At 69.5% G+C, this 42519-nt stretch carries 38 protein-coding genes and 1 tRNA gene; 24 read left to right on the forward strand and 15 right to left on the reverse strand.

The window, feature by feature from the left end:
• From tuf to greA, 15 genes are all read left to right on the forward strand, one after another.
• The gene (gene tuf, locus ACLBX9_RS26860) at positions 1-1191 is read left to right on the forward strand and encodes an elongation factor Tu (protein WP_010686902.1); all 1191 of its coding nucleotides are present in this window, start codon (positions 1-3) and stop codon (positions 1189-1191) included.
• A gap of 338 nt (positions 1192-1529) precedes the next feature.
• Positions 1530-1606 (forward strand) — tRNA-Trp (locus tag ACLBX9_RS26865).
• Between the two features lie 182 nt (positions 1607-1788).
• The gene (secE, locus tag ACLBX9_RS26870) at positions 1789-2085 is read left to right on the forward strand and encodes a preprotein translocase subunit SecE (RefSeq protein WP_010686901.1); all 297 of its coding nucleotides are present in this window, start codon (positions 1789-1791) and stop codon (positions 2083-2085) included.
• A gap of 56 nt (positions 2086-2141) precedes the next feature.
• Positions 2142-2675: a transcription termination/antitermination protein NusG gene (gene nusG, locus ACLBX9_RS26875; RefSeq protein WP_039894690.1), complete on the forward strand. Its 534-nt coding sequence runs from the start codon at positions 2142-2144 to the stop codon at positions 2673-2675.
• Positions 2676-2894: 219 nt separating this feature from the next.
• On the forward strand, positions 2895-3344 hold the full coding sequence (gene rplK / locus ACLBX9_RS26880; protein WP_010686899.1) for a 50S ribosomal protein L11: 450 nt from the start codon (positions 2895-2897) through the stop codon (positions 3342-3344).
• Between the two features lie 11 nt (positions 3345-3355).
• Positions 3356-4054 (forward strand): 50S ribosomal protein L1, encoded by a 699-nt coding sequence (rplA, locus tag ACLBX9_RS26885; RefSeq protein ID WP_010686898.1) that lies wholly within the window; start codon positions 3356-3358, stop codon positions 4052-4054.
• 231 nt (positions 4055-4285) lie between these two features.
• Positions 4286-5929 (forward strand): B12-binding domain-containing radical SAM protein, encoded by a 1644-nt coding sequence (locus ACLBX9_RS26890; RefSeq protein WP_010686897.1) that lies wholly within the window; start codon positions 4286-4288, stop codon positions 5927-5929.
• Positions 5930-6462: 533 nt separating this feature from the next.
• Positions 6463-6981, forward strand: a complete 519-nt coding sequence (gene rplJ / locus ACLBX9_RS26895) for a 50S ribosomal protein L10 (protein ID WP_010686896.1) — start codon at positions 6463-6465, stop codon at positions 6979-6981.
• Between the two features lie 48 nt (positions 6982-7029).
• Entirely contained in the window at positions 7030-7410 is a 381-nt protein-coding gene (gene rplL, locus ACLBX9_RS26900; protein ID WP_010686895.1) for a 50S ribosomal protein L7/L12, read from the forward strand.
• A 245-nt stretch (positions 7411-7655) separates the two neighbouring features.
• The gene (gene rpoB / locus ACLBX9_RS26905; protein ID WP_447721033.1) at positions 7656-11780 is read left to right on the forward strand and encodes a DNA-directed RNA polymerase subunit beta; all 4125 of its coding nucleotides are present in this window, start codon (positions 7656-7658) and stop codon (positions 11778-11780) included.
• 174 nt (positions 11781-11954) lie between these two features.
• On the forward strand, positions 11955-16163 hold the full coding sequence (rpoC, locus tag ACLBX9_RS26910) for a DNA-directed RNA polymerase subunit beta' (protein WP_010686893.1): 4209 nt from the start codon (positions 11955-11957) through the stop codon (positions 16161-16163).
• 434 nt (positions 16164-16597) lie between these two features.
• A complete protein-coding gene (locus ACLBX9_RS26915; protein WP_447721052.1) occupies positions 16598-17695 on the forward strand; it encodes a cell wall hydrolase in 1098 nt (365 codons plus the stop codon).
• Between the two features lie 215 nt (positions 17696-17910).
• Positions 17911-18504, forward strand: coding sequence for a hypothetical protein (locus tag ACLBX9_RS26920; RefSeq protein WP_447721034.1), 594 nt, complete (start codon positions 17911-17913; stop codon positions 18502-18504).
• Positions 18505-18571: 67 nt separating this feature from the next.
• Positions 18572-19558 carry an acrylyl-CoA reductase (NADPH) gene (gene acuI / locus ACLBX9_RS26925; protein WP_447721035.1) on the forward strand — a complete coding sequence of 329 codons (987 nt, stop codon included), beginning with the start codon at positions 18572-18574 and terminating at the stop codon, positions 19556-19558.
• A gap of 48 nt (positions 19559-19606) precedes the next feature.
• The gene (gene greA, locus ACLBX9_RS26930; RefSeq protein WP_447721036.1) at positions 19607-20080 is read left to right on the forward strand and encodes a transcription elongation factor GreA; all 474 of its coding nucleotides are present in this window, start codon (positions 19607-19609) and stop codon (positions 20078-20080) included.
• A gap of 6 nt (positions 20081-20086) precedes the next feature.
• Here the strand turns inward: greA and ACLBX9_RS26935 are convergent, their stop codons facing one another.
• Positions 20087-20959 carry a LysR family transcriptional regulator gene (locus ACLBX9_RS26935; protein WP_447721037.1) on the reverse strand — a complete coding sequence of 291 codons (873 nt, stop codon included), beginning with the start codon at positions 20957-20959 and terminating at the stop codon, positions 20087-20089.
• Positions 20960-21110: 151 nt separating this feature from the next.
• Here ACLBX9_RS26935 and wrbA point away from each other — a divergent pair, with 151 nt between their 5' ends.
• On the forward strand, positions 21111-21707 hold the full coding sequence (gene wrbA / locus ACLBX9_RS26940) for an NAD(P)H:quinone oxidoreductase (RefSeq protein WP_447721038.1): 597 nt from the start codon (positions 21111-21113) through the stop codon (positions 21705-21707).
• 150 nt (positions 21708-21857) lie between these two features.
• Here the strand turns inward: wrbA and ACLBX9_RS26945 are convergent, their stop codons facing one another.
• Positions 21858-22856 carry an L-threonylcarbamoyladenylate synthase gene (locus ACLBX9_RS26945; RefSeq protein ID WP_447721039.1) on the reverse strand — a complete coding sequence of 333 codons (999 nt, stop codon included), beginning with the start codon at positions 22854-22856 and terminating at the stop codon, positions 21858-21860.
• Positions 22857-22990: 134 nt separating this feature from the next.
• On the opposite strand from ACLBX9_RS26945, the gene ACLBX9_RS26950 reads away from it, so the two are divergent.
• The 4 genes from ACLBX9_RS26950 to ACLBX9_RS26965 all read left to right on the forward strand — a co-directional run bounded on the left by ACLBX9_RS26950 (position 22991) and on the right by ACLBX9_RS26965 (position 28282).
• Positions 22991-24730, forward strand: a complete 1740-nt coding sequence (locus ACLBX9_RS26950) for an acyl-CoA dehydrogenase (RefSeq protein WP_447721040.1) — start codon at positions 22991-22993, stop codon at positions 24728-24730.
• A gap of 10 nt (positions 24731-24740) precedes the next feature.
• Positions 24741-25505 carry an enoyl-CoA hydratase-related protein gene (locus ACLBX9_RS26955; RefSeq protein ID WP_447721041.1) on the forward strand — a complete coding sequence of 255 codons (765 nt, stop codon included), beginning with the start codon at positions 24741-24743 and terminating at the stop codon, positions 25503-25505.
• Positions 25506-25537: 32 nt separating this feature from the next.
• Positions 25538-26344, forward strand: coding sequence for an SDR family NAD(P)-dependent oxidoreductase (locus ACLBX9_RS26960; protein ID WP_010686883.1), 807 nt, complete (start codon positions 25538-25540; stop codon positions 26342-26344).
• A 252-nt stretch (positions 26345-26596) separates the two neighbouring features.
• Entirely contained in the window at positions 26597-28282 is a 1686-nt protein-coding gene (locus ACLBX9_RS26965; RefSeq protein ID WP_447721042.1) for a B12-binding domain-containing radical SAM protein, read from the forward strand.
• A gap of 72 nt (positions 28283-28354) precedes the next feature.
• Here ACLBX9_RS26965 and ACLBX9_RS26970 read toward each other — a convergent pair whose 3' ends face one another.
• From ACLBX9_RS26970 to ACLBX9_RS26990, 5 genes are all read right to left on the reverse strand, one after another.
• Complete coding sequence (locus ACLBX9_RS26970) at positions 28355-30040, reverse strand: methyl-accepting chemotaxis protein (RefSeq protein WP_010686881.1); 1686 nt, start codon at positions 30038-30040, stop codon at positions 28355-28357.
• Between the two features lie 97 nt (positions 30041-30137).
• Positions 30138-31142, reverse strand: coding sequence for a magnesium transporter CorA family protein (locus ACLBX9_RS26975; protein ID WP_010686880.1), 1005 nt, complete (start codon positions 31140-31142; stop codon positions 30138-30140).
• A gap of 231 nt (positions 31143-31373) precedes the next feature.
• A complete protein-coding gene (locus tag ACLBX9_RS26980) occupies positions 31374-31622 on the reverse strand; it encodes a hypothetical protein (protein WP_447721043.1) in 249 nt (82 codons plus the stop codon).
• A gap of 77 nt (positions 31623-31699) precedes the next feature.
• Complete coding sequence (locus tag ACLBX9_RS26985) at positions 31700-32950, reverse strand: class I SAM-dependent RNA methyltransferase (protein WP_447721044.1); 1251 nt, start codon at positions 32948-32950, stop codon at positions 31700-31702.
• Positions 32947-33720: a TlyA family RNA methyltransferase gene (locus tag ACLBX9_RS26990; RefSeq protein WP_447721045.1), complete on the reverse strand. Its 774-nt coding sequence runs from the start codon at positions 33718-33720 to the stop codon at positions 32947-32949. The genes ACLBX9_RS26985 and ACLBX9_RS26990 overlap by 4 nt, the downstream gene beginning before the upstream one ends.
• Before the next feature lie 110 nt (positions 33721-33830).
• Between ACLBX9_RS26990 and ACLBX9_RS26995 the strand changes: the two genes are divergently transcribed.
• Positions 33831-34373 carry a superoxide dismutase family protein gene (locus ACLBX9_RS26995; RefSeq protein ID WP_010686876.1) on the forward strand — a complete coding sequence of 181 codons (543 nt, stop codon included), beginning with the start codon at positions 33831-33833 and terminating at the stop codon, positions 34371-34373.
• On the opposite strand, the gene ACLBX9_RS27000 is transcribed toward ACLBX9_RS26995, so the two are convergent.
• From ACLBX9_RS27000 to ACLBX9_RS27020, 5 genes are all read right to left on the reverse strand, one after another.
• Entirely contained in the window at positions 34366-34818 is a 453-nt protein-coding gene (locus ACLBX9_RS27000; RefSeq protein WP_010686875.1) for an acyl-CoA thioesterase, read from the reverse strand. The genes ACLBX9_RS26995 and ACLBX9_RS27000 overlap by 8 nt on opposite strands.
• Positions 34819-34843: 25 nt before the next feature.
• Positions 34844-34981, reverse strand: coding sequence for a hypothetical protein (locus ACLBX9_RS27005; RefSeq protein WP_010686874.1), 138 nt, complete (start codon positions 34979-34981; stop codon positions 34844-34846).
• 147 nt (positions 34982-35128) lie between these two features.
• On the reverse strand, positions 35129-35398 hold the full coding sequence (locus tag ACLBX9_RS27010) for a hypothetical protein (protein WP_010686873.1): 270 nt from the start codon (positions 35396-35398) through the stop codon (positions 35129-35131).
• Positions 35399-35563: 165 nt separating this feature from the next.
• The gene (locus ACLBX9_RS27015; RefSeq protein ID WP_010686872.1) at positions 35564-35749 is read right to left on the reverse strand and encodes a YegP family protein; all 186 of its coding nucleotides are present in this window, start codon (positions 35747-35749) and stop codon (positions 35564-35566) included.
• A 106-nt stretch (positions 35750-35855) separates the two neighbouring features.
• Positions 35856-36545, reverse strand: coding sequence for an antibiotic biosynthesis monooxygenase family protein (locus ACLBX9_RS27020; protein ID WP_447721046.1), 690 nt, complete (start codon positions 36543-36545; stop codon positions 35856-35858).
• On the opposite strand from ACLBX9_RS27020, the gene ACLBX9_RS27025 reads away from it, so the two are divergent.
• Positions 36532-36672 (forward strand): hypothetical protein, encoded by a 141-nt coding sequence (locus tag ACLBX9_RS27025; protein ID WP_447721047.1) that lies wholly within the window; start codon positions 36532-36534, stop codon positions 36670-36672. The genes ACLBX9_RS27020 and ACLBX9_RS27025 overlap by 14 nt on opposite strands.
• A gap of 130 nt (positions 36673-36802) precedes the next feature.
• The gene (locus ACLBX9_RS27030; protein ID WP_447721048.1) at positions 36803-37498 is read left to right on the forward strand and encodes an ArsR/SmtB family transcription factor; all 696 of its coding nucleotides are present in this window, start codon (positions 36803-36805) and stop codon (positions 37496-37498) included.
• Positions 37499-37751: 253 nt separating this feature from the next.
• Here the strand turns inward: ACLBX9_RS27030 and ACLBX9_RS27035 are convergent, their stop codons facing one another.
• From ACLBX9_RS27035 to ACLBX9_RS27045, 3 genes are all read right to left on the reverse strand, one after another.
• A complete protein-coding gene (locus ACLBX9_RS27035) occupies positions 37752-39287 on the reverse strand; it encodes a DEAD/DEAH box helicase (RefSeq protein WP_039894670.1) in 1536 nt (511 codons plus the stop codon).
• A gap of 706 nt (positions 39288-39993) precedes the next feature.
• Positions 39994-40512: a hypothetical protein gene (locus ACLBX9_RS27040; protein ID WP_447721049.1), complete on the reverse strand. Its 519-nt coding sequence runs from the start codon at positions 40510-40512 to the stop codon at positions 39994-39996.
• A 21-nt stretch (positions 40513-40533) separates the two neighbouring features.
• Positions 40534-40806, reverse strand: a complete 273-nt coding sequence (locus ACLBX9_RS27045; protein WP_447721050.1) for a hypothetical protein — start codon at positions 40804-40806, stop codon at positions 40534-40536.
• A gap of 1105 nt (positions 40807-41911) precedes the next feature.
• Here ACLBX9_RS27045 and ACLBX9_RS27050 point away from each other — a divergent pair.
• Positions 41912-42519: adenylate/guanylate cyclase domain-containing protein (locus ACLBX9_RS27050; protein ID WP_447721051.1), on the forward strand; the 608-nt coding region annotated here is incomplete at its 3' end.

The raw sequence follows: 42519 nt of genomic DNA on the forward strand, positions 1-42519 counted from the left end.
ATGGGCAAGGAAAAGTTCTCCCGCACCAAGCCGCACTGCAACATCGGCACGATTGGGCACGTTGACCACGGCAAGACGTCGCTGACGGCGGCGATCACGAAGGTTCTGGCGGAGACGGGCGGGGCGACGTTCACGGCCTACGACCAGATCGACAAGGCGCCGGAGGAGAAGGCGCGCGGGATCACGATCTCGACGGCGCACGTGGAGTACGAGACCTCGAACCGGCACTACGCGCACGTGGACTGCCCCGGCCACGCCGACTACGTGAAGAACATGATCACGGGCGCGGCGCAGATGGACGGCGCGATCCTGGTGGTGTCGGCGGCCGACGGCCCGATGCCGCAGACGCGCGAGCACATCCTGCTGGCGCGTCAGGTCGGCGTTCCGGCTCTGGTGGTGTTCCTCAACAAGGTCGACATGGTCGACGACGAGGAGCTGCTGGAGCTGGTGGAGCTTGAGGTGCGCGAGCTTCTCTCGAAGTACGACTTCCCGGGCGACGACATCCCGATCACCAAGGGCTCGGCGCTGATGGCGCTGGAGGACAAGGAGCCCAAGATCGGCAAGGAGGCGGTGCTGGCGCTGATGGCGACGGTGGACAGCTACATCCCGCAGCCGGAGCGCCCGATCGACATGCCGTTCCTGATGCCGATCGAGGACGTGTTCTCGATCTCGGGCCGCGGCACGGTGGTGACGGGCCGCGTCGAGCGCGGCATCGTGAAGGTGGGCGAGGAAGTCGAGATCGTCGGCATCCGGGCGACCACGAAGACGACGGTCACGGGCGTGGAGATGTTCCGCAAGCTGCTCGACCAGGGCCAGGCGGGCGACAACGTCGGCGTTCTCCTGCGCGGCACGAAGCGCGAGGACGTGGAGCGCGGCCAGGTGGTGTGCAAGCCGGGTTCGGTGAAGCCGCACGCGAAGTTCAAGGCCGAGGCGTACATCCTGACCAAGGAGGAGGGCGGGCGCCACACGCCGTTCTTCACGAACTACCGGCCGCAGTTCTACTTCCGCACGACGGACGTGACCGGGATCTGCACGCTGCCGGAGGGCACCGAGATGGTGATGCCGGGCGACAACGTGACCATGGACGTGGCGCTGATCGTGCCGGTGGCCATGGAGGAGAAGCTGCGCTTCGCCATCCGCGAGGGCGGCCGCACCGTCGGCGCCGGCGTCGTCGCCGCCATCAACGACTGACGATTGATTGGGGCGGCGTTTCGCGCCGCTTCGCCTTCGCGCCGGCCCCCGACCTATCGGGGGCCGGCGTTGTCGTCTGGGACCGACAAGCCCGTTGAGGGATGCGCTCTCGCGGCGATCCTCGTGCTCGGTCCCGGGGCGTATTCCGCTGGCGCTGCATGCGCCCAGGAAAAGGCCGGGATTTATCCTGCGTGCCCCCTTTTTCCGGACAGCTGGAGCGAAGCGGAACCTGATCCGGGATCCAGCGGACGGAGCGCCGCGAGAACGGCTCCGAAGCCCCGCTTCCCGCAAGCAGCCCCTTGCAAGCCGGGCCGCGATGGGGCATTGGGCGGTGCGCTAGGAGTGTAGCTCAACTGGTCAGAGCGCCGGTCTCCAAAACCGGAGGTTGCGGGTTCGAGTCCCTCCACTCCTGCCAGACATTCAACCCGATCCCGCGCGGCGGCCCGGTCGACAAGCCGGGGGAGTTGCGCTAGAGCGGGCGCAATCCGAGATCTGAAGCGACCGTCGGTGCGGGCCCATCCGGGTCCTCGGCGCCGACATTCGCATTCCCGGATGCGGTCTCTGCCTCGGGGCCGAACACGCACAGACACTGGCGCCATGGCATCGAACGAAGCGACCAAGAAGGTGGACCTGGTGCGCGGCGCAGCCCGCGGACCCGCGAATCCGCCGCCGGCCCGGCCGGCGACGCCGACCCGGACGCCGCAGAAGCGGGCCACGCCGGGCGAGTTCTTCGCGCAGGTTCGCGACGAGGCCCGCAAGGTCACGTGGCCGACCCGCCGCGAGACCACCATTACGACGATCATGGTCTTCGTGATGGTCGTGGCCGCGAGCGTGTTCTTCACGGTGGTGGACCAAGCCCTGCGCTTCGTGGTCGGCCTGATCCTGGGCGTCTGAGGGCGGCCCAATCGGACGAGGGAGACCTCGCGGACTTGTCGGAGTTGAACGGAACCGTGTCGAAGCGCTGGTATATCGTCCACGCCTACTCGAACTTCGAGAACAAGGTCGCCCAGTCCATCAAGGACCAGGCGGCCCAGCGCGGGCTGACCGAGCTGTTCGACGAGGTGATGGTCCCGACCGAGAAGGTCGTGGAGGTGCGCCGCGGCCGGAAGGTCGATGCCGAGCGCAAGTTCTTCCCCGGCTACGTGCTGGTGAAGTGCGATCTCACCGACGAGGTCTACCACCTCATCAAGAACACCCCGAAGGTCACGGGCTTCCTCGGGGCCGACAAGTCGAAGCCGGTGCCGATTCCCGACGCCGAGGCCGAGCGGATCAAGGGCCAGGTCGCCGAGGGCGTCGACCGGCCCAAGCCCTCGATCTCCTTCGAGATCGGCGAGACCGTCCGGGTCTCGGACGGTCCGTTCGCCAGCTTCAACGGCACCGTTGAGGAGATCGACGAGGCCCGTTCCCGCCTGAAGGTGGCCGTGTCGATCTTCGGCCGTGCCACACCGGTGGAACTGGAATACGCCCAGGTCGAGAAGGCCTGATCGTAGAGCGAGTAGGGAGTAGCGAATAGCGAGTAGGGACGCAGGTGCCCCGCCGGGCTGATAGCCCTATTCGCTATTCGCTACTTCCTACTCGCTAAACCCCGCGGGAGACCCGCCCGGCCTCGCCTCCGGGATCCACGGCTCGCACCGCGACCTGCAACCGTCCGACCCGCCGCGCTTCAGGCCGCGTGGGGGCGGATCCTCATTGGGAGCAGTCCCATGGCGAAGAAGATCACGGGCTACGTGAAGCTTCAGGTCCCGGCCGGCGCGGCGAACCCGTCGCCGCCGATCGGTCCCGCGCTCGGTCAGCGCGGCCTCAACATCATGGAATTCTGCAAGGCCTTCAACGCGAAGACCGCGCAGATGGAGAAGGGCACCCCGATCCCGGTGATCATCACCGCGTATCAGGACCGCTCCTTCACCTTCGAGATGAAGCAGCCTCCGGTCACCTTCTTCCTGAAGAAGGCCGTCGGCCTGAAGCTCGGCAAGAAGCCGGCCTCCGGCTCCAAGACACCGGGCAAGGGCCCGACCGTCGGCAAGATCACCGAGGCGCAGCTCCGCGAGATCGCCGAGAAGAAGATGCCTGACCTCAACTGCGACACGGTCGAGTCGGCCGTCGCGATGATCCGTGGCTCCGCGCGGGCCATGGGCCTCGAAGTCGTCGCGTAAGGGAGGGCAGCATGGCTAAGGAAGGCAAGCGCATCCGCGCCGCCCGCGAGGGCATCGAGGTTACCAAGCTCTATCCCCTCGACGAGGCGATCAAGCTGGTGAAGGAGCGAGCGACCGCGAAGTTCGACGAGACCGTCGAGGTCTCGATGAACCTCGGCGTCGATCCCCGTCACGCCGACCAGATGGTCCGCGGCGTCTGCAACCTGCCGAACGGCTCCGGCCGGACGGTGCGGGTCGCGGTCTTCGCCCGCGGCGCCAAGGCGGACGACGCCAAGGCAGCGGGTGCCGACATCGTCGGCGCCGAAGATCTCCTGGAGATCGTGCAGGGCGGCAAGATCGAGTTCGACCGCTGCATTGCGACCCCCGACATGATGCCGCTGGTCGGCCGTCTCGGTAAGGTGCTGGGCCCGCGCGGCCTGATGCCGAACCCGAAGGTCGGCACCGTCACCATGGACGTGAAGGGTGCGGTGGCCGGCGCCAAGGGCGGCTCGGTGGAGTTCCGCGTCGAGAAGGCCGGCATCGTCCATGCCGGCGTCGGCAAGGTCTCGTTCGACGCCGACAAGCTCGTCGAGAACATCAAAGCGTTTGCGGACGCGGTCGCCAAGGCCAAGCCCGCGGGCGCCAAAGGCACCTACGTCCAGCGCATCGCCGTCACCTCGACGATGGGCCCGGGCGTGAAGGTCGAGCCGAGCACGGTTCTGACCGCCTGAGCTAAGGCGAAGCCTCTACGCTGCGGAGCGCCCGGCCGGAAACGGCCGGGCGTTTTGCTTTGCGGGGGCGAGGGTGGAGCGAATTTCCGACGTCGACATGTTGGCGAGCCGGCGGAATGCGACCCGGGACCCAGCACAGAAATCGCCGCGACAGCGGCACCACGCTTCCTCACGCCATTCTTAACCGCCGAGGGGGGCGCCAAGGCGCATGGCTGTGCTAGATAGGCCGCCATGCGATGCACCCTGACGGTCACCTCCAAGCGACGCATCCTGTGCGTCTTTCCCGCCTACACACCGTCCTTCGGGACATTCTCACATGCCTACCCGCTGATGGGCGGGGTGAAGGCGTTCATGCCGCCGCAGGGGCTGCTGCTGATCGCGGCCTATATGCCGGAGGCTTGGGAATGCCGGTTCATCGATGAGAATATCCGCCGCGCCGGTCCGGTCGACTTCGCCTGGGCGGACGCGGTGTTCGTCTCCGGCATGCACATCCAGGAGCCGCAGATCCACGACATCCGCGACCGCGCTCGCGCCGCCGGCAAGGTCACGGTGCTGGGCGGTCCCTCGGTCTCGGGTGCCCCGGAGAAGTACGGCGATTTCGACTACCTTCACATCGGCGAGATCGGTGACGCCACCGACCAGCTCGTCGCGCGCCTCGATGCCGACCTGACTCCCCCGCCTGCCCAGGTGGTGCTGGAGACGAAGGACCGCCTCGCGCTCGCGGACTTCCCGGCCCCGGCCTACGAGCAAGCACCGCTCAAGCGATACCTGATCGGCTCGCTGCAATTCTCCTCGGGCTGCCCCTATCGCTGCGAGTTCTGCGACATTCCCCAGCTCTACGGCCGCCAGCCGCGTCTGAAGAGCCCCGAGCAGATGTGCGCCGAGCTCGACGCCATCGTCAGCCAGCCGGGCCATCCGGCAGTGGTCTACTTCGTCGACGACAATTTCATCGGCAACCGCAAGGCGACCCGCGAGATGCTGCCGCATCTCGTGGCTTGGCAGAAGAAGAACAACTACCCGCTCCAGTTCGCCTGCGAGGCGACGCTGAACATGGCCAAGCAGCCCGAGATCCTCGAGCTGATGCGGCAGGCGAACTTCATGACGGTGTTTGTCGGAATCGAGACCCCGGAGGCGGACGCCCTCAAGGGTATCGACAAGACCCACAACGCCGCCGTGCCGATGTACGAGGCGATCGAGACCCTCAATTCCTACGGGCTGGAGGTCACCTCAGGCATCATCCTGGGTCTCGATTCCGACACCGACAAGTCCGAGCAGAACCTGATCGATTTCATCGATCGCTCGGCGATCCCCGTGCTGACGATCAACCTGCTGCAGGCTCTGCCCAAGACCCCGCTCTGGGACCGGCTGGAGCGCGAGGGGCGTCTCGTCCACGACGCGGCGCTGGAATCGAACGTGCTGTTCAAGCGCCCTCACGATCTGGTGGTGGGAAGCTGGCGCCGCGCCATCACGCACGCCTACGAGCCCGAGAAAATCTTCGAGCGCTTCAAGCACCAGTGCGCGGTGACCTACCCGAATCGCATCACCACGCCGACCGCCGGCAAGCTCACCTTCACCAACCTGCGCCGGGGCCTGATCCTCGGCTTCAACATCATCACCCGGGTCGGGATCTTTTCCGACTACCGCAAGCCGTTCTGGAGCGCGGCCGGCTACGCGCTGAAGCGCGGGCAGATCGAGGCGGTGTTCAACATGGGCTTCGTGGCCCACCACCTGATCCGCTTCACCCGGGAAGCCCTGCGCGGCGAGCACAACGCCTCCTTCTACGCCGCCAAGGCTGCGGAGGCGAAAGCCGCCCGCGACCGGAGTTGGTGGGAGGCGGCACGGCGGAAGCTGGTGCCGGAGCGGGAGGCGGCGTAGCTCTGGATCCGGACCGCGCGGAGCGATGCCGTCAGGGCAAGGCTCCCGCGCAAGTCCTTGCCTGCGGCGGAAAAGTCGCGCTTCGGCCCTTGGCAGGCGGCTTGCTAGGCTCTATACACCGCGCCTCACGCATTTCATCCTCACGGAAGGAGACGGCCGATCGGCCGGTTTCCGCTCGAAATGTCGCCCGGGCAACCGGGTGGCACTGGCCGGAAGGATCCTAGGGGCGACGAGCCCCGCGGAGCCTTGTCCGGCCATGTCCTGTCCGAGACTGCAGGTGCCGGTTCGCCGGCTTAATCCGCCAGCCTGCACAGACGGGGAAGACCGAATTCGAAAACGCTCCGCCTCGGCTCGCGCCGCGGAGGGGTTGTCGGTTTGAACCAACTCGCCCGAGGCGGCCTCCAGGGGCACGCGCGGGGACAGGGCCGCGAAGCGTCGTTCGGACGTTCCCGGTCTTACGGCCGAGATCACGTCCGGGCGGCATGTGCAACCGGCGGACCCGAGACCGGGTTCTGCCAACCGGAGAGAGCCCAGTGGACCGGACAGCTAAAGCTGATCTCGTCTCGACGCTCAACGGCGTGTTCAATCAGAGCGCCGTCGTCGTCGTGGCCCACTACAAGGGCCTCACGGTCGCCGACATGCAGAAGCTGCGCTCGCAGATGAAGCAGGCCGGCGCCACCGTGAAGGTCGCCAAGAACAGCCTCGCCGGCATCGCACTCGATGGCACGGACGTCGCCTCCATCAAGCCGCTCCTGAAGGGCCCGACCCTGCTCGCCTATTCCGGCGATCCGGTCGCAGCCGCGAAGGTCGCGGTCGATTTCGCCAAGGCCAACGACAAGCTCGTGATCCTCGGCGGCGCGATGGGGAAGACCGCCCTGAACCCGGACGGCGTGAAGGCGCTCGCCTCGCTCCCGTCCCTCGACGAACTGCGCGCCAAGCTCGTGGGCCTCATCCAGGCTCCCGCGACGAAGGTGGCCCAGGTCGTCAATGCGCCGGCGGCCAAGCTCGCCCGCGTGTTCGGGGCCTATGCCAAGAAGGACGAGGCCGCCTGAGGCCCTTCAAAATCCATCCGTTCGAACCGATATTGAGAGGAATTCACCATGGCTGATCTCGCCAAGCTCGTCGACGACCTGTCCTCGCTGACCGTGCTCGAGGCCGCTGACCTGGCCAAGATGCTCGAGGAGAAGTGGGGCGTCTCGGCGGCTGCCGCCGTCGCCGTCGCTGCCGGTCCGGCTGCCGGTGGTGGCGCTGCCGCCGCCGCCGAGGAGCAGACCGAGTTCACGGTTGTCCTGGCTTCGGCCGGCGACAAGAAGATCGAGGTCATCAAGGAGGTCCGCGCGATCACCGGCCTCGGCCTCAAGGAGGCCAAGGACCTCGTGGAGGGCGCGCCGAAGCCGATCAAGGAAGGCGTCGCCAAGGACGAGGCCGAGAAGCTCAAGGGCCAGCTCGAGAAGGCCGGCGCCAAGGTCGAGCTCAAGTAAGTCGACGATGGGCCGGCACCGGCCCATCACCCCACGGAGGCTCCCGGCGAGCCTGTCGTGACTGGAGCCCGCGGGTGCAGCGCCCGCGGGCTTTAGGCCGCTTCGGCGGATGGTCCTGAAAAGGGCCGACAAGAGATTCGGTTCGGTGGCGCGGCCCGGCGGGGCGCGCGTCACGGCCCGGTGCGGGAGGTCCCTTTCGGGAACGCTTCCCCGGGCGCGAGGCACGCGGGTAGGAGCGAGGTCACATGGCCAACACGCTGGTCGGTCGCAAGCGCATTCGGAAGTTCTTCGGCAAGATCAAGGAAGTTGCCGAGATGCCGAACCTCATCGAGGTTCAGAAGGCGTCCTACGACCAGTTCCTGATGGTCGACGAGCCCGAGGGCGGGCGCGCCGACGAGGGGCTGCAGAGCGTGTTCAAGTCGGTGTTCCCGATCTCCGACTTCGCTTCCACGGCGCTGCTCGAGTTCGTCCGCTACACCTTCGAGGCCCCGAAGTACGACGTCGACGAGTGCCGCCAGCGCGGCATCACCTTCGCGGCCCCGCTGAAGGTCACCCTGCGCCTCATCGTGTTCGACGTCGATCCCGACACCCAGGCCAAGTCGGTCAAGGACATCAAGGAGCAGGACGTCTACATGGGCGACATGCCCCTGATGACGGAGAACGGCACCTTCATCGTCAATGGCACCGAGCGCGTCATCGTCTCGCAGATGCACCGCTCACCGGGCGTGTTCTTCGACCACGACAAGGGCAAGACCCACTCGTCGGGCAAGCTCCTGTTCGCCGCCCGCATCATCCCGTACCGGGGCTCCTGGCTCGACGTCGAGTTCGACGCCAAGGACATCGTGCACGTCCGCATCGACCGGAAGCGCAAGCTGCCGGCGACGTCGCTGCTCTATGCTCTGGGGCTCGACGGTGAGGAAATCCTGTCGACCTTCTACAACAAGGTCGTCTACGACCGCGACGGCGCCGACTGGCGCGTGCCCTTCGACGCCGAGCGCATGAAGGGCATGAAGGCCACGGTCGACCTGATCGACGCCGATTCCGGCGAGGTCGTGTTGGAGGCCGGCAAGAAGCTCAACGCCCGCAACGCCCGCCAGATCACCGAGAAGGGCACCAAGTTCCTCAAGGCGACCGACGAGGATCTCGTCGGCCAGTACATCGCCGAGGATCTGGTCAACACCCAGACCGGCGAGATCTGGGCCGAGGCCGGCGAGGAGATCACCGAGAAGCTCCTGAAGAGCCTGGAGGATGTCGGCACCGCCGAGCTGCCGGTGCTCGACATCGACCACGTCAATGTCGGTCCCTACATCCGCAACACGCTGGCGGTGGACAAGAATTCCGGCCGCGAAGGCGCGCTGTTCGACATCTACCGGGTCATGCGCCCGGGCGAGCCGCCGACCCTCGACACCGCCGAGGCGATGTTCCACTCGCTGTTCTTCGATTCCGAGCGCTACGACCTCTCGGCGGTCGGCCGCGTGAAGATGAACATGCGCCTGGACCTCGACGCCGCCGACACCGTGCGCACGCTCCGCAAGGAGGACATGCTGGCGGTGGTCAAGGCGCTGGTCGAGCTGCGCGACGGCAAGGGCGAGGTCGACGACATCGACCACCTCGGCAACCGCCGCGTCCGCTCGGTGGGCGAGCTCATGGAGAACCAGTACCGCCTGGGCCTCCTGCGCATGGAGCGCGCCATCCGCGAGCGCATGAGCCAGGTCGATATCGACACGGTCATGCCGCAGGACCTGATCAACGCGAAGCCGGCGGCCGCGGCCGTGCGCGAGTTCTTCGGCTCGTCGCAGCTGTCGCAGTTCATGGACCAGACCAACCCGCTCTCCGAGGTGACGCACAAGCGCCGCCTCTCGGCGCTTGGCCCGGGCGGTCTGACCCGCGAGCGCGCCGGCTTCGAGGTGCGCGACGTGCACCCGACCCACTACGGCCGCATCTGCCCGATCGAGACGCCGGAAGGCCCGAACATCGGCCTGATCAACTCGCTCGCCACCTTCGCGCGGGTGAACAAGTACGGCTTCATCGAGACCCCGTTCCGCCGCGTGCGCGACGGCGTGGTCACCGACGAGGTCGCCTACCTCTCCGCCATGGAGGAGGCGAAGTACTACGTCGCCCAGGCGAACGCCCAGATGGACGAGGCCCGCAAGCTCACGGAGGACCTCGTGGTCTGCCGCCGGGCCGGCGAGGTGATCGTCGTGGGTCCTGAGCGCGTCGACCTCATGGACGTGTCGCCGAAGCAGCTCGTCTCGGTGGCCGCGGCGCTGATCCCGTTCCTGGAGAACGACGACGCCAACCGCGCGCTCATGGGCTCGAACATGCAGCGCCAGGCGGTGCCGCTGGTCCGCGCCGACGCCCCGTTCGTGGGCACCGGCATGGAGGCGGTGGTCGCCCGGGATTCCGGCGCCGCCATCGCGGCCCGCCGCGCCGGCATCATCGACCAGGTGGACGCCACCCGTATCGTCATCCGCGCCACGGAAGAGGCCGACGCCAACAAGCCGGGCGTCGACATCTACCGGCTGCAGAAGTTCCAGCGCTCCAACCAGTCGACCTGCATCACGCAGAAGCCTCTGGTCCGCGTCGGCGAGTTCGTGAAGAAGGGCGAGATCATCGCCGACGGACCCTCGACCGAGTTCGGCGAGCTGGCGCTGGGCCGGAACGTGCTCGTCGCGTTCATGCCGTGGAACGGCTACAACTTCGAGGACTCGATCCTGCTCTCCGAGCGGATCGTGAAGGATGACGTGTTCACCTCGATCCACATCGAGGAGTTCGAGGTGATGGCCCGCGACACCAAGCTCGGGCCGGAGGAGATCACCCGCGACATCCCGAACGTTTCGGAAGAAGCGCTCAAGAACCTCGACGAGGCCGGCATCGTCTACATCGGTGCCGAGGTGAACGCGGGCGACATCCTCGTCGGCAAGATCACCCCGAAGGGCGAGAGCCCGATGACGCCGGAGGAGAAGCTGCTCCGCGCCATCTTCGGCGAGAAGGCCTCGGACGTGCGCGACACCTCGCTGCGGGTGCCGCCGGGCGTCACCGGCACCATCGTGGAAGTCCGCGTGTTCAACCGCCACGGCGTCGACAAGGACGAGCGCGCCCAGGCGATCGAGCGCGAGGAGATCGAGCGGCTCGCCAAGGACCGCGACGACGAGCAGGCGATCCTCGACCGCAACACCTACGCCCGCCTGTCGGACGTGCTGATCGGTCAGGCGCCGGTGGCCGGCCCGAAGGGCTTCAAGAAGGACACCACGCTCACCCGCGAGCTGATCAACGACTACCCGCGCTCGCAATGGTGGCAGTTCGCCGTCATCGACGACCGTCTCATGACCGAGATGGAGGCGATGCAGAAGCAGTACGACGAGTCGAAGAAGCGCCTTGAGCAGCGCTTCCTCGACAAGGTCGAGAAGCTGCAGCGCGGCGACGAGCTGCCCCCCGGCGTCATGAAGATGGTCAAGGTCTTCGTGGCGGTGAAGCGCAAGATCCAGCCGGGCGACAAGATGGCCGGCCGTCACGGCAACAAGGGTGTCGTGTCGCGGATCGTGCCGATCGAGGACATGCCGTTCCTGGAGGACGGGACGCATGCCGACATCGTGCTCAACCCGCTGGGCGTGCCCTCGCGCATGAATGTCGGCCAGATCCTGGAGACGCACCTGGGCTGGGCGGCTGCGGGCCTGGGTCGCAAGGTGTCGAAGGCGGTGGATGCCTATCTGAAGTCGCAGGACATCGCGCCGCTGCGGGAGGAGATGAAGGCGATCTACTCCCCCGGCGAGCTCGACGGCCTGACGGACGAGGAGCTGGCCGAGGCCGGCAACAACGTCCGCCGCGGCGTGCCGATGGCCACCCCGGTGTTCAACGGCGCCAAGGAGGCCGACATCGAGCAGATGCTGGAGATGGCCGGTCTCGACCGCTCGGCGCAGTCGACGCTCTATGACGGGCGCACCGGCGAGCCCTTCGACCGCAAGGTGACGATGGGCTACATCTACATGCTGAAGCTGCACCACCTCGTGGACGACAAGATCCACGCCCGGTCGATCGGCCCGTACTCGCTCGTCACCCAGCAGCCGCTGGGCGGCAAGGCGCAGTTCGGCGGTCAGCGCTTCGGCGAGATGGAGGTCTGGGCGCTGGAGGCCTACGGCGCGGCCTACACGCTGCAGGAGATGCTCACGGTGAAGTCGGACGACGTGGCCGGCCGCACCAAGGTCTACGAGGCGATCGTCCGCGGCGACGACACCTTCGAGGCCGGCATCCCCGAGTCGTTCAACGTGCTCGTCAAGGAGATGCGCTCCCTCGGCCTCAACGTCGAGCTGACGTCCTCCAAGAAGGCCGCCAACGACCAGCTTGAGCCCCCGGCCGACGCGGCCGAGTAAGCCAGCAAAAACCTCCCGTGGCGGCGGAGCACCGCCGCCACGGTCGAGCGGGGAGGGGAGGGGCCTTCCAGGGTTCGACGACGGTGAGCAGCGTCCGCGCGGGGCGCGGCGCCGGATTGTTTTCAGGACGCGGTGGCCCGGCGCGGGGCTGCCGGCGTCAACAAGGAGCGGATCATGAACCAAGAGGTCATGAACCTTTTCAACCAGCAGGCCACGCCGGTCAGCTTCGACCAGATCAAGATCTCGATCTCGTCTCCGGAGAAGATCCTCTCCTGGTCGTACGGCGAGATCAAGAAGCCCGAGACCATCAACTACCGGACCTTCAAGCCCGAGCGCGACGGCCTGTTCTGCGCGCGCATCTTCGGGCCGATCAAGGACTACGAGTGCTTGTGCGGCAAGTACAAGCGCATGAAGTACAAGGGCGTCATCTGCGAGAAGTGCGGCGTCGAGGTCACCCTCGCGCGCGTCCGGCGCGACCGCATGGGCCACATCGAGTTGGCCGCCCCCGTCGCCCACATCTGGTTCCTGAAGTCGCTGCCGTCGCGCATCGGCCTGCTGCTCGACATGGCGCTCAAGGACCTTGAGCGGATCCTGTACTTCGAGTCGTACTGCGTCATCGAGCCGGGCCTCACCCCCCTGAAGGAGCGTCAGCTCCTGACGGAGGAGGAGTACCTGCGCGCCCAGGAGGAGTACGGCGAGGACTCGTTCACCGCCATGATCGGCGCCGAGGCCATCCGGCGCATCCTGCAGGAGCTCGACCTCGACAAGATCGCCAACGATCTGCGCGAGGAGATCGCCGTCACCACCTCGGAGCTGAAGCCCAAGAAGCTGCTGAAGCGCCTCAAGATCATCGAGGCGTTCCAGCAGTCCGGCAACCGCCCCGAGTGGATGATCCTCACGGTCGTGCCGGTGATCCCGCCGGACCTGCGCCCGCTGGTCCCGCTCGACGGCGGCCGCTTCGCGACCTCCGACCTGAACGACCTGTACCGCCGCGTCATCAACCGCAACAACCGCCTGAAGCGGCTGATCGAGCTGCGCGCGCCCGACATCATCATCCGCAACGAGAAGCGGATGCTGCAGGAGGCCGTCGACGCGCTGTTCGACAACGGCCGCCGCGGCCGCGTCATCACGGGTGCCAACAAGCGCCCGCTGAAGTCGCTCGCCGACATGCTGAAGGGCAAGCAGGGCCGGTTCCGCCAGAACCTGCTCGGCAAGCGCGTCGACTACTCGGGCCGCTCGGTCATCGTGGTCGGTCCGGAGCTGAAGCTGCACCAGTGCGGCCTGCCCAAGAAGATGGCGCTGGAGCTGTTCAAGCCGTTCATCTACGCGCGCCTCGACGCCAAGGGTTTTTCCGCGACCGTCAAGCAGGCCAAGAAGCTCGTCGAGAAGGAGAAGCCGGAGGTCTGGGACATCCTCGATGAGGTGATCCGCGAGCACCCGGTGATGCTGAACCGCGCACCGACGCTCCACCGCCTGGGCATCCAGGCGTTCGAGCCGAAGCTGATCGAGGGCAAGGCGATCCAGCTGCACCCGCTGGTCTGCGCCGCGTTCAACGCCGACTTCGACGGCGATCAGATGGCCGTGCACGTGCCCCTGTCGCTCGAGGCGCAGCTGGAAGCGCGCGTCCTCATGATGTCGACCAACAACATCCTGCACCCAGCCAACGGTCAGCCGATCATCGTGCCGTCGCAGGATATCGTGCTCGGCCTCTACTACCTGTCGATCGTGGCCGAGGGCGCGCCGGGCGAGTTCAAGGCCGGCAACGCCAAGAACCCGATGCAGGGCGTCTACGGCGACATGGGCGAGCTGGAGCATGCCCTGGCCGCCAAGGCCGTGTCGCTGCACTCGAAGATCAAGTGGCGCTGGACCGGCATCGGCCCGGACGGCGAGCCCCTGACCAAGACCTACGAGACCACCCCGGGCCGGGTGATCCTGTCCGGCGCCCTGCCCAAGCACCGGAAGGTGCCCTTCGACGTCGTCAACAAGCTGATGACCAAGAAGGAGATCTCGGCGATGATCGACACCGTCTACCGCCACTGCGGTCAGAAGGAGTCGGTGATCTTCTGCGACCGGATCATGGCGCTGGGCTTCACCCACGCGTTCAAGGCCGGCATCTCGTTCGGCAAGGACGACATGGTCGTGCCGGAGAACAAGTGGTCGATCGTGGACACGACCCGCGCGCTCGTGAAGGATTACGAGCAGCAGTACAACGACGGCCTGATCACCCAGGGCGAGAAGTACAACAAGGTCGTCGATGCCTGGGCCAAGTGCTCGGACAAGCTGGCCGCCGAGATGATGGGCCGCATCTCGGCCGTCCAGAAGGACGACAAGGGTGCGGACAAGCAGGTCAACTCGATCTACATGATGAGCCACTCGGGCGCCCGCGGCTCGCCTGCACAGATGAAGCAGCTCGCGGCGATGCGCGGCCTCATGGCCAAGCCGTCGGGCGAGATCATCGAGACCCCGATCATCTCGAACTTCAAGGAAGGCCTGGACGTTCTGGAGTACTTCAACTCCACGCACGGTGCCCGTAAGGGCCTGGCCGACACCGCTCTGAAGACCGCCAATTCCGGCTACCTGACCCGGCGCCTCGTCGACGTGGCGCAGGACGCGGTGATCCGCGAGGTGGATTGCGGCACGACGAGCGGCATCAAGATGCGCGCCATCGTGGATGCCGGCCAGGTCGTGGCGACGTTGGCCACCCGCATCCTCGGCCGCGCCACGGCGGAGGATCTCGTGGCTGCGGACGGCACGGTGATCGTCAAGACCGGCGAGACCATCGAGGAGCGGCACCTGCCGGCGATCAACGCCGCCGGCATCCAGGAGGTGAAGATCCGCTCGGTGCTGGTCTGCGCCACCAAGAGCGGCGTCTGCGCCACCTGCTACGGGCGCGACCTCGCCCGCGGCACGCCCGTCAACATGGGCGAGGCCGTCGGCGTCATCGCGGCGCAGTCGATCGGCGAGCCGGGCACGCAGCTCACGATGCGCACCTTCCACATCGGTGGTGCGGCCCAGATCGCCGACTCGTCCTTCATCGAGTCGAGCTTCGAGGGCACGATCAAGATCCGCAACCGGGCGATCGCCAAGAACACGGACGGGGATCTGATCGCCACCGGCCGCAACGTGGCGGTGGTCATCGTCGGGCCCGACGGGGTCGAGCGGGCGGTTCACCGCCTGCAATACGGCGCCAAGCTCCGCGTCGACGAGGGTGACAAGATCAAGCGCGGGCAGCGGATCGCCGAGTGGGATCCCTACACCCGTCCGATCCTCACCGAGGTCGACGGCATCGTGGCCTACGAGGATCTGGTCGACGGCCAGTCCATGACCGAGACCACCGACGAGTCGACCGGCATCGCCAAGCGGGTCGTCGTCGACTGGCGCGGCTCGGCCCGGACCTCGGACCTCAAGCCCGCGATGGTCGTGGTCGACAAGGACGGCAAGGCGCTCAAGCTGCCCCGCGGCTCGGACGCCCGCTACTTCCTGCCGGTCGACGCCATCATCGGCTTCGACCCCGGCGCGACGGTCAAGGCCGGCGACATCCTCGCCCGCGTCTCGACCGACTCGGCCAAGACCCGCGACATCACCGGCGGTCTGCCGCGGGTGGCGGAGCTGTTCGAGGCCCGGCGCCCGAAGGACGCGGCGATCATCGCCGAGAAGTCGGGCACCATCGCGTTCGGCCGCGACTACAAGAACAAGCGCCGGCTCACGCTGACGCCGCATGACGGTTCGGAGGCGGTCGAGTACCTGATCCCGAAGGGCAAGCACATCCACCTGCAGGACGGCGACGTGGTGGAACTCGGCGACTACATCGTCGACGGAAACCCGGCGCCGCACGACATCCTGGCGATCAAGGGCGTGGAGGAACTCGCGGCCTACCTCGTCAACGAGATCCAGGAGGTCTACCGGCTGCAGGGCGTGTCGATCAACGACAAGCACATCGAGGTGATCGTCCGTCAGATGCTGCAGAAGGTCGAGGTGACCGACGGCGGCGACTCGGACATCCTCTCGGGTGACCAGATCGATCGCACCGAGCTGACCGACTTCAACGAGAAGCTGCTTGCCGAGGGCAAGAAGCCGATCCAGGGCGTTCCGGTCCTGCTCGGCATCACCAAGGCGTCGCTGCAGACCAAGTCGTTCATCTCGGCGGCCTCGTTCCAGGAGACCACCCGCGTCCTCACGGAGGCGGCGGTCAACGGCAAGGTCGACACCCTGGAAGGCCTGAAGGAGAACGTCATCGTCGGCTCGCTCATCCCGGCCGGCACCGGCTCGATGGTGGCGGACATCCGCGCCATCGCCCGCCGCCGCGACGCGATGATCCTGCAGCAGAAGCAGACCGAGAGCGGCGCGGTGCCGGTCGAGGAGCTTCCGCCCGCCGCCGAGTGAGGCAGCCGGCCGGTTTGCGTTGAGAGAGGGCGGCCTTCGGGCCGCCCTTTTTCGTTCCGGGCTCGCGTTGTTCGGCCGTTTCCCATCGACGACGTGAGCGCCGTCTCTGCGATCGGAGCGAAGCAAGTCAGGGCGGCGCCGCGCGTCCTGACGTCCCGCTGCCCTGGGTCGCTTCGCTGCGCTCGTGATGACGGACAGGGACGTGTCGACTGCAGCGTTCAACCCAAAGCCGCATCGAGACACCACGCAGTCGGCCGCCTTAACCGCAACTCAACCATACCGCGCGATAAATCCAGCACGGCCGCAGAAACACCCTGGAAACGGGGAGGATCGGGTCGGGTCAGGTGCGTGAGTGCGGGTCAGGCGTCGTGGGCACGAGACGGGGACGACGGGAATCGAGCCTCCGCTGGCTCTCGGCGGCCATGACGCCCTGGATGGTCGGGCTCGGCCTCCTGGTGTCGTTCACGGCCGATGCCGGCACGGAGAACGCCATCGGATCGAGCCGTCTCGGCGTGATCGACGCCGACACCGTGCCGCCGCTGCCACCCGGCACCCTGCTGATCGGCTCGGCCCTGCGCCGGCTCGGCGACGAGCCGCCTCAGGCGGTGTTCAAAACCGGCGCGCATGTCTTCCCGATGGTCCAGCGGAGCGGCAAGGGTAATCCGGCCCGACCGCCCGCGGAGAGCTTCGCCCGTCGGGCTGCGAACCTGCGGAAAGCAGGCGGCGCCCTCGTGTTCGGCGACGTCACCGGCAGCGTCACGGGTGTGCTGACGCAAGGCTCCGCGGTCTGGGATCCGGATTCCGAGCCGGACGCCGCCTTCGTCCCCGTGCCCGATCTCGGCCTGACCACCGGTGCCGGCACCGCCGCCTCGACGGGCGAGGGCACGGCCGATCTCACCGAGGACGGCGACCCCGCGCGCTTCGACGGATCGACCCCGCCCGTGCCGCGTGCCGTTGCCCTGTCCTCCACCACCCCGGCGCCCGCGGACGCGATCCCCGTCGAGGTCGCGGCGGCGAGCCTCGCCCTGCCCGATTTCGCGATCCGCACCGAGCGCCCGGACGGTGCCCAGCCGGTCCCGGAAGATGCGCGGCGGCGCTACGCCGACCTGATCGACCCGAACTCCCTCGACAAGGAGCAGCGCTGCCTGTCCGAAGCTGTGTATTTCGAGGCCCGGAGCGAGCCGGAGGCCGGCCAAGCCGCCGTCGCGCAGGTGGTGCTCAACCGCGTGAAGAGTGGCCTCTACCCGAGCAACGTCTGCGGCGTCGTCTACCAGAACCGGCACCACTACATGGGCTGCCAGTTCTCGTTCGCCTGCGAGGGCAAGTCGCTGCGCATCACCGATGCCGGCGCCTGGGAGACCGCCACCCGCATCGCCCGCTCGGTCATCGAGGGACGCACCTACCTCGCCGAGGTCGGCGCGGCGACCCACTACCATGCCGACTACGTACGGCCCGGCTGGGCTCGCCGCCTGCGCAAGATGGACGTGATCGGGCGCCACATCTTCTATCAGCTCAAGGCGGGGCAGACGTGATCCCAGGCCGCCGAGCGGCTTTCACAATGAAGTCTGTGGAATGAACTGAGAATTCTACCTAAGCAGGCGACGTCTAAGCAGTCGAAACCGAGGGTTAATTTTACCTTCATTTCCGATAATGCTTGCGCGTCGGGCAACGAGTCTGGCCTCTGGTACGTCGAGACGAGCGCCGCCTTCGCGCAGCGTCTCGCTGTATCGCGTACCAGAGGACTCCCATGACCGCGCCGGTCGCTCGCTCCGCATTGTTCGCCGCCGCTATCGGGGGCCTGATGTTCGCCGCACCGGCCGAAGCCGGCGGCTGCTACGGCTCCCAATGCTACCGCCGCGTGGTGACGCCGCCGGTCTACGACACCGTGCAGGAGAACGTACTGGTCCGCCCGCCCCGCACGGTCTACCGCACCGTCCCGCCGGTCTACGACACCGTGTCGGAGCGCGTGATGGTCTCGCCCGGCGGCCGGTTCTGGCAGACGAGCCGCGGCCCCGGCGGAGAGCTGATCGGCTGCTGGGTGACGACGCCGCCGCGCTTCGCGGTGCGCACCCGGACCGTGCTGGTGCGTCCGCCGCAGTCGATCCCCGAGACGATTCCGCCGGAATATGCCAGCGTGAGCCGCCGCGTCCTGGTGGCGCCGGCGCGCGCCGGTTGGGCGCCTGTCGGCGGTTACGGAGCTGGCTACGGCTACCGCCCGGCCGCGTATGGCGGCCCGCTGGTCGGCTCGATCCCGGACGCGCTCGGCATCACCGGCGCCAGTTCGTCTGACGTCGGAGTCGCCCTCGGCTTCTCGTACGGCAGCCAGTACGACGGATACTGATCCGGTCCCGGCCGTCTTGATTCCGGACGTCCCGGCTACACCTCACCGCGCAATGCGGGAGGTGACGATGGGAACGTTCAAGGCCTGGGTGGTCGAGAAGAACGAGGCCGGGCAGAGCCTGGCCTTCCGGGACTTCGACGAGTCCGACCTGATGGACGGCGACGTCACCGTGCGGGTGACGCACTCGACCCTGAACTACAAGGACGGTCTCGCGCTCACCGGCACGTCGCCGGTGGTGCGCCGCTTCCCGATGATCCCGGGCATCGACTTCTCCGGGATCGTGGAGTCGTCGGACCACCCCGAGTACAAGCCGGGCGATGCCGTCGTCCTGACCGGTTGGGGCGTCGGCGAGACCCATCTCGGCGCCTACGCGCAGCGCGCCCGCGTGAAGGGCGATTGGCTGGTGCCGCTGCCCCAGGGGCTCACGGCGGAGCAGGCCATGGCGGTGGGCACCGCCGGCTACACCGCGATGCTGTGTTGCATGGCCCTCGACGCCCATGGGGTGACACCCGACCAGGGGCCGGTGATCGTCACCGGCGCCTCCGGCGGCGTCGGCTCGGTGGCCGTGGCGTTGCTGGCGCGGGCGGGCTGGCACGTGATCGCCTCGACGGGGCGGGACGGCGAGGCGGAGTACCTGAAGGGGCTCGGGGCTGCCGAGATCCTGGACAGGGCCGAATTGTCGAAGCCCGGCAAACCGCTGGGCAAGGAACGCTGGGCGGCGGGAGTCGACGCGGTCGGCTCCACCACGCTCGCCAACGTGCTCGCCATGACGAAGGCCGACGGCGCCGTGGCAGCCTGCGGGTTGGCGCAGGGGATGGACCTGCCGACCTCGGTGGCACCCTTCATCCTGCGCGGCGTCTCGCTGCTCGGCATCAACAGCGTCACCACCCCGCAGAAGAAGCGGCGCGAGGCCTGGGCGCGGCTCGCCCGGGATCTCGATTTGGCCAAGCTCGCCGCCATGACGAGCAAGGTCGGCCTGGAGGAGGTCGGACGCCTCGGCGAGGAGATCCTTGCGGGCAAGGTGCGGGGGCGGACCGTGGTCGAGGTCGGATAGCATCGCCGCGTCCGGAACCGAAGCCTAAGCATTCCTGTTTCAGTCTCCATGAGCGTCGCATTCGTCAAAGAGCCTGAGGGTGGAGAAGCGTTCGAGAACCTTCCCGACCGTCCGATCTCACCCCACACCAACTTCGTGACTCCGGAGGGCCTGGCCCAGATCGAGGCCGAGGTCGCGCGTCTGGAGAAGGAGGTCGCGTCCCTGGATCCCGCCGACAAGGCCGAGGATTCCCGGATCGGCCGCGACCTGCGCTACTGGGCGGCCCGGAAGAACACCGCGCAGCTCGTGGAGCCGAAAGGCGGCGACACCGTTCAGTTCGGCTCCACCGTCACGGTGATCCGCGAGGACGAGGCCGGCAAGGAGACGCGGCAGACCTTCCGCATCGTCGGCGAGGACGAGGCCGATCCGCACAAGGGCTCGATCTCCTACGTGGCGCCGCTGGCCCGCGCCCTCACCGGCAAGACCATCGGCGATGTGGTCGAGGTCAATGGTCACGAGGTCGAGCTGATCGAGATCCGCTGAGCCGGCTCAGCGGCCCTCGAAGCGCGGTCGCAGCGGTACGATCGCCTCGGCGACATGCTCCATGAAGGCCCGGACCCGTGCCGCGTGGCGCAGGTCCGGATGCGTCAGCAACCAGAGACCGACACCAAGGTCCGGTTCCGGGCCCGACAGGCGCCGCAGCGCCGGGTCGGCGTCGGCCCCGAAGCAGGGCAGCGGACCGATCCCGACGCCTGCGGCCACGGCCGCGTCGAGGCCCGTCACCGTGTTGATCCGCAACGCGATCCGCTCGGGTGCGGCCCGCGCCTCCACGAAGCGCGCGAGCACGCCGCCCGCCACGGCCGGGCTGGCGCTGACCCAGGTCTCCTGAGCGAGGTCGCCGTAATCCCGTCCGGCCTGGCCGTAGATCGCCCAGGCGATCCCGCTGAGCCGGCGCCCGACGAGCGTCTCGCTCGGATCGCGGCTCGCGCGGATCGCCACGTCGGCATCCCGGCGGGACAGGTTCAGCGCCTCCTCGGCGAGGATCAGGTTGAGGTGGATCTTCGGATACCGGGCGCGGAAGGCCACCAGGATCGGCATCAGCAGGCCGGTGGCGAAGTTCGCCGGTGCCGTCACGCGCAGCTCGCCCGACGGCGTCTCGCCCAGGCCGGCCACCGAGCGCGCGAAATCCGTGACATCCGTCTCGATCCGCGTGGCCGCCGCGATCATCGCCCCGCCGGCCGCCGTGGGCACGTAGCCGGTGCGCAGGCGCTCGAACAGGCGCACGTCGAGATGTGCTTCCAGGGCACCCAGGCGCCGGAACGCCGTGGACGGGTTGATCCCCAGGTCTCCCGCGGCCGCCGTCAGGCCGCCCCGGTCGGCCACCGCCTTGACGAGCCGGAACGCGTCCCAATCGAGTGCCACGCGGCGATCCTTGCATTCATGCAAGACCACTCTTGCATCCGAAGGCGTTCTTGCAAGACCCAAAACACGCCATGGGTGAGTACCGTGCCGCCGGACGATACGGCCGGCCGTTCAAGCCTCATCGTTCAAGAAACATCTTGGAGATCCGCACATGGCCAAGGTTCTGGTGCTGTACTACTCGACCTACGGGCACGTGGAGCAGATGGCCTACGCCGTCGCCGAGGGCGCCCGCGAGGCCGGGGCCGACGTGGTCGTCAAGCGCGTGCCCGAGTTGGTGCCGGAGGAGATCGCCCGCCAGAATCACTTCAAGCTCGATCAGGCCGCCCCGGTCGCTGCCGTCGACGAGCTGCCCCAATACGACGCGATCATCTTCGGCACGCCGACCCGGTACGGCAACATGGCCTCGCAGATGAAGCAGTTCATCGACCAGACGGGCGGACTCTGGATGAAGGGCGCGCTGGTCGGCAAGGTCGGCTCGGTCTTCACCTCGACCGCCTCCCAGCACGGCGGCCAGGAGACGACGCTGACGAGCTTCCACACGGTGTTGTTCCACCATGGGATGGTCGTGGTTGGGTTACCCTACAGCTTCCAGGGGCAGGCCGGCGTCGAGGCGGTCAAGGGCAACACACCCTACGGCGCCAGCACCATCGCGGACGGGGACGGCTCGCGCCAGCCGAGCGCCGTCGAGCTGGAGGGCGCCCGCTTCCAAGGCCGCCACGTGGCTGGAATCGCCGCCAAGCTGGCCTGATGGAGGGTCCAAGAAAAAAGGCTCGGATTGCTCCGAGCCTGAAAGGGAAAAGGCCATATGGGGGCTGAGAAGGCCTTCGTGACCAATAAACGGATGGGCCCAGGGTCTGTTCCGCCGTGGCGGAAAAAATCTCCGCCCCAATCTCGGCCCTCAGCGCGGCGCCGCGGCCCGCGCGAGACGGTCGCGGATCGCCTCTCCGAGACCCTCTGCGGGGATCGGCGCCACCGCAATGGTGGCGGTCCCCGCGGCATCGAGGTCGCGCAACGCGCCGAACAGGCGCGCCGCCGCCTCGGCCAGATCGCCCGACGGGCTGAGGTTCAGCGCGGCGCGGGCCCGGTCATGGCCCGGCTGGCGTTCCGGTCCGAAGAGCAGCGCCGCCTCGCCCGGTTCGATGTGCGTCGCGTCGAGCCGGACCTGTGCCCGGGGCGCATAGTGCGAGGCGAGCAGGCCTGGCCCGGCCGGCCGGTCGGCGTCGGCCGGATCGGGCGCCGCCGGATCGGAGCCCAGGACCGCGCGGAGCGCCGCGCGGGTGATGCCGCCCGGACGCAGCAGGCGCGGCGGCCCGCCGAGGCAGGCCACAACCGTCGACTCGACGCCCACCGGCGTGTCGCCGCCGTCGAGCACCGCGGCGATCCGGCCCGCGAGATCGTCGAGGACATGGTCCGCCCGGGTCGGACTGACCCGGCCCGAACGGTTCGCCGAGGGGGCCGCCACGGGTCGGCCGACGGCGGCCAGTAGATCCCGGGCGAGGGGATGCGCAGGCACCCGCAGGGCGACGCTTCCCAGCCCGGCGCGGGCGAGGTCGCAGACGCGCATGCCCGGACACGCCGGGACGACCAGGGTGAGCGGGCCCGGCCAGAAGGCCTCGGCGAGGCGGCGGGCCTGCGCGTCGAAGGCGCCTTCCGCCAGGGCGGCCTCCGTGTCGGGCAGATGCGCGATGAGCGGGTTGAAGCGCGGGCGCTCCTTGGCGGCGAAGATCCGCGCCACGGCGGCGTCATCCGTGGCATCGGCCCCGAGGCCGTAGACCGTCTCGGTCGGGAAGGCGACGAGGCTGCCCGCGCGCAGCAGTGCGGCGGCCTCCCCGAGGCCGGACGCGTCGGGGGCGAGCCTCCGGGTCGCGGCCGGGACCGTTGACCCGGGATCATTCATGCGGGAAGCCGTCTCCGAGGTGATGGCGGCGCGCGGCGCGCCCGCCTATCCTCGAACCGCCGTAGCCCCGGCACGCGCGCGCGGTCAAACCCGCCCGGCGAATGACCGTGCGGGCCGCGTCGAGGGAGGATCGTATGAGTTACCGCGCCCCGGTTCCGGAGATGCTGTTCACCCTCCGGCATGTGGCCGGGCTCGACGCCGTCGATCCCGAGGACGCGGAGGCGATCCTCACAGAGGCCGGGCGGATCGCCGGCGGGGTGATCGCGCCCCTCAACCGGGTCGGCGACCGGCACGGCACGCCCTTCACGGACGGGCGCGTCACCACCCCGCCGGGCTGGCGGGAGGCGTACCATACCTTCACGGAGGGCGGCTGGAACGGGCTCTCGGCCGAGGCCGACCACGGCGGCCAGGGCCTGCCGAAGCTGATCGAGGCCGCCTGCACCGAGATGTGGAACGGCGCCAACCTCGCCTTCGGCCTCTGCCCGCTCCTGACCCAGGGCGGCATCGAGGCTCTGGCGGCCCACGGCTCCGACGACCTCAGGGCGCGCTATCTGGAAAAGCTCGTCTCGGGCGAATGGCCCGCCACCATGAACCTGACCGAGCCGCAGGCGGGCTCCGACCTCGCCCTGCTGCGGACCCGCGCCGTCCCCGCGGGCGACGGCACCTACCGGATCACCGGCAACAAGATCTACATCACCTACGGCGAGCACGATCTCGCCGATAACATCGTCCACCTCGTGCTCGCGCGGCTGCCGGACGCGCCCGCCGGCACGCGGGGCATCTCGCTGTTCCTGGTCCCGAAGGTTCTGCCGGACGGGACCCGCAACGACCTGCGCTGCTCCGGCATCGAGCACAAGCTCGGCATCCACGCCTCGCCGACCTGCTCCATGGCGTTCGGCGACCAGGGCGGGGCGACCGGCTGGCTGATCGGCCAGGAGAACAAGGGCCTCGCCTGCATGTTCACGATGATGAACGCGGCCCGGCTCGGCGTCGGCCTTCAGGGGGTCGGCGTCGCCGAGGCCGCGACGCAGCGGGCGCTGGCCTACGCGCAGGAGCGGCGGCAGGGCAAGGCCGTGGGGGCTGCGGAGGCGACGAGCCCCATCGTCGCCCATCCGGACGTGCAGCGGATGCTGCTCACCATGAAGGCCTACACGGCGGCGGCCCGCGCGATCTGCTACCTCACCGCCGCCGCCCTCGACGCGTCGAAGGCGCTGGAGGGGCAGGCCGCCCTCGACCGCGCCTCCCTGCTGACCCCGGTGGCCAAGGCGTTCTCCACAGACCTCGCCAACGAGGTGACGTCGCTGGGCGTGCAGGTCCATGGCGGCATGGGCTTCGTGGAGGAGACCGGCGCGGCGCAGCTCATGCGCGACGCGCGTATCCTCGGCATCTACGAGGGCACCAACGGCATCCAGGCCATCGATCTCACCGCCCGCAAGCTGCCGCTGAACGGCGGCGCCACTGCCCGCTCGCAGATCGCCTGGATGCGCCGGGCGGCCGAGGGCCTGCTCAAGGCGGGCGACCCTGCCTTCGGCCACATGGCGCCGCGACTGCGGGACGCGATCGGCAGCCTTGACCGGGCCACGAGTCATCAGCTGGCGGCGCTGGCCTCGAACCGCCCCGAGACGGCACTGGCGGGCGCGGGCCCGTATCTGCGCCTGTTCGGCCTGACGCTCGGCGGCGCCTGCCTCTCCCGGAGCGCGCTCGCGGCGAGCGCCGCCCGGACCGCCGGCGAGACCGACCCGGCCCACGCCGCGCGGATCGCGCTGGCCCGGTTCTACGCCGAGAACCTCCTGGTTGCCGCTTCCGGGCTGGAGCAGAGCGTGGTCGCCGGCGGCGCCTTCACGGACGACGCCGCGCTGGCGCTGGCGGTTTGAGGAGCGGGGCATGGCCGAAACCGTCGCGATCACCGATCTTCAAGGGGCCGTCCGCCTCATTACCCTGAACCGGCCGGAGAAGAAGAACGCGCTCACCGGCGTCATGTACGATTCCATGCGCGCGGCGCTTGCCGAGGCCGACGGATCGGACGAGGTCGGCGCCGTCGTCTTCGCCGGGCAGCCCGGCATGTTCAGCGCCGGCAACGACCTCGCCGATTTCATGGGGCATGCCGGGGACGGGTTCAGCAACTCGCCGGCCCTGTCGTTCATCCGCCAGCTCGCCCGGACGCGCACGCCCATGGTGGCGGCGGTCGACGGGATCGCGGTGGGCATCGGCGCGACGCTCTGCCTGCATTGCGATCTCGTCTATGCCAGCCCGGCGGCGCGGCTGCGCATGCCCTTCGTGGAACTCGGCCTCGTGCCCGAGGCGGCGTCGAGCTACCTGCTCCCCCTGCGCGTCGGTCGGCTCCGGGCCACCGAGCTGCTCCTCCTGTCCCGGCCGCTCGAGGCCGACGAGGCCCAGGCGCTGGGTCTGGTGAACGCGGTCATGCCCGCCGACATGCTGATGGAGCATGCGATCGCGCAGGCGGCGCGCCTCGCCGCACTCCCGCGCGGTGCGCTGGCAGCCTCCCGTGCGCTCCTCCGGGGTGATCAGGCCCAGGTCGAAGCGGCCCTGGAGGCCGAGGCCAGGGCCTTCGACGCGCAACTGCGCTCGCCCGAATCCCAGGAGCGGCTCGCCGCCTTCCTGTCGCGGTCGAAGCCTGGTCCTGCGTGAGCACGCCCGACCTGTCCCAAAAGATCTGCCTCGTGGCCGGCGCCTCGCGGGGCGTCGGCCGCGGGCTCGCCCGCGCTCTGGGGGAGGCGGGCGCCACCGTGATCGTCACCGCCCGCTCCAGCGAGACGGGCCCGCGCACCGAGCTGCGGCCCGAATCGATCGAGGACACAGCCCGCATGGTCGATGCCGCGGGCGGGCGCGGGCACCACTACCTCTGCGATCACCGCTCCGAGCGCGCCACGGACACGCTGGTCCACTGGATCTTGCGCCGGTTCGGGCGGATCGACGTGGCGGCCTGTTCCGTCTGGGGCGGCAACGAGGGCTACGACGGCGAGCGCTATCCGGACGGCGCCGGTTGGGGCACGCCATTCTGGCGCCGCTCCGCGGAACCCTATCTCGGCTTCCTCGAGGCCGGTCCTTTGCCGGCTCTGCTGCTGGCCCGCGCGGTCGCGCCGGCTATGGTGGCGGCGCGGTCGGGGCTGATCGCGCTGGTCTCCTTCGGGACCGAGGATTATCTTGGTGACGTCTTCTACGATTCCGCCAAGGCCGCCACCAACCGGCTGGCGCTCGCCTTCGCCCGGGAACTCGCGCCGCACGGCGTCACGGCGCTCGGCCTCTCGCCGGGCTTCGTCGCCACCGAGCGGGCGCGGGACCTAGGGCAGGACGGGCTCGCCACCGAGGGGCCGCTCTACGCCGGCCGGGCGCTCGCCGCGCTGGCGGCCGATCCGGAAGTCGCCGCCCGGGCCGGTGCGGTCCTGCATGCCGGGGACCTCGCCCGGATCTACGGCTTCACCGACGCGGACGGCACGCAGCCGGAGCGTTTCCGGGTCGGGCCGTGATGGTGCGCCGCGGGCGCTGTCGCCGAAATGGCGCAACATCCGGTCAATCAGACAGAATTTCTCTCCGCGGGACCCGGAGGGGTTGATTCGCGACCTTCGGACGGGCGTCCTGTCGGCCTTGGCGATCCGGATCGCTGCGGGCGCGAAAGACGGCCTCAATTCGCCCGATTTCGCCCGCAAGTCAGGGGTCACGCTTCTGCCCGATCCGCGTTCGCGCGGGTCAGGCCGCCTGTGAGAACGAAGGAACCCGGCATGTCGGATGCGAACACGGCCCCGCGCGTGCTGATGGTGTTCCCGAAGTTCTACGAAAACTCCATGTGGAACTTCAAAGAGGCCATGGAGCTGCAGGGCGCCCGCGCCCCCGCGCCCCCGCTCGGCCTGATCACGCTGGCCGCGATGCTGCCGCCGGCCTGGCAGGTGACGCTCGTCAACCGCAACTGCGAAGAGCTGACGGACGCGCAGATCCAGGCGGCCGACCTCGTGATGACCGGCGGCATGCTGCCCCAGGAGCCGGACTGCCTCGTGGTGATCGACAAGTGCGTGGCGCTCGGCACGCCGGTCTGCGTCGGTGGCCCCGCGCCGACCTCGACGCCGGAAGTCTACGACAAGGCCGACTTCCTCGTGCTCGGCGAGGCCGAGGGCATCCTCGACAAATTCGTCGCCGCCTGGGAGGCCGGCGAGCGCCGCGGCCGGTTGACGGCGGAGAAGTTCAAGGCCGACGTCACGAAGAGCCCGATCCCGCGCTTCGACCTGCTGACCTTCAGCCACTACCTCTACATCGGCGTCCAGTTCTCGCGCGGCTGCCCGTTCACCTGCGAGTTCTGCGACATCATCGAGCTCTACGGCCGCGCGCCGCGGACCAAGACCACGCCGCAGATGCTGGCCGAGCTCGACCGGCTCCACGGCCTCGGCTATCGCGGCCATGTCGACTTCGTCGACGACAACCTGATCGGCAACAAGAAGGCGATCAAGCTGTTCCTGCCGCACCTGATCAAGTGGCAGGAGGATCACGGCTACCCGTTCAAGTTCTCCACCGAGGCGTCGCTGAACCTCGCGGACGACGACGAACTGCTCGGGATGATGCGGGATGCGAACTTCTTCGCCCTGTTCACCGGGATCGAGACGCCCGACGAGGCGACGCTGATCCAGACCCAGAAGAAGCAGAACACCAAGCGGTCGATCGCCGACAGCGTGCACAAGCTCTACGAGAACGGGATGTTCGTCACCGCCGGCTTCATCGTCGGCTTCGACACCGAGAAGGACAGCATCTCCAAGGCGATGTCGCTCTGCATCAGCCAGACCGGCATCCCGATCGCCATGGTCGGCCTGCTGTTCGCGCTGCCGAACACGCAGCTGTCGCGCCGCCTGCGCAAGGAGGGCCGCCTCTACGAGAACTACGCCCTGACCACGGCCGACCAGGGCGACCAGTGCACCCAGGGGCTCAACTTCGTGACCCTGCGTCCGCAGCGCGACGTGCTGGCCGATTACCGCGACGTCCTTCAGGAGGTCTACGATCCGGTCAACTTCTTCGATCGGGTGCGCGTGGTGGCGCGCCGGGTGAAGCGCCCGAAATTCGCTGCCCACAAGGTCAACTGGCGCCACGTCGCCCACGATCTCTGGTCGCTGGCGCGCGTGTGCTGGCGCATGACCGTGCGGCGTCCGGAACTCGCCAAGCACTTCTGGAGCGTGTTCTTGGAGACGGCCCGGCGCAACCCGGCCGCCCTGGAGGCCGTGGTCACCAACATGGTGCTCTACCTGCACGTCTACCCATTCTCGCGCTACGTCATCCGCGAGATCAACGGCCGGATCGCCGAGCTCGAGGCCGGCCGCTGGGTGCAGCCGCCGGTCCTGGTGCCGGAGGTCGAGACCTGCAAGGCGCCGCCGGTCGGCAAGGTGGCGGCGAAGGCGGAGGTGAAGCACCTCGCCGCGGTGGCCTGAGCCCGGCTCCCGCGAGCGGGCCCCCGAGCCGCCACAGGGGCGTACCCCGCGGCGGCCTCATTCCGGAACGGCTCAGGCGGCCCGCACGGTCGCCAGGAACGTGTCGATCTCCCGGCGCAGCTCGGCGGATTGTTCGGAGAGGCTCGCCGCCGAGGCGAGCATCCGCGTCGCGGCCGTGCCGGTGGCGTCCGCGGCCTGCGCCACGGCGTCGATCGTGCCGGTGACCGCGCCGGTGCCGGACGCCGCCTCGGCGACGTTGCGGGCGATCTCCCGGGTAGCGGCGCCTTGCTCCTCGACGGCCGCCGCAATCGAGGTCGCCACGCCGTCGATCTCGCGGATGCGCGCCGCGATGCCGTCGATCGCCCCCACGGTCTGTCCCGTCGCCCCCTGGATGCGACCGACCTGGTCGGCGATCTCCCCGGTGGCCTTGGCGGTCTGGGTGGCGAGCTGCTTCACCTCGGCGGCGACCACCGCGAAGCCCTTGCCGGCCGCGCCGGCCCGGGCCGCCTCGATGGTCGCGTTGAGCGCCAGCAGGTTCGTCTGCCCGGCGATGTCGGTGATCAGCCGCACGACGTCCCCGATCCGACCCGCCGCCGCGCTCAGCTCATGAACGAGACCGGTGGTCTGGCCGGCCTGGACCACTGCGCCCCGGGCGAGGTCAGCGGAACCGTCCACCTGGCGGCTGATCTCCTGCACGGAGGCGCCGAGTTCCTCCGCGGCCGCCGCCACGGTGCCGACATGCTGGGCCGCCTCCTGGGCGGCGCCGGCCACCGTGGCCGCGCGCTCGGCCGTGTGGGTGGCGGTGTCGGACATCGCCTCCGCGTCGGCGCGCAGGCCGATGGCGGCATCCGACACCCGCGCCAGCACGCCGCCGACGGCGGCCTCGAAGGACTCGGCCATCGCGTGGACGGCGCGTCGGCGCTGCATCTCGGCGCCCTCGCGGGCCAGCGCGGTCTCCCGTTCCAGGGCTCGGCTGCGGATCAGATTGTCCTTGAAGACCTGCACGGCGGCCGCCATCGCGCCGATCTCGTCGCGACGCCCGGTATGCGGTACCGCAACCGACTCGTCACCCTCGGCCAGCCGTCCCATCGCGCCGGTCATGCGCTCGATCGGGCGGGCGATCCCGAAGATCGCGAACAGCATCGCCGCTGCGGCGACGGCCAGCCCCATCACGGTGGCGGCGAGGGCGATCAGTTTGGCGCGCGTCGCCTCCTGCGCGGTCTCGGCGACGTTGGCCTGCGTCTGCGCCCGGGCCGAGGCGATCGTCTCGGTGAGGCTGGCCACCGCCGCGTCGTTCTGCGCGCCCGTTGCGGGATCCAGCACCAGCGCGAGGGCGCCCTGCTGGTCGCCCGCGATCATCAGCTCCACCACTTGGAGCTGGATGTTCTGATAGGCGTTCCACGCCGTGGTGAAGCGCTCGTAGATCGCCCGGTCCCGCGGCGCCGTCAGGCGCTCCTGAAAGGCTTGGCGCAGTCCGGACAGCGCCCCGAGCGTGTCGGTGAGCGCCGTCTGGTTCCTGTCCAGGGCGTTGGCGTCGGGCGAGGCCACCGCGAGCCGGTAGAGCCTCAGCCGTGCGTCCCGGACGGCCGTCCCGATGGCCTCGGCCTCGTTCTGCGCGGGGAGGGCCTGCTGCGAGATCGCCGTCGCGTTCCGCTCGATCTCCGAGAGGGTCACGACGCTGGCAATGCCCTGCCCGGCGGCCGCGAGCGCAAGCAGGCCGATGGCCCCGGACAGGACCGTCTTGAGGGAGAATTGCATGGGAGCTTCCGTCTTCGCGGCCGCGCCGCGCCGTCAGGCTCCGGGGTTCTTGCAGGAAACTCTTAATTCTTTACCGGTTGTGGACCCGCATCTGAGGCTAGAGCCACTTCTTCCAGCGGAAGAAGAAGTACGGGAATACGGCGGCTACGACCATCATGACCAGCGCCATCGGGTAGCCGAACGAGAAATCTAGTTCCGGGATGGCTTTGAAATTCATGCCGTAGATCGAGGCGATCAGGGTCGGCGGCATGAAGACGACGGCCATGACCGAGAACAGCTTGATGATGTTGTTCTGCTCGAGGTTGACGAGCCCGAGGGTCGCGTCGAGCAGGAACTGGATCTTGTTGTTGAGGAAGGTCGCGTGCTCCTCCAGGGATTGTAGATCCCGCAGGGTCGAGCGGACGTCCTCCCGGAGATCGCGCGGGGCCTTGTTGGTCCGGTAGGTCGCCGAGAGGGAGAGCAGGATCCGCTCCATCGAGACGAGGCTCTCGCGCTGCTTGGAGATGAGGTCGCCGTGCCGGCCCAGCGCCCGCAGCGTGTCCTGGAGGGCGGTGTTGCGGGCGGAGGGGTCCTCCTGCACCTCGAAGATCTTGCCTGAGAGGCGGTCGATCCGCTCGCCCTGGAGCTGGAGCACGTCCGCGGCCCGGTCGATCACCGCCTCGATCAGGCCGGCCAGGATGGTCTCGCCGGAGGCTGACGTGCTGCTGCCGTTGCCCATCGAGCGGCCGGCGCGCTGCGTGTACATGCGGAAGGCCTGGGGCTCCTCGTGGCGCACGGTCACGAGGCGGTTGCCGCGCAGGATGAAGGTGATGCCGGCCAGCCCCGGCTCGTCGGAATCGCTCACCTTGGACAGCACCCGCCCGGTCATGTAGCGGGCGCCCTCCTCGACGTAGAGCAGCTCCGAGGGCTCGATGTCCTTCATCTCCTCGCGCGTCGGCACCTCGATGCCCGCGAAAGCCTCGACCTTAAGCTCCTCCTCGCGGCTCGGGCGGATCAGGTCGAGCCAGACCGTGTCCTCCGGAATCGTGTCCTGAAGGTCGACGACGCGGCGCTCGAGCTGCGTGGATCCGGCGCCGATGGCGGGCTGGTGGATGAAGATCACGGACGGGTCTCGGGAGTAGGACGGTCACGATCGAGCGCAGGGCGCCACCCGCATCCGGCACGGCGAGTCCCGACGCAAGCTGCGCCGCGGATGTGGCGGTGTTTTCTGACGCTTCCGTGACATCGCAGCCGCCCGGACCCAGGCGCGGCGAGCGGCGTCCTCAGGGCGCAGGCTCGGGAGACCGCTGAAGATCAACCGACGCGTTGGACGCGGCCTTGGACCCGACGTCGATCAGTTGCAGCCGTCGCAGATGCTGCGGTCGATCTTGTCGGTCAAGGATCGCTCGCGCCGCCGCTCCTCGCGTGAGGGCACCTCACCGGGTCCCAGCGACGTGCCGGGTGGCTTGGTCACGCCGAGGCTGTTGGTGTTGGGCGCCGTGATCGTCGAGGCCGGGCCGCCGCCTGTACCGGTCTGATCGGGCGCAACGGACTGCGCTGCGAGGGCGCCCGGGAGGGCGAGGCTCAGTGCGGCGAGGGTCACAGGGCGAAGGCATCCGCGGATCATGGGGGACCTCCAATCATCGAGAGAACGTCAAACGTGGCCGTAGGTTGCGTCGCTCATCGGCGGCGCGCGGCGGCGCGGCGGAACACGCCGACCATCTCCACGTGACCCGCGTGACGGAACTGGTCCACCGGCGTGACCGCCTCCAGCCGGTAGCCGCCGGCGACGAGCGTCGCGGCGTCCCGGGCGAAGGTGCCGGCGTCGCAGGCGAGGCCGACCACGAGGGGCACCCGCGACGCCGCGAGCTGGCGGGCCTGCGCCTCGGCGCCGGCCCGGGGCGGATCGAGCACCACCGCGTCGAAGGCGTCGAGCTCGGGCGGCAGCAACGGCCGGCGGAACAGGTCTCGGCGTTCCATGGTGATCTGGCGGCGGCCCACGGCGGCACGGGCCGACCGGTCGAGGCCGGCGAGCGCTGCCGCGTCGGTCTCCACCGCGTGGACCGCGGCCGTCCGGGCCATGGCCAGGGTGAGGGGGCCGCAGCCCGCGAACAGGTCCGCCACCCGGCGCACCCGCGGGCCGAGGGCCGCGAGGGTGAGTTCGGTGAGCGCCGCCTGCCCGGCCGCGGTCGCCTGCAGGAAGCCGCCGGGGGCCGGGTAGAGGCGCGTTTCGCTGTCCGTGACAGAGACCGGCTCGGCCTCCATCAGGCGCTCGCCGTGGAGCGACAGCCGGGCGAGCCCCAGCTCTCCGGCGATCCGCACCAGCGCGGCGCCGACCCCGCCGCTGACCGGCCCGTGCCCGCGCAGGTCGACGTCGAGGCCCTGGTCGGTGGCGGTCACCGCGACGTCGAGGGGCTTCCGGCCGTGCCCGAGCGGCCCGGCGAGGCGACGGGCGACCTCCGGTGCCGCGTGGAGGGCCGGCACCGTGATCGGGCAAAGGTCGATCGGGATCAACGCGTGGCTGCGCGCCGCCATGAGCCCGGCCTCGGCCCGGCCGTCGATGTCGCGGACATGCAGCGTGATGCGGCGGCGCCCGGCACCGTGGGCGTCGAGCGTCGGCGCGGGCTCCAGGCCGAGGCCGGCCTGCGACAAGGCCTGCGCGACGAGGCCGCCCTTCCAGGTAAGCTCGGCCGGCCGCGCGAGGTGCTGCGTGCGGCAGCCGCCGCAGCGCATGAAGTAGGGACAGAACGGCTTCACCCGGTCTGCCGAGGCCTCGGCGATGCCGAGCAGCTCCGCGCGCCGGCCCTCCGGACGGATGACGACCTGCTCGCCCGGCAGCGCGTAGGCGACGATGGTTCCGTCTTCAGCGATGCCGTCGCCGCGGGCGCCGAGGGCGCGGATCGTGACCGTCTCGCTCTCGGTCCCGCTCATGGCAGGCGCGCCCCGATCAGGAACTCGGCATTGCCGTCGCCGCCGGGCACGGGCGAGTCGATCAGGCCGAGGATTGCGGCGCCGAGCGCCTCCAGTTCCCCCCGCACGGCCGCGCAGACCTCCGCGTGGACCGCCGGGTCGCGCACGAGGCCGCCGCGACCGACCCGGGCCCGGCCGGCCTCGAATTGCGGTTTGATCAGCGCGACCAGATCCGCGCCGGGCCTGACCAGCGCCGGCACGGCCGGCAGCACGAGGCGCAGTCCGATGAAGCTCACGTCGATCCCGACGAGATCCGGGCGCGGCGCCAGCGCCGCCGGGTCGAGGCCGCGGATGTCGGTGCCCTCCAGGTTCGTGACGCGCGGATCCGCCACGAGGCGCCGGTGGAGCTGGCCCCGGCCCACGTCCACCGCGTAGACATGGTGGGCGCCGCGGTCGAGCAGCACGTCCGTGAAGCCGCCTGTGGACGCGCCGATATCGAGGCCGACTCGGCCGCGCGGATCCAACCGGAATGCCTTCAAGGCCGCGGCGAGCTTGAGGCCGCCCCGGGACACGTAGGGGTGTTCGGGTGCCGCCTCGACCTGCGCGTCCGGGGCAACGGGGTCCGAAGCGCGTGCGAGCGTCCGTCCGTCGATCCGCACGAGGCCGGCCCGGATGGCCGCCTGCGCCCGGGCGCGGCTCTCGAAATGGCCGTGCTCCACCAGGAACAGGTCGGCGCGCCGTGTCGGCGCGTCGGAGGCGGTGCGGTCCTGTATGGGCCGGTCTCGGGTCATCAGGGCTTCGCGTGATCCGGGCAGTGCTGCGGCTGAGGTTCAAGAGCGCCAGCCCTGTCGAAGGGCGGCGTGCTCCCTAACTAGACCGGGCCTGACAGGAGAGCCACCGCATGATCCGCACCCTGCCGCTGTTCGCATTGCTCGGGACGCTCGCCGGGAGCGGCGCCCTGGCGCAGGAGCCGGCCAAGGCGCCCGAGAGCAAGGCACCCGAGACCTTCGAGGCGCCGATCAAGAACGCCAAGGGCGACGCGATCGGCTCGCTGACGATCCGCGACGGGGCGAACGCCCTGGTGCTGCGGGTGGCGATCCAGGCGGGCGGCTTGCCGCCCGGCTGGCACGGCATGCATTTCCACGCGGTCGGCGACTGCTCCGATCCGAAATTCATGAATTCCAAGGCGCACGTGAACCACGATCAGAGCAAGCACGGCCTGCTGAACCCGGACGGCCCGGACGAGGGTGACCTGCCGAACCTCTACGTTGCCCAGGACGGCTCAGCCAATGCCGAGGTGTCGAGCGAGACGCCCCTCACCGGCGAGGGCGGGTTGAAGGATGGCGACGGCTCGGCGCTGATCATCCACGCCAACCCGGACGACCACACCAGCCAGCCGATCGGCGGTGCCGGCGACCGAGTCGCTTGCGCGGTGATCAAGTAACCGCGGAGGGTGAGGGCACCGCCGGCGGGATCGGGCGCGGCCGGCCCTCCTCGTCGATGGCCACGAAGGTGAAGGTCGCCTGCGTCACCCGCTCGCGGACCTGGGTGCAGAAACGCCGCGCCCAGGCCTCGACCTCGATCTTCATCGAGGTCCGGCCCACATGCGAGACCCTTGTGTAGACGCACAGCACGTCGCCCACCCGCACCGGCCGGATGAAGGTCATGGATTCGAGCGCGACGGTGACGACGCGGCCCTGCGCCCGGTCCACCCCCGCGATGCCGCCGGCCTGATCCATCTGGGACAGCACCCAACCGCCGAAGATGTCGCCGTTGGCGTTAGTGTCGGCCGGCATGGCGATGGTGCGCACCGTCAGGTCGCCCCGAGGCAGATCGACCTCCTGGGGCGGCGGCACACTCGTGCCCGCTGAGAGTCCGACGTGCTTCATGCCGTCCATCCCCCGTTCCGCGCCGTCAGGGGAACAGGCCGGCGAGCTTGAGGCCCGCGGCCAGCAGGACGGCGGCGGCGCTCAGGATGCATTCGAGCGGGACCAATTGCCAGAGGTCTCGCGGCGCCGCCGCGGGCTCGGCGCGCTGCGCGATATCGTTCATCGGGCGTCCTCCCGGCCGGGCCGATCTGCCGTCGCCCGTGCCGTTGCATGCAGGATAACGCATGGACATCCGTTGCGCACCCCGAATCAAGGCATGAAAAAGCCCTGCGGCTGCAGGAGCCGCAGGGCCGACCAAGCCGGCGTGGGCTTAGTAGTAGAACCGGCGGCGGTAGTACGGGCGGCGCCAGTAGGGGCGCGGGCCGTAGTAGAACCGGCGGCCGTAATAGGGACGGCGCCAGTAGGGCCGCGGGCCGTAGAAGCGGCGACGGTAGTAGTACTGGGCCTTCTCGGTCACCGCCGGTGCAGCGTCGGCCGGCAGGGCAAGCCCCGGACCGATGGGCGCGGCGGACGCTCCCTCCGGGGCCGCAGCCGCGAAGCCCAGCACCAGCAGGGCCGCGAGCAGGAATTTCCTCAGCACGGTCTCGACTCCCTTCGTGTGTTTGCATCTCGGACGACGAACCGCGCGGGGAGCGAGGGCCCTCCGCCGGTCCGAAACGCTGCAACGCATGGGCGAGCCGAAGCGTTGCAGCGTAACCGCTACGGAGTGACGAACAGGGTTGATCGTGCGTTGAGGGCCGCGGCGTCAGGCGATCTTGGTGGTCATGTCGTCGATGCGGGCCTCGGCGCTCTGGCGCACCAGGGCGATGCCGTGCTCGCAATCCTCCCGGCGGACGTAGCCCTCTCCGGATTCGGCGATCACCTCGCCGTTGCGCGCCCGCAGGCGCCAGCGCCACTCGCCCTTGGAATCCCGGTACAGTTCGAACCGCATGGTATGGGCCCCCGATTCATCCAGCGGATGAGATGGGTCACCTCGCCCGCCAGAAAAAGATGTGCTGCGCGGCCCATCCGCGCGATCGGGGCGGGGGCGTGGATCTTCAGCCGGTGGACATCCCCGGCCGCTGGACCGGCGGAAAGAATTGCGGAGCCTCCCGGCGATCGAACAGGCCGTAGTCGCGGATCACCCGCACGGTCCGGACGCGGACACCGCCGGCCGTGGACGGCTTCGTCGGCCTGAACGAAGCGGCCGCCTCCGGACCGATCCAGGACACCAGCAGCATGACCTTGCCGCTGGTGTAGAGCGAGACGAACACGTCCGACGCCACGAGCCCCTCGGCCGCGGGGTCGAGGCCCAGGGCGAGCGCCAAGTCGCCCGAATCCTCCGGGAGGGCGCGGCCGTCCCGCGCGGTCGCCTCCACCAGCGTGCAGGCCCTGGCGCGGCCGACCTCCGTCGCGTCGAGACGCTGCTGGTGCAGCGCGCAGCCCTCCGGCGGTGCACTGTCGGCGGTCACCTCGGCGACGCGCAGGTGGTAGTCCGCGAACACCGCGGTGCGGCCCGTCTCCTGGATCAGGTGGTGGCCGGCATGGGTACGCCAGCGGATCACGGCCTTCTCGTCCCGCCAGGTCGAGTGCGACAGCATCCAGCCCGGTCGCGTCCGGCTCGCGAACCGCTCATTGTCGATGAAGCCGTCGATGCCCTCCAGTTCCGGCCGCAGGAGCTTCGCGTGTTCCAGATACGCGTCCGTCCGGCCATCGCCGGGACGGAGCTCGAAGATGATCGAGAACATGTTGCCTCCTCCCCGCGTCGCGCGTGTTCTTCATCCCGCGTCCGAGGCGCAGCAGGAGCAGGCCGAGACCCATCGCGGGGCCGGCGACCCTGTGGTCCTCCACGCGCAGATCCAGCGCGCCGGCTGACATCGGGGCGCCCCGGTTGTGACGATGCGGACGATGGGCCGGCCGGCCCCGGTTGTCAGCCGCCAATGCTTCGGCGGCGGCCGAAGCGTTCCGGCGTGCCCGGCGGGGCGTTCGTGGTTAGGCTGCGTGCATGACGACCGCCGCCCGCCTGTCCGGCACCGCCGCCCTGATCGGCGATCCCGCCCGCGCCAACATCCTGATGGCTCTGCTCGACGGGCGCGCCCTGACGGCGACGGAACTCGCCCACGCGGCCGGCGTAAGCGCGCAGACGGCCAGCGGGCACCTGTCCAAGCTCGTGGACGGGCGGCTGCTCGGTGTCGCGCGGCAGGGACGCCACCGCTATTTCCGGCTGGCCGCCCCCGAGGTCGCCCGGATGCTGGAGGGCATCATGGTGGTGGCCGACGAGCCCGGACCGGATGCGCCGCGCGCGACGCCGCGGATCGACCCGGCGTTGCGGCGGGCGCGGACGTGCTACGACCATCTCGCCGGACGACTGGGCGTCGAGATCGCGGACGCCCTGGTGGCGCGGGGCCTGATCGTTCTGGTTGACGAAGCCGGGGCGGCGACCGAGGCGGGGCATGCATGGCTCGCCGCGTTCGGCGTCCCGATCGAACCTGCCGGACGGACCCGCCGCGTGTTCTGCCGGCCCTGCCTGGATTGGAGCGAGCGGCGGCCGCACCTCGCCGGCCGGCTGGGGGCCGCCCTGTGCCGCCGCTGCGAGGAACTCGGCTGGATCACACGGGCGCGCGACGGTCGTGCCGTCGGCGTGACCGAGGCGGGCCGACGGGGTTTCGAGCGCCAGTTCGGGGTATCCTGCCGGGACTGATGCGGTCTCAGGGTGATGGATTCGGTCGCAGCAGCCCGCTCCGTCAACGCGCGCTGCGAAGCGACGCTGAATGGTGTGGCGCTCGGGATAGCTTCGCTGCGCTCGCGAATACGGTGGCACCGAAGGGATCGACGGGAAACGGCAGGACACGGTCCCCGGCCAACAAATCCCGTGCGTCGCCACGATCCATGAAGAAGCCGTCCGGGACGGTCTCGTCCCGGGCGGCTCCGCAGGTCACACCATGACGTCGATCTCAGGAGCGCGGCGCCCGCTCCAGCCAGCCGATGCTGCGGCCCTCGCCGCCGCCGCGCGGGCGGGACTCGGCCCGCTGGGGCCGGCCGTCACGGTTCGGGCGGCCCTGGTTCGGGCGCGGCTCGCCCTGCGGGCGGGCGGGACGGTCCGCACGGAACTCACGACCCTGCGGAGCCTGGCCGCGGCCGTCGCTTCGGCCATCGCTCCGGCCGTCTTGCGGCCGCCCCTGCCGGGGCGCACCCTGGCCGCCGAAGCCGCGTCCGCCCTCGGGCCGCCCCTGCTGGGGCCGGCCCTGCTGCTGCCGGGGCCGCTGACCCGGACGGCCGCCGCCGGGGCGCTGCTGGCGCTCGGGCCGGCGCTCCTCCTCGCGGGCGATCTCCGCGGCCTCCTGGCGCGACGGCGGGCTGAAGCCCTCCGGGAAACCCGCCACCGGCACCTTCTGACGCGTCACGCGCTCGATGTCGCGCAGGTAGGCCTTCTCCTCGTCGTTGCAGAACGAGATCGCCAGTCCGTCCGCGCCGGCGCGGGCGGTGCGGCCGATCCGGTGGACGTAGCTCTCCGGCACGTTCGGCAGGTCGAAGTTGACCACGTGGCTCACGCCCTCGACGTCGATGCCGCGGGCCGCGATGTCGGTGGCCACCAGCACCCGGCAGGAGCCGTCCTTAAAGGCGGCGAGCGCCCGCTCGCGCTGGGGCTGGCTCTTGTTGCCGTGGATCGCCGCGGCCGCGATGCCGACCTTGTCGAGGCCGCGCACCACCCGGTCCGCCCCGTGCTTGGTGCGGGTGAAGACGAGGACGCGCTCGATCGCCGGATCGCGTAGGATGTGGCCGAGCAGCGCCTGCTTGGCGCCTGTGTGGACGAAGATCACCTGCTGCTCGACCCGCTCGGCGGTGGTGGCGACCGGCGTCACCGCGACCTGGACCGGATCGGTGAGGTACTGCGCCGCGAGGCCGGCGATGTTCTTCGGCATGGTGGCCGAGAAGAACAGGCTTTGCCGCTTCTCCGGCAGCATCTTCACGATGCGCTTGAGGGCGTGGATGAAGCCGAGGTCGAGCATCTGGTCGGCCTCGTCGAGGACGAGGATCTCGACGCCGTCGAGGGTCAGGGAGCGGCGGTCGACGAGGTCGATCAGCCGGCCCGGCGTGGCGACCAGGATGTCGACGCCCGGCGCGAGCGCCCGCTCCTGGCGGCTGATGGTGACGCCGCCGAACACCACCGTGGTGGTGTAGTGCAGGTGGCGGCCGTAATCCGTGAAGGATTCGGCGATCTGGTTGGCGAGTTCGCGGGTTGGCGACAGCACCAGCACCCGGCAGCCGCGGCGCGGGGCGCGGCGGTCCGAGAGCGACAGGCGGTGCAGGATCGGCAGCGCGAAGGCCGCGGTCTTGCCGGTGCCGGTCTGGGCGATGCCGCAGAGGTCGCGGCCCTCCATGGCCGGCGGGATCGCCTGGGCCTGGATCGGGGTCGGCGCGACGTAGCCGGCCTCGCTGAGAGCCCGCAGCACGGGCTGGGCGAGGCCGAAATCGGTGAATTGGGTCAAGGATGTATCCGATGCAGCAGGGCCGACCGGGCGCCCCGCGTTCCTCGCGAGCGGCGCCGTCTTCGGATCGGTCCGTTGGCAGGGGGCAGCCCGCGTGATGGGGCGGCCCGGGTGCATGCACGTTATGAAGAGGGGGGCCGGATCACGCCGGGTGGCGCCCGATCCGTCACGCAGCCCCCTCAAGCGGACCGTGACGGCCGCTGACGCTGCACCGCCGATATGCAGGTGTGCGGCTGCGAAGTCAATGAACGGAGGCCGGCGGCGGCGCATGGCACAGCCCCTGTCGGCGCACGTCTCGACTTCCGCCTGACGCCCAAACGTCATGCCTGCACGGCGGAGAGGAGCAGCGTGAGCGCAGCCCCGAGCGCCAAACAAGGCAAGCTCGGCGGATTACGCGGCGCTGGATACAGGAAATCGGCTCGCGGACGTCGATTCGGTCAGTCTGGTGCCCGCGCTGCGCCGGCAGTAACGGATGAGGATGCTGAACATGCCCGATCAGGAGACATGAAACGCGTTCGCGGGTCGAAACGAAGATTGCATGTCGCGTCTGAAATACGATCCAATTGTGATTATTTCACCCATCGACAAACGGAAATGCTTTGCCGTGCGGACGCATTGACCTTCGGATCGGCGCCGGCTCGTCGTCGAGGTGCGTCCCGATGCGTCCCGATGCGTGACTTGATACGCGGATGAGACCTGCGTGCGGCTAGGAACCGGAACGTCCGGACAGCGCGCCGGCTTGCCGCCGATTCGAACTCCCGCCCTCGTAGAGGATGACGGGATGCGGGCCCGCGAAGCTGACGCCCAGGTCGAATTTCGCTGAACCGCTCTTGCGGGTTCCTCGGTTGGGATTGGCCACCGCGAAATCGATCGTGGAGCGGGCGGCGCACTTGCGCGCCTCGGCGTTGCAGAGGATCCGCATCGTGCCGGGCCGATGGACGTAGCGCCGCACGGGCCATTGGGCGATGGCCCGTCGCTTCTCCGCCTGCAGGTCAGCCTGCGTGTACGGCTTGCCGTAGAACTGGACCGTGCGCCCGTACATGTAGGGCACGTCCGCGACGGGGCTCACATTGTTCGAGGACCAGATCTGGAGATAGCGGTTCGCGATCACGGCCGTACGGGCCTGCATGTCGGCGGGGCTGAGTGCATGGGCTGCGCCGACCCACGGGATGGCAGCCACGACGACGCCGACGGTCAGGGTCCGGAAGTTCATCATGCGCGCCATCACCATCTCGGAACGGAAGACTCAAGGTTCCTCAAGCCAGCGCAGGACGCCGCCCGTCTCGGCAGAGGTGACACGGCGTCGGGAAACGGGCGGGCGGTCCGCGACGTCTCGCTCGTAGCGATCGAGGCCGTCGGGGTTGCGCAGGGCGTAGGGGTCGGGCGGCCAGGCCGCGAAGTCCCGCCGCGCGATGGGAGCCCGGCGCGCCTGCCTCTCGACCGCGAGGCGGATCTCGTCCTGCTCCGCCTCGGAGGCGGCGAACCGGCCGCCGATCGGCCGTCGCTGGGAACTCGCCAACTGCCGGGACGCCTGCGTCTTGCGGGATGGCGCAGCGCCTGGGGACCGCGCCGCAGCGTTCCCGGCGACAGAAGTGCCTGTGGCGTCCGGATCGCGCTGCCCCGCGGTCTTCGCGAGGAACTCGGATGCTTTCGGCCGGCGCGGCGGCATCACGGCCGCTTCCTCCCGGTGCGCTGTGTCCCTCTCGGCCCGCTCGCGATCCATGTGGAACACCAGCGGGGGGCGGGGCGGTGTGCCCGCACCCCCGGCCGTCCGTTGCTTGACCGGATCGACCCAGGCCTCCGTCACGGGTGCCGGCACGCCCTGCGTTGCCCTCTGCTTTGCCCCTTCCGTTGCCGCAGCCGATTCGGCCATGCGCGCGGCCGGGGCGTGGGCTGCGACACTGGCGGCGTGTGGAGGCTGGCTGGGGGCGGCTGGCTCAGGGGCGCCGCTCATCATGCCCTGCCGGGCCCCTGTCGTCTCGGATGGAGCGCCGACATAGGCTGCAGTGACGACGACGCCGGCGGCGAAGGCGGCCCCGATAGCGAGGAATGACTTTGCAGGCGCGCTCATGGGCACTCAGTGCTTGGGCGTTGCGGATCCGGGGTCCGACATAAACCCCGAGCCGACCGGGCTGGTTCCGGCGCGAGGCCCGGACCCTAGGACAGCCCACTTATCGGCGGCCATTCCAGGATGTATTAGATCGTCAACTTTCTAATTTTCGCGGATATAAATGGCGCGATCTACGGGTCTTGACTCCTGATCCCAGGATGGATGGTGCCGAAGTCGGTGGCATGACGGCCCAAGTCCGATCGTCACATCTTTCGGATTGAGGCCTATGTCTTCGAGGCATCTGCAATCGAGCCGGCACAGATCGCGACCGGCACGTGCATTGGTATACCATGATGTCATGGAAGCGATGATCCGGTTCCACATGGCGAGCTCCTTCGGCAGGATCGATGTGGAACGATGCGCCGATGCAGTCGCGGCGGCGGTGATGATCCGCACGCGCGCAGCCAATAGAGATCATCGTCGCGATGGACTTGCCTGCCGCGCCCTCCGTCATGCTATGACCGTCCCGATACACGGCCGCGTCCGAGTTGCATGCGCGTGAGGCCACACACCGATGAGTAGGCGTCTGGCGGCGATCCTCGTGGCCGACATCGTCGGCTACAGCCGGCTCATGGGCGCCGACGAGGGCGGCACGATCCGGCGCCTCAAGGCCCTGCGCCGCGAGGTCACCGATCCGGCCATCCAGGCCGCCCAGGGCCGCATCGTCAAATCCATGGGCGACGGCCTGCTCGTGGAGTTCCCCAGCCCGCTGCGCGCCGTCACCTGCGCGCTGCGCATCCAGCAGGCCATGGCGCAGCGCGAGCCCGCCCTGCCCGAGGAGCGCCGCTTCCGCCTGCGCTTCGGCATCACCGTCGGCGACGTGCTCGCCCAGGCCGACGGCGACCTGTTCGGCGACGGCGTCAACGTGGCCGCCCGCCTGGAGCCGCTGGCCGAGCCGGGCGGCCTGTGCGTCTCGCGCTCGGTCCACGATCAGGTGCGCGACCGGCTGCCCTGCCGGTTCGAGGACCGCGGCAAGCTCGATCTGAAGAACATCGCCCGGCCGGTGGGCGTGTTCGCGCTCTCGGCCGCGGCCGTCCAGGCGCTGGTCCTGCCCGAGGACGAGGACGACGACGAGGATCTGCCCGGAGCCGGGGCGCGCGCGGCCGGGCCGGCGGCGGGGCC

It is taken from the genome of Methylobacterium sp. A49B (genome assembly GCF_053346215.1).

Bases quoted from the DNA above. Each gene is read 5' to 3' on its own strand.
- tuf (WP_010686902.1), top strand. From the start codon at position 1: ATGGGCAAGGAAAAGTTCTCCCGCACCAAGCCGCACTGCAACATCGGC.
- secE (WP_010686901.1), top strand. From the start codon at position 1,789: ATGGCATCGAACGAAGCGACCAAGAAGGTGGACCTGGTGCGCGGCGCA.
- rplK (WP_010686899.1), top strand. From the start codon at position 2,895: ATGGCGAAGAAGATCACGGGCTACGTGAAGCTTCAGGTCCCGGCCGGC.
- rplA (WP_010686898.1), top strand. From the start codon at position 3,356: ATGGCTAAGGAAGGCAAGCGCATCCGCGCCGCCCGCGAGGGCATCGAG.
- ACLBX9_RS26890 (WP_010686897.1), top strand. From the start codon at position 4,286: ATGCGATGCACCCTGACGGTCACCTCCAAGCGACGCATCCTGTGCGTC.
- rplL (WP_010686895.1), top strand. From the start codon at position 7,030: ATGGCTGATCTCGCCAAGCTCGTCGACGACCTGTCCTCGCTGACCGTG.
- rpoB (WP_447721033.1), top strand. From the start codon at position 7,656: ATGGCCAACACGCTGGTCGGTCGCAAGCGCATTCGGAAGTTCTTCGGC.
- rpoC (WP_010686893.1), top strand. From the start codon at position 11,955: ATGAACCAAGAGGTCATGAACCTTTTCAACCAGCAGGCCACGCCGGTC.
- ACLBX9_RS26915 (WP_447721052.1), top strand. From the start codon at position 16,598: ATGGTCGGGCTCGGCCTCCTGGTGTCGTTCACGGCCGATGCCGGCACG.
- ACLBX9_RS26920 (WP_447721034.1), top strand. From the start codon at position 17,911: ATGACCGCGCCGGTCGCTCGCTCCGCATTGTTCGCCGCCGCTATCGGG.
- acuI (WP_447721035.1), top strand. From the start codon at position 18,572: ATGGGAACGTTCAAGGCCTGGGTGGTCGAGAAGAACGAGGCCGGGCAG.
- greA (WP_447721036.1), top strand. From the start codon at position 19,607: ATGAGCGTCGCATTCGTCAAAGAGCCTGAGGGTGGAGAAGCGTTCGAG.
- wrbA (WP_447721038.1), top strand. From the start codon at position 21,111: ATGGCCAAGGTTCTGGTGCTGTACTACTCGACCTACGGGCACGTGGAG.
- ACLBX9_RS26945 (WP_447721039.1), bottom strand. From the start codon at position 22,856: ATGAATGATCCCGGGTCAACGGTCCCGGCCGCGACCCGGAGGCTCGCC.
- ACLBX9_RS26950 (WP_447721040.1), top strand. From the start codon at position 22,991: ATGAGTTACCGCGCCCCGGTTCCGGAGATGCTGTTCACCCTCCGGCAT.
- ACLBX9_RS26955 (WP_447721041.1), top strand. From the start codon at position 24,741: ATGGCCGAAACCGTCGCGATCACCGATCTTCAAGGGGCCGTCCGCCTC.
- ACLBX9_RS26965 (WP_447721042.1), top strand. From the start codon at position 26,597: ATGTCGGATGCGAACACGGCCCCGCGCGTGCTGATGGTGTTCCCGAAG.
- ACLBX9_RS26970 (WP_010686881.1), bottom strand. From the start codon at position 30,040: ATGCAATTCTCCCTCAAGACGGTCCTGTCCGGGGCCATCGGCCTGCTT.
- ACLBX9_RS26985 (WP_447721044.1), bottom strand. From the start codon at position 32,950: ATGAGCGGGACCGAGAGCGAGACGGTCACGATCCGCGCCCTCGGCGCC.
- ACLBX9_RS26990 (WP_447721045.1), bottom strand. From the start codon at position 33,720: ATGACCCGAGACCGGCCCATACAGGACCGCACCGCCTCCGACGCGCCG.
- ACLBX9_RS26995 (WP_010686876.1), top strand. From the start codon at position 33,831: ATGATCCGCACCCTGCCGCTGTTCGCATTGCTCGGGACGCTCGCCGGG.
- ACLBX9_RS27000 (WP_010686875.1), bottom strand. From the start codon at position 34,818: ATGAAGCACGTCGGACTCTCAGCGGGCACGAGTGTGCCGCCGCCCCAG.
- ACLBX9_RS27005 (WP_010686874.1), bottom strand. From the start codon at position 34,981: ATGAACGATATCGCGCAGCGCGCCGAGCCCGCGGCGGCGCCGCGAGAC.
- ACLBX9_RS27015 (WP_010686872.1), bottom strand. From the start codon at position 35,749: ATGCGGTTCGAACTGTACCGGGATTCCAAGGGCGAGTGGCGCTGGCGC.
- ACLBX9_RS27025 (WP_447721047.1), top strand. From the start codon at position 36,532: ATGATCGAGAACATGTTGCCTCCTCCCCGCGTCGCGCGTGTTCTTCAT.
- ACLBX9_RS27020 (WP_447721046.1), bottom strand. From the start codon at position 36,545: ATGTTCTCGATCATCTTCGAGCTCCGTCCCGGCGATGGCCGGACGGAC.
- ACLBX9_RS27030 (WP_447721048.1), top strand. From the start codon at position 36,803: ATGACGACCGCCGCCCGCCTGTCCGGCACCGCCGCCCTGATCGGCGAT.
- ACLBX9_RS27040 (WP_447721049.1), bottom strand. From the start codon at position 40,512: ATGGCGCGCATGATGAACTTCCGGACCCTGACCGTCGGCGTCGTCGTG.